This is a genomic window from Candidatus Desulfofervidus auxilii (genome assembly GCA_030262725.1).
GTDB lineage: Bacteria > Desulfobacterota > Desulfofervidia > Desulfofervidales > Desulfofervidaceae > JAJSZS01.
The window spans coordinates 1-46,774 of sequence record JAJSZS010000015.1 but is presented as its reverse complement, the minus strand read 5'-3'; the positions used below and the strand labels follow the sequence as shown (position 1 = coordinate 46,774).

General features: G+C 31.6%; 51 protein-coding genes. 11 read left to right on the top strand and 40 right to left on the bottom strand.

The window, feature by feature from the left end; genetic code table 11:
- Positions 1 to 133 precede the first annotated feature (133 nt).
- On the top strand, positions 134 to 640 hold the full coding sequence (locus tag LWW95_08805) for a VanZ family protein (GenBank protein ID MDL1957126.1): 507 nt from the start codon (positions 134 to 136) through the stop codon (positions 638 to 640).
- Here LWW95_08805 and LWW95_08800 read toward each other — a convergent pair.
- Positions 546 to 1,436 (bottom strand): MBL fold metallo-hydrolase, encoded by an 891-nt coding sequence (locus LWW95_08800; GenBank protein ID MDL1957125.1) that lies wholly within the window; start codon positions 1,434 to 1,436, stop codon positions 546 to 548. The genes LWW95_08805 and LWW95_08800 overlap by 95 nt on opposite strands.
- An 11-nt stretch (positions 1,437 to 1,447) precedes the next feature.
- Complete coding sequence (locus LWW95_08795) at positions 1,448 to 2,146, bottom strand: metal-dependent transcriptional regulator (protein ID MDL1957124.1); 699 nt, start codon at positions 2,144 to 2,146, stop codon at positions 1,448 to 1,450.
- Positions 2,147 to 2,257: 111 nt separating this feature from the next.
- Here LWW95_08795 and LWW95_08790 point away from each other — a divergent pair, with 111 nt between their 5' ends.
- The 5 genes from LWW95_08790 to LWW95_08770 all read left to right on the top strand — a co-directional run bounded on the left by LWW95_08790 (position 2,258) and on the right by LWW95_08770 (position 10,225).
- Complete coding sequence (locus tag LWW95_08790) at positions 2,258 to 2,875, top strand: MBL fold metallo-hydrolase (protein MDL1957123.1); 618 nt, start codon at positions 2,258 to 2,260, stop codon at positions 2,873 to 2,875.
- A gap of 85 nt (positions 2,876 to 2,960) precedes the next feature.
- Entirely contained in the window at positions 2,961 to 3,398 is a 438-nt protein-coding gene (locus LWW95_08785; GenBank protein ID MDL1957122.1) for a 4Fe-4S dicluster domain-containing protein, read from the top strand.
- The gene (locus tag LWW95_08780) at positions 3,379 to 6,429 is read left to right on the top strand and encodes an FAD-dependent oxidoreductase (protein MDL1957121.1); all 3,051 of its coding nucleotides are present in this window, start codon (positions 3,379 to 3,381) and stop codon (positions 6,427 to 6,429) included. Before LWW95_08785 ends, LWW95_08780 begins: the two co-directional genes overlap by 20 nt.
- 11 nt (positions 6,430 to 6,440) lie before the next feature.
- Positions 6,441 to 9,467: a CoB--CoM heterodisulfide reductase iron-sulfur subunit A family protein gene (locus tag LWW95_08775; GenBank protein MDL1957120.1), complete on the top strand. Its 3,027-nt coding sequence runs from the start codon at positions 6,441 to 6,443 to the stop codon at positions 9,465 to 9,467.
- Positions 9,467 to 10,225 carry a hydrogenase iron-sulfur subunit gene (locus LWW95_08770; protein MDL1957119.1) on the top strand — a complete coding sequence of 253 codons (759 nt, stop codon included), beginning with the start codon at positions 9,467 to 9,469 and terminating at the stop codon, positions 10,223 to 10,225. The genes LWW95_08775 and LWW95_08770 overlap by 1 nt, the downstream gene beginning before the upstream one ends.
- Positions 10,226 to 10,247: 22 nt before the next feature.
- On the opposite strand, the gene LWW95_08765 is transcribed toward LWW95_08770, so the two are convergent.
- The 3 genes from LWW95_08765 to LWW95_08755 form a co-directional block, all read right to left on the bottom strand.
- Positions 10,248 to 11,579 (bottom strand): Ni/Fe hydrogenase subunit alpha, encoded by a 1,332-nt coding sequence (locus LWW95_08765; protein ID MDL1957118.1) that lies wholly within the window; start codon positions 11,577 to 11,579, stop codon positions 10,248 to 10,250.
- Positions 11,580 to 11,591: 12 nt separating this feature from the next.
- A complete protein-coding gene (locus tag LWW95_08760; GenBank protein ID MDL1957117.1) occupies positions 11,592 to 12,494 on the bottom strand; it encodes a methyl viologen-reducing hydrogenase in 903 nt (300 codons plus the stop codon).
- A 92-nt stretch (positions 12,495 to 12,586) separates the two neighbouring features.
- Entirely contained in the window at positions 12,587 to 13,552 is a 966-nt protein-coding gene (locus tag LWW95_08755) for an aminotransferase class IV (GenBank protein ID MDL1957116.1), read from the bottom strand.
- 93 nt (positions 13,553 to 13,645) lie between these two features.
- Between LWW95_08755 and queD the strand changes: the two genes are divergently transcribed.
- Positions 13,646 to 14,035 (top strand): 6-carboxytetrahydropterin synthase QueD, encoded by a 390-nt coding sequence (gene queD, locus LWW95_08750; protein ID MDL1957115.1) that lies wholly within the window; start codon positions 13,646 to 13,648, stop codon positions 14,033 to 14,035.
- Positions 14,013 to 14,477, top strand: coding sequence for an NUDIX hydrolase (locus tag LWW95_08745; GenBank protein ID MDL1957114.1), 465 nt, complete (start codon positions 14,013 to 14,015; stop codon positions 14,475 to 14,477). Before queD ends, LWW95_08745 begins: the two co-directional genes overlap by 23 nt.
- On the opposite strand, the gene LWW95_08740 is transcribed toward LWW95_08745, so the two are convergent.
- From LWW95_08740 to LWW95_08715, 6 genes are read right to left on the bottom strand one after another with little or no spacing between them, the layout of a single operon-like run.
- Positions 14,474 to 14,743, bottom strand: coding sequence for a TMEM165/GDT1 family protein (locus LWW95_08740; protein ID MDL1957113.1), 270 nt, complete (start codon positions 14,741 to 14,743; stop codon positions 14,474 to 14,476). The two genes, LWW95_08745 and LWW95_08740, sit on opposite strands and share 4 nt — an antisense overlap.
- A gap of 15 nt (positions 14,744 to 14,758) precedes the next feature.
- Positions 14,759 to 15,718, bottom strand: coding sequence for a DNA polymerase III subunit delta' (holB, locus tag LWW95_08735; protein MDL1957112.1), 960 nt, complete (start codon positions 15,716 to 15,718; stop codon positions 14,759 to 14,761).
- Positions 15,708 to 16,316: a dTMP kinase gene (gene tmk, locus LWW95_08730; protein ID MDL1957111.1), complete on the bottom strand. Its 609-nt coding sequence runs from the start codon at positions 16,314 to 16,316 to the stop codon at positions 15,708 to 15,710. The genes holB and tmk overlap by 11 nt, the downstream gene beginning before the upstream one ends.
- On the bottom strand, positions 16,313 to 16,687 hold the full coding sequence (gene queF, locus LWW95_08725) for a preQ(1) synthase (GenBank protein ID MDL1957110.1): 375 nt from the start codon (positions 16,685 to 16,687) through the stop codon (positions 16,313 to 16,315). Before queF ends, tmk begins: the two co-directional genes overlap by 4 nt.
- A gap of 27 nt (positions 16,688 to 16,714) precedes the next feature.
- Positions 16,715 to 17,956 (bottom strand): glycosyltransferase, encoded by a 1,242-nt coding sequence (locus LWW95_08720; GenBank protein MDL1957109.1) that lies wholly within the window; start codon positions 17,954 to 17,956, stop codon positions 16,715 to 16,717.
- Positions 17,953 to 18,621 carry a DUF5752 family protein gene (locus LWW95_08715; protein MDL1957108.1) on the bottom strand — a complete coding sequence of 223 codons (669 nt, stop codon included), beginning with the start codon at positions 18,619 to 18,621 and terminating at the stop codon, positions 17,953 to 17,955. Before LWW95_08715 ends, LWW95_08720 begins: the two co-directional genes overlap by 4 nt.
- Before the next feature lie 179 nt (positions 18,622 to 18,800).
- On the opposite strand from LWW95_08715, the gene LWW95_08710 reads away from it, so the two are divergent.
- Together LWW95_08710 and LWW95_08705 are read left to right on the top strand one after the other, a co-directional pair.
- Positions 18,801 to 19,511, top strand: coding sequence for a DUF3782 domain-containing protein (locus LWW95_08710; protein MDL1957107.1), 711 nt, complete (start codon positions 18,801 to 18,803; stop codon positions 19,509 to 19,511).
- A gap of 103 nt (positions 19,512 to 19,614) precedes the next feature.
- Positions 19,615 to 19,917: a MerR family transcriptional regulator gene (locus LWW95_08705; GenBank protein MDL1957106.1), complete on the top strand. Its 303-nt coding sequence runs from the start codon at positions 19,615 to 19,617 to the stop codon at positions 19,915 to 19,917.
- A 31-nt stretch (positions 19,918 to 19,948) separates the two neighbouring features.
- On the opposite strand, the gene LWW95_08700 is transcribed toward LWW95_08705, so the two are convergent.
- The 8 genes from LWW95_08700 to LWW95_08665 form a co-directional block, all read right to left on the bottom strand.
- Positions 19,949 to 20,992, bottom strand: coding sequence for a chemotaxis response regulator protein-glutamate methylesterase (locus tag LWW95_08700; GenBank protein MDL1957105.1), 1,044 nt, complete (start codon positions 20,990 to 20,992; stop codon positions 19,949 to 19,951).
- Between the two features lies 1 nt (position 20,993).
- Positions 20,994 to 21,416, bottom strand: coding sequence for a chemotaxis protein CheX (locus LWW95_08695; GenBank protein MDL1957104.1), 423 nt, complete (start codon positions 21,414 to 21,416; stop codon positions 20,994 to 20,996).
- Positions 21,370 to 21,795: a response regulator gene (locus LWW95_08690; GenBank protein MDL1957103.1), complete on the bottom strand. Its 426-nt coding sequence runs from the start codon at positions 21,793 to 21,795 to the stop codon at positions 21,370 to 21,372. The genes LWW95_08695 and LWW95_08690 overlap by 47 nt, the downstream gene beginning before the upstream one ends.
- On the bottom strand, positions 21,785 to 22,639 hold the full coding sequence (locus LWW95_08685) for an HDOD domain-containing protein (protein MDL1957102.1): 855 nt from the start codon (positions 22,637 to 22,639) through the stop codon (positions 21,785 to 21,787). Before LWW95_08685 ends, LWW95_08690 begins: the two co-directional genes overlap by 11 nt.
- Positions 22,636 to 23,088 carry a chemotaxis protein CheD gene (locus tag LWW95_08680; protein ID MDL1957101.1) on the bottom strand — a complete coding sequence of 151 codons (453 nt, stop codon included), beginning with the start codon at positions 23,086 to 23,088 and terminating at the stop codon, positions 22,636 to 22,638. The genes LWW95_08685 and LWW95_08680 overlap by 4 nt, the downstream gene beginning before the upstream one ends.
- A gap of 29 nt (positions 23,089 to 23,117) precedes the next feature.
- On the bottom strand, positions 23,118 to 23,930 hold the full coding sequence (locus LWW95_08675; protein MDL1957100.1) for a protein-glutamate O-methyltransferase: 813 nt from the start codon (positions 23,928 to 23,930) through the stop codon (positions 23,118 to 23,120).
- Positions 23,931 to 24,005: 75 nt separating this feature from the next.
- Positions 24,006 to 25,664, bottom strand: a complete 1,659-nt coding sequence (locus LWW95_08670; protein MDL1957099.1) for a methyl-accepting chemotaxis protein — start codon at positions 25,662 to 25,664, stop codon at positions 24,006 to 24,008.
- Positions 25,648 to 26,253 (bottom strand): chemotaxis protein CheW, encoded by a 606-nt coding sequence (locus LWW95_08665; GenBank protein ID MDL1957098.1) that lies wholly within the window; start codon positions 26,251 to 26,253, stop codon positions 25,648 to 25,650. Before LWW95_08665 ends, LWW95_08670 begins: the two co-directional genes overlap by 17 nt.
- A gap of 221 nt (positions 26,254 to 26,474) precedes the next feature.
- Here LWW95_08665 and LWW95_08660 point away from each other — a divergent pair, with 221 nt between their 5' ends.
- Entirely contained in the window at positions 26,475 to 27,173 is a 699-nt protein-coding gene (locus tag LWW95_08660) for a helix-turn-helix domain-containing protein (protein MDL1957097.1), read from the top strand.
- Here LWW95_08660 and LWW95_08655 read toward each other — a convergent pair.
- From LWW95_08655 to LWW95_08555, 21 genes are all read right to left on the bottom strand, one after another.
- Complete coding sequence (locus tag LWW95_08655; GenBank protein MDL1957096.1) at positions 27,165 to 29,687, bottom strand: chemotaxis protein CheA; 2,523 nt, start codon at positions 29,685 to 29,687, stop codon at positions 27,165 to 27,167. The two genes, LWW95_08660 and LWW95_08655, sit on opposite strands and share 9 nt — an antisense overlap.
- A gap of 59 nt (positions 29,688 to 29,746) precedes the next feature.
- Positions 29,747 to 30,892, bottom strand: a complete 1,146-nt coding sequence (locus LWW95_08650) for a CBS domain-containing protein (protein ID MDL1957095.1) — start codon at positions 30,890 to 30,892, stop codon at positions 29,747 to 29,749.
- A gap of 1 nt (position 30,893) precedes the next feature.
- Positions 30,894 to 31,265: a response regulator gene (locus LWW95_08645; protein MDL1957094.1), complete on the bottom strand. Its 372-nt coding sequence runs from the start codon at positions 31,263 to 31,265 to the stop codon at positions 30,894 to 30,896.
- Positions 31,266 to 31,279: 14 nt separating this feature from the next.
- Complete coding sequence (locus LWW95_08640; GenBank protein ID MDL1957093.1) at positions 31,280 to 31,747, bottom strand: chemotaxis protein CheX; 468 nt, start codon at positions 31,745 to 31,747, stop codon at positions 31,280 to 31,282.
- 15 nt (positions 31,748 to 31,762) lie between these two features.
- Positions 31,763 to 32,398 (bottom strand): PilZ domain-containing protein, encoded by a 636-nt coding sequence (locus tag LWW95_08635; protein ID MDL1957092.1) that lies wholly within the window; start codon positions 32,396 to 32,398, stop codon positions 31,763 to 31,765.
- A gap of 18 nt (positions 32,399 to 32,416) precedes the next feature.
- Positions 32,417 to 33,424, bottom strand: a complete 1,008-nt coding sequence (locus LWW95_08630; GenBank protein ID MDL1957091.1) for an HD domain-containing protein — start codon at positions 33,422 to 33,424, stop codon at positions 32,417 to 32,419.
- Positions 33,411 to 33,632 carry a hypothetical protein gene (locus LWW95_08625; GenBank protein MDL1957090.1) on the bottom strand — a complete coding sequence of 74 codons (222 nt, stop codon included), beginning with the start codon at positions 33,630 to 33,632 and terminating at the stop codon, positions 33,411 to 33,413. The genes LWW95_08630 and LWW95_08625 overlap by 14 nt, the downstream gene beginning before the upstream one ends.
- Positions 33,633 to 33,637: 5 nt before the next feature.
- On the bottom strand, positions 33,638 to 34,045 hold the full coding sequence (locus tag LWW95_08620; GenBank protein ID MDL1957089.1) for a hypothetical protein: 408 nt from the start codon (positions 34,043 to 34,045) through the stop codon (positions 33,638 to 33,640).
- Positions 34,032 to 34,445, bottom strand: a complete 414-nt coding sequence (fliS, locus tag LWW95_08615) for a flagellar export chaperone FliS (protein ID MDL1957088.1) — start codon at positions 34,443 to 34,445, stop codon at positions 34,032 to 34,034. Before fliS ends, LWW95_08620 begins: the two co-directional genes overlap by 14 nt.
- 16 nt (positions 34,446 to 34,461) lie before the next feature.
- Positions 34,462 to 35,862, bottom strand: coding sequence for a flagellar filament capping protein FliD (gene fliD, locus LWW95_08610; GenBank protein ID MDL1957087.1), 1,401 nt, complete (start codon positions 35,860 to 35,862; stop codon positions 34,462 to 34,464).
- Entirely contained in the window at positions 35,862 to 36,194 is a 333-nt protein-coding gene (locus tag LWW95_08605) for a flagellar protein FlaG (GenBank protein ID MDL1957086.1), read from the bottom strand. The genes fliD and LWW95_08605 overlap by 1 nt, the downstream gene beginning before the upstream one ends.
- 50 nt (positions 36,195 to 36,244) lie before the next feature.
- Positions 36,245 to 37,060, bottom strand: a complete 816-nt coding sequence (locus LWW95_08600; protein ID MDL1957085.1) for a flagellin FliC — start codon at positions 37,058 to 37,060, stop codon at positions 36,245 to 36,247.
- A 26-nt stretch (positions 37,061 to 37,086) separates the two neighbouring features.
- Complete coding sequence (locus LWW95_08595; GenBank protein ID MDL1957084.1) at positions 37,087 to 38,655, bottom strand: glycosyltransferase; 1,569 nt, start codon at positions 38,653 to 38,655, stop codon at positions 37,087 to 37,089.
- Positions 38,656 to 38,744: 89 nt separating this feature from the next.
- Entirely contained in the window at positions 38,745 to 39,812 is a 1,068-nt protein-coding gene (locus LWW95_08590) for a glucose-1-phosphate thymidylyltransferase (protein MDL1957083.1), read from the bottom strand.
- A complete protein-coding gene (locus LWW95_08585; protein MDL1957082.1) occupies positions 39,809 to 41,017 on the bottom strand; it encodes an LUD domain-containing protein in 1,209 nt (402 codons plus the stop codon). The genes LWW95_08590 and LWW95_08585 overlap by 4 nt, the downstream gene beginning before the upstream one ends.
- Positions 41,014 to 41,865, bottom strand: coding sequence for a dTDP-4-dehydrorhamnose reductase (gene rfbD, locus LWW95_08580; protein MDL1957081.1), 852 nt, complete (start codon positions 41,863 to 41,865; stop codon positions 41,014 to 41,016). Before rfbD ends, LWW95_08585 begins: the two co-directional genes overlap by 4 nt.
- Entirely contained in the window at positions 41,862 to 42,884 is a 1,023-nt protein-coding gene (locus LWW95_08575) for an SDR family oxidoreductase (GenBank protein ID MDL1957080.1), read from the bottom strand. Before LWW95_08575 ends, rfbD begins: the two co-directional genes overlap by 4 nt.
- The gene (rfbC, locus tag LWW95_08570) at positions 42,885 to 43,451 is read right to left on the bottom strand and encodes a dTDP-4-dehydrorhamnose 3,5-epimerase (protein ID MDL1957079.1); all 567 of its coding nucleotides are present in this window, start codon (positions 43,449 to 43,451) and stop codon (positions 42,885 to 42,887) included.
- A gap of 32 nt (positions 43,452 to 43,483) precedes the next feature.
- Positions 43,484 to 43,795 (bottom strand): nucleotidyltransferase substrate binding protein, encoded by a 312-nt coding sequence (locus LWW95_08565; GenBank protein MDL1957078.1) that lies wholly within the window; start codon positions 43,793 to 43,795, stop codon positions 43,484 to 43,486.
- Positions 43,723 to 44,100: a nucleotidyltransferase domain-containing protein gene (locus tag LWW95_08560; protein ID MDL1957077.1), complete on the bottom strand. Its 378-nt coding sequence runs from the start codon at positions 44,098 to 44,100 to the stop codon at positions 43,723 to 43,725. Before LWW95_08560 ends, LWW95_08565 begins: the two co-directional genes overlap by 73 nt.
- The coding region (locus LWW95_08555) for a glycosyltransferase (GenBank protein MDL1957076.1) at positions 44,069 to 46,774 on the bottom strand (2,706 nt) is incomplete at its 5' end. The genes LWW95_08555 and LWW95_08560, both read right to left, overlap by 32 nt.

Here is a 46,774-nt window from a genome sequence, read left to right as displayed (position 1 = left end):
TGCTTGCTTTATTTCATCTTTAATAGACCTATATTGAGCTTTAAGATCAAGTAATGGTATATTCACTTATTCCTCCTGAACTTGATTTTGTATAAGTTTACATTATACTGACAAATCTGAAAATGGTGAGTTCATGAAGGTAGTTATTTTTTATACTCTTTTTTTATTCATAATAACACCCTTTCTTCCCAATATAATTCAATTTGCTTCTAAATATTGGCCAAGAGCTTCAGTAGCACATTTTGTCTTAATAATTGAAATTATGATTGCTTTTTTATTATTCATTATGTCAGGATGGCTTTTTATCTCTTATCGCTCAAAATTTTTCCCTTTTTTAATAGGTATAAGTGCTATTTTTATTATTAATTTCATTATCTATCAATTTCTTCCAAATCCTTATGAATATACTCATTTGCCAGAGTATGCTATTTTAGGGTTTCTTTTAGCAAAAGCACTTATTAAAAATACTAAAGATCCATATTTAAAATCTTTTCTCTATGCCACATTTATAGGAATCTTTGATGAATTATATCAAGGGATTCTTCCTAGTAGATCCTTTGCGTGGTATGATATAATTTTAAATGCAATGGGTAGTGTTGTTGGTCTATTAGTTTTTTGGGGAACTCAAAAGAATAGATAAAAATATTTTTACCATTGCTTTTAAATATTATATCTCCATCTCGATAAGTAAAAAATAGTTTAATACCTTTACTTTGAAATCTCTTTATTACACTTACAGCAGGATAACCTCTAATATTGTTTTCATCAATTGAGATAACTGCATATTGAGGAGATACGGCTTCTATAAATCTTTCAGACGATGCATCTTTAGCTCCATGATGACCCACCTTAAGAACATCCGCTTTAAGATTTATGTTTTTTTCTAAAAGCATTTTTTCTACTTTAATATTTGCATCACCCATCAAAAGAAAAGAGGTCTCTCCGTAATTGATTTTAAGCACTAGTGAATTTGCATTCCAATCAGATGTAAATTTTTCAGGAGAGAGGACATTAATAATTACATTTCCTAATATAATTTTTTCACCAGCTTTTAATGGCTTATAATTGTCTTTTCTAAAAAGGTCATTATACCATCTATATATATCGTTATTTTTTGGCAATGGTTGACCATTATCATAACATCTCTTTACTTTTATATGCTGTAACACATGAAAAATTCCTCCCATATGGTCAAGGTGTGGATGGGTAATAATTAAAAAATCAATTTCTTCTATACCTTTTCTTTTAAGAAAATTAACTACTTTATATCCACTAATAAGGTTTCCACTATCTATTAATACCTTTTGTGTATTAGGTGTTTCTATATATATGGCTTCTCCCTCACCAACGTTTAAAAAGAATATTTTAAAATCACTTGCTAAAGTTAATGCACACCAAATAAATATCAGAGTTGTTATTAAAGATTTTTTTAACAAAATTTTTTTATTTAAATCTCTTTAACAAATATTTGCTTAGCTTCTTCAGATGTGAGAAAATGTTGTTTTTTTCCTATTTTTGCCTTTAATCCTTCAACTGTTCTCTCTTCTATTTTTACCACAGCCCCTGGAACAAACCCTTTTTTCAATAGAGCTTGTTTAAAACTAGCCTTTCCCCCTAATTTAATTACTTCACCTTGAACAGAACTCAATTGATCAAGAGAAACAATTGATTTTTCAAGTTTTTGGATGCAAGTTTTTGGATAATGGCCATATTGAAGGAAATAGTAAAAATTTGTCAGCCAAGTAGGAGCACCTTCTGGACAGCTTTTCACAAATTCAATAAATTTTATTATTCTTTCTAGTCCTTCAGCAGAAAGATAATGCTCAAGTCTACAAGCATCTCTATCTGCAACTTTTTCAGGCAAACCTAAAGTCTCATGAAAGAATTCAAAAAGCAACTGGTGGCGATAATGAACCTTTTTAGCAATTTCTTCCCCAGCTGGTGTCAATTCTACATAACCATAATGCTCATGCTCTACTAATCCCTTTTCTGCAAGTGTTTTCAAACCTACAACTATTGAAGCCATCTTTGTGTTAAGATGTTTTGCAATATCTTTTACACGTACAACTTTTTTTGTTTTACTCAGGACATAAATTGCCTCAAGGCAATCTTCAGCACTTTCTGTTAATTTTTTTGTCCTGGGCATTTTCCCTCCTTACAACAAATTTGATTTATTATAACATGAAAATTAAATAAAACAAAGTTGTTTTTTATATAAATTTATTTTATATTTGAAACAATTTTAAGGAGGTGAAATATGAGGCTTATTACTTTGTATGACAATCAGGCAAAGGGTGATTTTAAAGCAGGTTGGGGGTTTTCTTGTTTAATAAAACTTGAAGGGAAAAATATTCTTTTTGATACTGGAGCAGATGTAGAAACACTAGATTACAACGCCAAATTATTAAAAGTTAAAAAAGAAGAGATTTCTTATTGTTTTATTTCTCACAATCATTATGATCACACTGGAGGATTAAGTTGGTTATCCTCAAAAACCAAAATCTTTTGGCCAGATGAGTATAAAGGAGAAATACCAGAAATTGATGCTATTTGTTTTAATTTTCCATTAAAAGAACAAACAATTATTATAAAACCTTTTAAGGTTATGTTAGTTGGCTGTTCTCACCCAGGTATTTTGCGAATGGCTAATAGAGTTTTTGAAAAATATGGAAAACTTAAACTTATTATAGGTGGTTTTCATCTTTTAGGCATGGAAAAAGAAAAAGTAGAAGAAATAGCTAAAAAGCTTTTAGAAAGAACAGAATTAATTGCCCCTTGCCACTGTACAGGTGAACCTGCTATTGAGGTATTTAAAAAAGTTTTTATTTCTCGCTTTATAGAAAATTATGCAGGGAAAGTAATAGAGTTTAAATAATAGACACTTGACAAATGTCTTTTTATGGTTAAAGAGTTAACCATTCAAAGGTAATCAAGAAGTTCTTTAAAAATGGAGGAAGATTTTGAAAGAGATACAGTTAAGTCAATTGGATCCAAATTTTAAATTTGAGGTAGCAAATAGGCTTGGAGGAGAAAGTCTTAAGGCTTGTTTTGCCTGTGGAACTTGTACTGGAGCTTGTCCAGTAAAGGCTGTGAATGATGCATTTGATCCTCTCAATATTATACGTCAGATCCTTTTAGGTATGAAAAAACAAGTGCTTAGTTCTGAGATTATCTGGCATTGCATTCTATGCAACACCTGTTCTTTTGTTTGTCCACAGGATGTAAAGTTCAGTCAAGTTATACCTGTGTTAAGAGAAATGGCTATTGAAAATGGTTATGTTCCTCCTTCTTTTAAAGAAACAGTTACTAAAATAGACAGATGTATGCTTGAACAAAGAGAAAAAATGCTTTCTGATGCATTTAATAAATTAAAAGAGGATGAAGAAAGCGAAAGATAAAATTGGTGCAGTTATGGTAGTTGGTGGAGGAGTGGCAGGGGTTCAAGCCTGCTTAGACCTAGCAGATATTGGGTATTATGTTTATTTAGTTGAAAACTCCTCTGCTATTGGTGGAAGAATGGCACAACTGGATAAAATCTTCCCCACTAATGATTGTGCTATGTGTATTCTTTCACCTAAATTAGTTGAGTGCAGCAGACATCCCAATATTAAAATATTCACCCTTTCTAAAGTGAAAGAGGTCACAGGAGAAGAAGGCAATTTTGAAGTTAAAATATCTCAATATCCTCGCTATATTGATATAAATAAATGTATAGCTTGTGGTATTTGTGCATCTATATGTCCTAAGAAAGTAAAGGATGAATTCAACCAGGGTTTAAACTTTAGAAAAGCAGCATATATTAAATATCCTCAAGCAGTACCTTTAAAATATGCTATAGATCCAAATGTTTGTATTAAAATAAGAAAAAATAGATGTGGTGCTTGTGAGAAAAAATGTCCAGCAAAGGCAATAGATTTTAATGATAAAAAGAAAGAAATTATTTTAAATGTAGGTTCTATTATTTTAGCCACAGGTTTTGTTTTATATAATCCAAATAATTATGAATATCTTAATTTTCCAAATGTAATTACTAGTATAGAGTTTGAAAGAATCCTTTCTGCTTCAGGTCCACATAAAGGTCATATGGTAAGACCTTCAGATAAAAAAGAGCCAGATAAGATTGCTTGGATACAATGCGTAGGTTCAAGAAATATAAAAGAAGATAAAGGATATTGTTCTACAGTATGTTGTGCACATGCAATAAAACAAGCAATTATTGCAAAAGAACATAGCAAAAAGCCGTTAGATACAGCTATATTTTTTATGGATATGAGGACCTATGGAAAGGGATTTGAAAAATATTATGATATGGCAAGAGAAGAGGGAGTAAGATTTATAAGATCAAGGATACATTCTATAGAAAGAATACATGGAAAGGAAGATCTTCAAATAAAATATATTCAAGAAGGTAAGATAAAAACAGAGATATTTGATATGGTTATCCTTTCAGTAGGGTTAGAAATTTCAAAAGATGTAATTGAGCTTGCTCATAAATTGGGGATTGAATTAAATGATTATAATTTTGTTGATACCAACAGTTTTGAGCCTTTAAAAACATCACGACCTGGCGTATATGTTTGTGGTGTATTTCAAGCACCTAAAGATATCCGTGAATCAGTTACAGAAGCTAGTGCAGCAGCTTGTTATGCTACTATACCCTTAAAGGAAGTAAGAAGTAGTTTAATTAAGGGAAAAACATATCCTGAAGAGAGAATATTAGATGAAGAACCTAGAATTGGTGTTTTTATATGTCATTGTGGGATAAATATTGGTGGTATAATAAATGTAGCTGAAGTAAGAGATTATGCTAAACAGTTACCTCATGTAGTATATGCAGAGGATAACTTATTTACTTGTTCTCAAGATACACAAGAAAAGATAAAGGATGCTATAAAAAAATACAAATTAAATCGGGTAGTAGTGGCAGCTTGTAGTCCTAGGACTCATGAACCTTTATTTCAAGAAACAATGAAGGAAGCAGGACTTAATAAGTATCTTTTTTGCATGGTAAATATAAGGGATCAGTGCTCTTGGGTTCATATGAATGAACCAGAAAAGGCAACGAAAAAGGCAAAAGATTTATTAAGAATGGCTGTAGCAAAAGTAGCTTTACAGACCCCTTTAAGAGAAAAAAAATTAAGTATTATTCCTGCAGGTCTTGTAGTTGGCGGAGGGGTAGCTGGCATGGAAGCAGCACTTGGACTGGCTGAACAGGGTTTTAAAGTATATTTGATAGAAAAAACTGATAAATTAGGTGGACAGGCATTAAAATTAACTAAGACATGGAAAGGAGAAGATATAAAAGTTTACTTAGATTCATTGATAAAAAAAGTATCTGAGCATGAACTTATTAATGTTTATTTTAATGCTAAAATCAAATCAGTAGAAGGATTTGTAGGGAACTTTAAAACAACAATTGAATATAATGGAGCATCTAAAGAAATTAACCATGGTGTAATCATTATAGCTACAGGGGCTAAGCCATACAGGCCTAAAGAATATTTATATGGGAAACATTCAAGAGTAATGACATTATTAGAGTTAGATGAAAAAATCAGAGAAAAAGATTCAGTAATTACAAATAGTAAAAATGTGGTTTTTATTCAATGTGTAGGATCAAGGAATGATGAAAGACCTTATTGTAGTCGTGTATGCTGTACTCATGCTTTACAAACAGCTTTAAAGTTAAAAAAAGAAAAATCAGATATGAATATTTTTATTCTCTATCGAGACATAATGACTTATGGCTTTAGAGAACTCCTTTATCGAAAGGCAAGGACAAATGGAATTGTTTTTATTCGTTATGAGCCTAATAATCTTCCAAAAATAGAGATGATAAAAGAAAAAAGCAGTCAAAGAAAGGTTAGGATAAAGCTATATGAACCTATATTAAAGCAAGATTTAGCCATAGATACTGATATAGTTGTATTATCTGAAGCCATAGTACCAAATGAAGAGAATAAAGATTTATCAAAGTTATTTAAAGTATCATTAGATGGTTATGGCTTTTTTGCCGAAGGAAGAAAAGAATTAGGTACAGCAGATACAGCAACCAGTGGTATATTTATCTGTGGTTTAGCCCAAGGCCCTAAATTTATTGATGAAAGTATAACTCAAGCAAAAGCAGCTGTTACAAAGGCAGTTAAGATTTTATCAAAAAAAGATGTTGAATTGTCTCCTATTGTAGCTCAAGTAATTGATGAAAATTGTGATGGATGTGGTTATTGTATTGAAACATGTCCTTTTCACAATATTTCTCTTATTGAATATATGTACAAAGGAGACGTTAAAAAAGTAGTAGAAGTGAATACAGCTTTATGTCAAGGTTGTGGTATATGTCAAGCCACCTGCCCTAAAAATGGTATATTTGTTCCCAATTACAAACTTGAACAAATTTCAGCTATGATAGATGCTGCTTTAGAGAATTAAAGGGAACATAAATGAGTTTTAACAAAAAAATTATAGGCACTGTAATGGTTATTGGTGGAGGGGTTGCTGGTGTACAAGCAGCCCTTGATGCAGCAGAGATGGGCTACTTTGTTTATTTGATTGAAGAAAAAGCATCCATTGGTGGAGTAATGGCTCAATTGGATAAAACATTTCCAACAAATGATTGCTCTCTTTGCATTCTTTCACCAAAGCTTGTTGAAGCTGGAAGACATCCCAATATAAAGATTGTCACTCAGGCAAAGATAGAAGATATAAAAGGGGAAGCTGGAAACTTTCAAGTAAAAATATTGAAAAAACCTAGATATATTGATGAAACAAAATGTACAGGTTGTGGAGTGTGTAGCGATTATTGCCCTACTCTTGTTTTTGATATTTATAACGCAAAATTATCCTTAACCAAATGTATTCATATAGATTATCCACAAGCAGTACCGATAACCTATGTAATAGATACAGATGCCTGTCTTTTTTTAAATAGACAAGAATGCCAAATCTGTGTACCTACTTGTAAAGCAGAAGCTATTGATTTCAACCAAAAGGAAGTATATGAGGAAATTGAAGTAGGTTCTGTTATTTTAGCACCTGGATTTAGTCCTGTAGACACTTATGTTCCTAATGAATATGGTTATGCTCAATATCCAAACGTAATTACAAGTATTGAGTTTGAACGTATTATGTGTGCTTCTGGTCCTTATAATGGGGAAATTTTGCGCCCTTCCGATAAAAAACATCCTAAAAAAATTGCTTTTATTCAATGTATTGGTTCTAGAACAAAAAAACGTCCCTATTGCTCGGCAGTTTGTTGCATGTATGCTATTAAAGAAGCTGTTGTTTCAAAAGAGCATGAACCTGATTTGGACATTGCTATTTTTTATATGGATATTAGAGCCCAAGGCAAAGGTTTTGAGGAATTTTATAAGCAAGCTAAAGAAAAATACAATATTCGATTTATCCCAGCACGTGTAGCTAAAATAAAAGAAATTGATAATCACAATCTACTTTTGCGTTATAGTTTAAATGGAAAGATTTTTGAAGAAGAGTTTGATTTAGTAGTTCTGTCTGTGGGTCTTAAGCCTCCAAATGAGACAAAAGTGCTTTCCAAAACATTGAAAATAGGACTTAATAAATATGGCTTTTGTCTTACTTCCGAATTCAATCCTATTAACACGACAAAAAAAGGTATTTTTGTTGCTGGGGCATTTCAAGGGCCAAAGGATATACCTGAAAGTGTTACTCAAGCCAGTGCTGCTGCTGTGTGTGCCTCAACTTTATTAGCACCTGTTAGAAATACTCTTATAGTTAAAAAAGAATATCCACCTGAAATAGAAATAGGAGAAGAACCAAGAATAGGAATATTTGTTTGTCATTGTGGTATAAATATCGGTGGGGTAGTCAATGTTCCAGAAGTAAAAAAATATGCTGCTACTTTAAAAAATGTTGTATTTAGTGATGAAAATCTATATAGCTGTTCCCAAGATACTCAAGAAAGAATAAAAGAAATGATAAAAAAATATGACCTAAATCGCATTGTAGTAGCTGCTTGTACACCTAGAACACACGAGCCCCTATTTCAGGAAACAATCAGAGAGGCAGGACTTAACCGTTGTCTTTTTGAATTTGTTAATATCAGGGAACAATGCTCTTGGGTACATATACAGGAGAAAGAGAAAGCAACAGAAAAAGCAAAAGATTTGATAAGAATGGGTGTTGCAAAAGCAAGATATCTTACTCCTTTAAAAGAAGAAACTATAGAAGTTATTCCTAAAGCCCTTATCATAGGTGGTGGACTTGCAGGAATGACTGCTGCATTAGCTATGGCAGATCAAGGTTTTGATTGTTTTTTGATAGAAAAAGAAAAGGAATTAGGAGGTAATCTTAAAAATCTTTATTATACTTTAGAAGGAAATAATCCTCAAAGGCTTTTAAAAGAGCTTGTAGAAAAGGTTAATAATCATAAACATATTCAGGTATTTAGCAAGGCAGAAATAAAAGAAATCAGTGGTTATGTAGGTAATTTTAAAACAGTCATTGCTTTAGAAAATGGAGAAACAAAAGAGCTGGAACATGGTGTTGTAATTGTGGCTACTGGAGGCAAACAGTATGTACCAAAAGAATATCTTTATGGTCAGGATAAAAGGATAATGACACAGCTTGATTTAGAAAAAGGTTTAGCTACAGGAGAAATTAGTGAAAATGATTTGGATACAGTAGTAATGATCCAATGTGTTGGCTCAAGGAATGAAAAAAGACCTTATTGCAGCAAAATCTGTTGCAGTCAGGCAATTAAAAATGCATTGAAAATAAAAGAAATTAAGCCTGATGCCAATATTTATATATTTTACCGTGATATAAGAACTTATGGATTTAAGGAAGACTATTATGCAAAAGCAAGAGCTAAAGGAGTAATTTTTATTAGATATAACGAAAAGCAACCACCAACTTTAGAAAAAAAAGATGGAAAGCTTATACTTACTGCCTTTGAACCTATATTGGGTGAAAAAATTCTTATTGAGCCAAGTTTAGTAATCTTAAGTGTAGGTGTTTTACCTCATGACAATAAAGAATTATCAAAATTACTTAAAGTTCCACTCACTACAGATGGTTTCTTTTTAGAAGCCCATGTAAAGCTAAGACCAGTAGAAGCAGCAGTAGATGGTATTTTTTATGCAGGTATTGCCCATTTTCCAAAACCTATTGATGAAACAATCTCTCAAGCATTAGCTGCTGCAGCCAAAGCAACTATTATTTTAGCAAAAGGCTATGTTAAAGTTGAGCCTATTGTATCTTTTGTAGATAAAAATAAATGTATTGGCTGCGGTATTTGTGAAAGTCTTTGTCCATATAAGGCTATAAGAATAATTAAAGTAAATAAAAGACCAAAAGCAGAAACTATTTCTGCTTCATGTAAAGGTTGTGGCATCTGCTCAGCCCATTGTCCACAACGTGCTATTAGTATGGGTCGTTTTACAGATGCACAAATTATAGCCCAGATTAAGGCATTCGGAGAGAAGGAATAATGAAGGAAAATGGTTTTGAACCAAAAATTTTAGGATTTCTTTGTAATTGGTGTTGTTATACAGCAGCTGATATAGCTGGGGTAGCTAGATTTCAGTATCCAACCAATCTTAGGGTAATTCGTGTTATGTGCACTGGAAGAGTGGATCCCCTTTTTTTGATTGAAGGTTTTTGTAATAAAGCTGATGGATTATTTGTTGGCGGATGACACCTAGGTGAGTGTCATTACCTGGAAGGTAATTACGAAGCACAGTTTGTAGTTACTTTTGTTCAAAATATTATAGAAGAAATTAAAATTAATCCTGAAAGATTGCAACTTAAATGGGTCTCAGCAGCAGAAGCACCTCGTTTTGTCAAATTAATTACAGAATTTACTGAAAGAATAAAAGATTTAGGAAAACTTGGAGAAAGTGAAGGTATAGTTGAAGAAGATTTAAAAATTAGGCTTTTAGCAGCAAAAACAGCTTTAGAAAAGCCCAAATTAAGAATGGCTTTTGCTAAACAGGCTGTAAAATTAAAAGAAAAAAGAAAAAAAGGTGAAATAGAATTGACATTAGAAGAAGGTTTGAGAAAAACAATAAAAAATGAGCTTTCATTAAATCAAATTTTATTATATCTTGAAAAAAAGCCCTATTCTATTTCAGAGTTAGCCAAAAAAATTGGAATTCCTTCTTCTGAAGTAGAAAAACATATTTCTTCATTAGAGAAAAAAGGGAAAATTTCTATCTTAAAAGATAATTGTTATTTAATAAAGAAATAGCGGCGACAATTGCCGCCGCTATTTATGGAGCATAAGCTCTAATAATCATTTCTATTTGATTCAATGCCGCTTCATCATATTTTCCATCTTTAATAACTTGTTTAGCTGCTTGTTTTAGAGAAAGATTTATAGCTGCCGCATTCTGGTCAGGTCCTTCAATAATATTTATTTTTGTAACAAAACCATTCTTATCTATTTCATAATCATGAATTAAAGTACCTTGAGGTGTCTCAACACAACCTACCCCCCTTCCCTCTTTTATCTCAAATTTCGCTCTTACATTCTGATCAGTAATCTCTTTATCTTTCAAAATCTCAACTGCACTCTCAGCATTGCAAAGTAATTCAATTAAACGGGCATAATTATAAAGAAGGGTATATTGACATGGACGACCAAATTTTTCCCTAAATTCTTCAAGCTCTGCCTGTGCTAATGGAGTAGGCATTTTTTCGCAGACATTGATACGAGCAAGACAATTGCTTCTGTAAATAGTAGGATTGTCAAATTCTAAAGCAAAATCTCCCCATTTTTTTGCATGAGGAAATTTAGCATAGCTCCAAGTTTGAATATCTTCAGCAATATAATCAGCATATTCTTCAGGATTAAATTCTTCAATTTCACCATCAGCCTTCATTAAACGCAATTTTCCATCATAAATTTCGTGATTTCCACCATTATCTACCATACCAATAAAACCAGTTTTAATCACACCCAATTTTTCAATAATTTCTGAATATTTTGGAAAAACTTCCTTTTTAGCGAAATCCATAGTCCATTTAGCAAATTCAAGTAATTCTTCAGCCCCTTTTAAAAGCTCTTCTCTTTCTGTTTCAGTCATAGGCTTACTAAAACCACCTGGTACTACAACAATTGGATGAATAACTTTACCAGCAAAGTGTTCAACAAGCATAGCTCCAAGTTGACGCATTTTTATTGCCTTTAAAGCTAATTCAGAATTAGCCTTCATCAAAGCCATAATATCTCTTGGTGGTTCTGTAATAAGAAAATCAGGTAATGTAAGAAAATAAAATTGGAGAATTTTATTCTGAATCCAAGCTAAATGTTGCATAAGCCGCCTTAACTTTCTAGCTGCTTCTGGAATACTTACACCAAAAGCCATCTCTACAGCCTTATTAGCAGCAAGATGATGGTCACAAGAGCACACGCCACAAATACGATTAACAATACGGGGCATTTCTTCAGCTGGGCGTCCAATGCAAAATTGTTCAAAACCACGCAAATTAAGCATGCTCATATGAGCATCTGTAACATTTCCATTATCATCTAAATTTATTACCATCTTAGTCCGTGTTTTAATTCTTGTTAGAGGTTGAAAAGTCAATGTTTTTCCCATTTTTCCCCTCCTTTATCTCTTAGGTAAAGGTCTTAAATTATTGTGAGCACCAATAAACCGATTGAGTAAAGCACGTCTGTCTGGTACTGCCTGTGCATTAAGACCAATAGAAGACCATGCTGTCATCATTTCTACCATTGGTTTTGCTCCTTTGCGAATAGGCCCAAAACAACCACGACAGCCAATCCTTGCCCTAATACAGCGAGGGGCATCACTATCACCACGACAACCAGCCTTAGTCACTGGACCTAAACAGAGAAAGCCTTGTTCCATAATACAACGCATCTCATCTAAAGGCTTTTCAGGATCAAATTCAAGATTTTCTAAAGATCTCTTCACAGTTCCGCTGCTTGCCTTCTTTTCACGTTTAAGTGGACAAGAATCACAGACACTTCTTTCTGGTAATGACCAGGTTTCACCTTTAATTAAAGCAGTGATAGCATCAGCAATATTTTTTGCATGAGGAGGACAGCCTGGAACATAAATGTCTACTTTTACAATTTCGTCTAAAGCATAGACCCTATCTAACCATGCTGGCACATCTTTTGGAGGATTGACATAAATAGAATTTAATATCTCTTCTTTAGACCACATATTGGCAAGAGCAGGAATACCACCATTGGTAGCACAAGTGCCAAGAGCAATCAGTATTTTGCATTTTTTTCTAATTTCTTCAAGTACTTGCTTTTGTTCTTCATTTCTTACACTTCCAGATACTATCGCTATATCTGCTTCAGGTATTTCTATCTGTGTTCCTTCGCCTGTTTGACCAAAATATTTATTATCTATCAATAGCGGCATGTGCACAAATTCAAGTTCTTTTAATACATCTACCCATGTCTCACCCATATTTAGAATAGAAAGCTCACAACCAGAACAAGCATTTAAAAACTCTTCAACTACTTTAAGCCCCATCTTAAGCCCTCCTTTATTCTTTTATCTTCTGACGGTCTCTCTTATAGTTTATTTTAGAAATTTTGTAAAGAAGGCGACAATAAAAAACTTTTTCAAACAGGTTCAGACACTTCTTCAGAAAATATATCTTTTTCAAAAAGATTTTTAAGATTTCTAGCTACAGGCCCTGGTTTACCGTCTCCAACAATTTTACCTTCAAACCAAGTTACAGGCAAAACATCAATTGTAGTTCCTAGAAGCAAAATTTCCTTTGCATTATAAGCATCTTCTAATGATATAGGTGATAACTTTACCCCTTTTATTAATCCTTTCTTAACTAAATTTTCAGCTAATATCATGGCTCTTTGCAAAGTAATGCCTTTTAACACCCTTTTAAATTCAGGAAATTTTAAATAATTATCTTTAGAAACCAAACCAATGCTTTCCGTAGCCCCTTCTGCTAAAAAACCATTTTCATCAAGACTTATAGCAAAATCAGCACCTGCTTCTAAAGCTTCTTTTTTCATTAATACATTAGATAAATAGTTACATGATTTTATTTGAGCAAAAAATCCTGGCTTAATAGGTATTTTGCTAATAATTACTTTTACACCTTCCTTTTCATAGCGAGCTGGTAACGGTTTTAGACGAGTAATAACAACATAAAGCTGACTTCCTATTGTTTCAAATGGATTAACACTGAAACTACCAAATCCTCTTGAAATATAAATATGGATAATACCATCATTTGCCTTGGTAATTTTTATTGTCTCTTTCACAATTTCTTTAATTTCTTTTAATGAAAAAGGAATTTTAAGACCAATAAGATTAGCAGAATTTTTTAATCTTTCTAAATGGGCATCAAATTGATAAATACGTTTTTTGCAAAACTTAATAACTTCAAATACCCCATCTCCTCTATGTACCATATGATCATCAATAGGTAGAAGCATAAAATTAGGTTCAGTTATAACACCTCCAAAAAAGCTGGAATACATAGCAAGATAATCTTTTTGATGTGGGAAATTTAAATCTTTTAAAAAAGAAAAAATTTCTTCTACAGAAAGTAATTTAAACATTTTAATACCTTAAAAATTTTGTTATTTTTAAACTGCTCACAAAACTAGGTCAAGGGAATTGACTGATGCTTTTTTTTACATTAAAAAAAATTGATGTATGCTTTAAAGGTAATTTCACAATTTGCTGCTGCTCATCGCTTACGTCATTATCAAGGGAAGTGTGAGGCATTGCATGGTCATAATTGGCAAGTAGAAATTGAAGTGCGTTCAAAGACATTAAATACAGCTGGAATGGTTATGGATTTTCAGGACTTAAAAGTACTTTTAAAGGAATGTTTAGCTAAACTAGACCATGCCTATCTCAATGAAATACCTCCCTTTGATAAAGAAAATCCTACTTCAGAAAGAATTGCTTGTTATATTTTTAAACAATTAAAAAAAGCCCTTCCTCCACAAGTAAGTATAGGTAAAGTAACTGTTTGGGAATCAGATACAGCCTGTGCTGAATATTGGGAAGAGGATGCCTCCACGAGTAAAGATTGAAGTTTCAGCAGGTGGTGTAATTTATCGATGTGAAGAGGGAAGACCAGAAGTAGTATTGTGTCGGCATATGGGCTTTCGGCAACAAATAGTATGGAGTCTTCCAAAAGGTTGGGTAGAACCTGGTGAAAAGATTGTAGCAGCTGCTTTAAGAGAAATAAGAGAAGAATCAGGTCTTGAGGGAGAAATTGTAGAAAAGATTGAGCCTATCCATTATTGGTTTTATCATCCATTGGAAAAAGTACGTGTGAAAAAAACAGTGCATTTTTTTATAGTAAAGGCTATTGGAGGTGACATTACTCAACATGATTTTGAAGTAGAAGAAGTAAGATGGTTTTCTATAGAAGAAGCAATTAAATTTTGTAGTTATAAAGGAGAAAAGGAAATTTTGAAGAAGATAAAATCTAGATTAATAGAATTGTGCCAAAAAGAAAAAATAAATTAACGCCTAATCAATATAAAAATTCCAATAATAATAAAAACAATGCCAGCTATTATATTTATCCAATTTTGAGGAATATATTTACTAATCCATTCTCCTAAAAATGCACCTAAAAAAGAAGTAAAAATTAAGGCTAAAGAAGCACCAATAAATACAGAAAGTCCGCTTTGCGTTTTTGAAGCATAGAGTAAAGTAGCTAATTGAGTTTTATCTCCAAGCTCTGCTAAAAAGATAGTAACAAAAACTATAATAATTAATCGCCAATCCATATTTTACTCCTATTTTTAATACCATCTTTTTAAAACTAAGTATTCTAAAAGAGTTTCTTTTGATACATTTTGTTTTAACCATCTTTTTATTTGTTCAATAGTAATAAGTATGTCTTTAATTTCTGAAAGAGAAGTAGTTGAAGCTATTTTGCGATAATTATCAATAAGTTCTTTATTTATTAAAAAATCTTCACATTGATATTTTATTAGTAAAATATCACGCCATAAAGCTTGATAGAAATCTAACAATTTTTCAAGATTTTCTAAATCTTTTGTTTTTTCTAAAATAGAATTTAGACTTTTCCATGTTTTTATAATTGAAATTTTTTCTACTAAATCATAAATCCAATTAAAATCTATTTTTTCTTCCAAAAAACGTAAAGCTTTTCCTAAACTTCCTTGGGATAAAGAAGCAAAGAAAAAGGCTTTTGTTTTATCTACTCCCTTTTTTTCTAATATTTCTTGAATAATTTTTAAAGGTAAGGGTTTAAAAATAACCATTTGACAGCGAGAAACAATTGTTGGTAAAAGTTGATATTTATGAGAAGTAGTAAGAATCAAAATAGTATTTAATGGAGGTTCCTCTAATGTTTTTAAAAATGCATTTGCTGCTTCTAAAGTCATGTTTTCAGCTCGTTTAATAATTACTACTCTTTTTTTAGCTATAAGAGGTTTAAGAGAAAGGGTTTGTTCCAAAAATCTTATTTGCTCAATTTTAATTACTTCTCCCTGAATAACAATTACATCTGGATGAGTATTAGCATTGATTTTAACACAATTACTACATTTTTCACAAGCATCTCCATCTTTTGGCGAATGACAATTTAAAAATTTAGCAAAATTTATAGCTACTGTTGTTTTGCCAATCCCTTCAAGTCCGCTAAAAAGATAAGCTGAAGCTAACCTATGTTTAGCAAATGCTGATTTTAACCAATTAATCACATTTTTCTGACCAATTATTTCTCTAAATGCCATAATCTTTTATCCATTTCCTAATCTGTATTTGAATTTCATCTTTAGGTAAAGTAGCATCAATTACTTTTATTCGACCTGGTTCTGCTTTTGCTAGTTTTAAAAACCCTTCTCTTACACGCTGATGAAATGTCAAATTTTCTTTTTCTATTCGATCAAGTTTTTTCTTTCTAATCCTTTTAAGACCAATTTCTACTGGACAATCTAATAAAAAAGTAATATGAGGTAATGGAAATTTAAAAGTAGAAAAGCAAAACCACAAAAATTCTAAATCAATACCTCTTCCATAACCTTGATAGGCTAAAGTGGAGTCATGGTATCTATCGCAAAGGACAATTTCTTTTTCAGCTAAAGCTGGCAATATTACTTTTTTAATATGTTCAGCTCTATCAGCTAGATAAAGAAATAATTCTGCTTCTGCTGAAATGGAAAGATTTGGCGAAAGTAAAATTTTTCTTATATTTTTTCCTAAATCAGTTCCTCCTGGCTCATAAGTAATATAAATATTTTTATTTCTTTCTTTTAACCATTTGGCTAAAAGATTTAATTGTGTAGTTTTACCACATCCTTCTATACCTTCAAAGGTAATAAAAAGACTCATTTTTCTGAAGAAACTTTGACAATGGTTTTTACATTCCCTCTGGGATTAAAATCACCTATTACTTCAAGAAATTTTGGTTTAAGAAGATTGTAAAGGTCTGTATAGATCCTATTAGTTGCCTCTTCATGTGAGATATAAATACCACGATATTTATTCAAATATAATTTGAGAGATTTTAATTCTACAATATTTTTATCAGGTATATATTTTATTCTAATTGTAGCAAAATCTGGATATCCAGAACGAGGGCAAAGGCAAGTAAATTCTGGAAAGGTTATTTCAATGGTATAATTTCTATCAGGATAAGGATTTGGCCAAGCCTCAAGTTTTGCTTCAGCAATTGCTTTCTCACCATATTTTAATTCTGCCATAAATTATCCTCCTTTTTCAGGGAAAATTTATCCTAACTCGATTCTCTCCTTTACACCATAAGATATGGCTACCATAAGTGTGAGATAATCTCTTAAATGTCTTGTTATAAGAAAATTTTCTCTCACAAATTCTTTTGCTTTTTCTCCCATTGTATAAAGTTGATCTCGATGACGGAGTAAATAACGAATACGAAGAGCAGCTCCTTCTGGTGTATCTACTAAAAAACCTGTATGATGATTAATTACTTGAAGTCTAATGCCACCTGTATTTCCTCCAATAACAGGTTTTCCCTTCCACATAGCTTCGGTAACAGTGAGACCAAAACCTTCTTTTATAGATTTTTGTAAAACAATATCTGCTCCCCGTTGTAAAGCATTAATAATACGATCTGATTCTGGAGGCAAAGAAAGTACGTGGATATTGGGATCATCAGCAGCTGCAGCTTGTACTTCGCTTAAAACCATTTCACCCTCTGGATCATCTGTAGCTCCGCCACCAGCCAAAACAAGCTGTAAATGAGGAATAAATTTCTTTGTTAATCTATAAGCCTGAATTACTCCAAGAGGATCTTTAAAACGATCAAAACGAGAAATCTGGACAATAACAGGTAATTCAGGATCTATGCCAAATTTTTTATAAACAGAAAAAACCTCTTCTTTTTCTAATTCTATATTTTTTTCACTCAAAGGATCAATGCTTGGAGGAATTATGTATAATGGATGTGGTAAAGGTTGAGCAAAATCAGCAATAGAAAAAATACTTGCATCATAAGCAATAACAAAGTTTTTAAAATATTTCCATACAGGACGATAAGGACGACTGATGTCTATGTGACAACGCCAAATCCATTTGCCTTTTCTATTTTGGCAAAATTTAAGCAATGGAGCCGGCTGGGGATCATGAATAAACACCATATCTGCATTTTCAAGCTCTGAACACAATCTTTCTGCATTTTCTTCATTTGTCTTTTCATAAATTCTAAACCAAGGTTCTGGTATATTTATTGGATTTCCTTGAAGAGCATTATGCATACTCTTTGTACATTTAAAAAATTCTTCCTTACCAGTAATTATTTCCCATTTAGCATCTATTCCTAATTCTTGCATAAGAGGAACAAGCTTTTGTAAAATTTCAGCTACTCCCCCACCTTTGCGTGTTGAATTGACATGAATGACTTTCATTCCTTTTAATAAAGCTGCAAGTTGTCGCAAATGCTCGATTACATCAGGACCAGCAACTTCTGCATACCGCTCAAGCACTCCCATTATTTTCCTCCAAAATACAACTCAAATAGCTGTGATAATTTTTGACGCAATTCTGCTAAAGTAGTAAAATAAGGATCAATAGCAGCAATTAAACTACACAAATCTGCATATGTGTCACCAAATCCTTTAAGCCAAGCCCGAAAATCATCTGTTTTTTCCTTTGTTCTCCTTCTTGCATCAATAAAATGATAAAAAATACTGCCTGTGCTTAAAGATGGCAAAATTTTAGCAAGCTCTTTTGGCTCAGTAATACGTTTATGAGTATCAAATACAACAATTTGAGAACGAATAAAATGGAATTGCTGATCAGGTTTAGACCATGGAACATATTCAATTTCATATAGTCTTTCTTCAATCACATCTATTAATTCTTGACGTAAATCCTCTATATCAGCAAATTCTGTGGGATCAATAACAGCCAATCTTTCTGCAAGTATAGGGTCATGAAGTGCATGATATGTCCATGCTGCAAAATCATTATTAAATTCTGGCTCTTCAAAACGAGGATTAAGCAAACTACCCCAAAAATGATAATAAATACTACCAGGATGAATAGTTAACAATTTATCTTTTAATTCTCTCAGATTTTGAACATGAATTCCAGTAGCAATAGCAATTAAAGCACAATCTTTTACTGCAAATGGATAAATTGTTTGTTCAGAATTCATAAATATCACCTCTCCATTTTAAAATCGTCTTTTAAATTTAAATGTCTACTATTTTTATAATCTAATTGTTTTTTAAAAACAATAAATAGATTTAAAACAGAGTGAAATTCTTAAGTATTGCTACTAAATCGGTTTTGTGATAATTTGTTTTTAGAATATTTATAAATTTTTTGGATAATATGAAAGAAGAGATAAAAAAGCTCATTTATGAGGAACTTCCAAAAATTTTAAGGAAGCATCCTGAAGTAAGAATAGAGTTGTGGAGGATGCTTTCATCTTTATTTGCACCAAGAGAGCAAACAGAAGACCGTTTTGAAAAGCTTTTAAAAGAAATACAGATACAGAGGGAAGAGGCAAATAAAAGATTTGAACAGCATCAAAAAAGGCTTGAAGAATTCGCTAAACGATTTGAAGTATATGACAAAAGATTTGAAGAGCATCAAAAAAGGTTTGAAGAGCTTTTAAAAGAGATACGCAGGGTTGATAGAAGAATAGATCGCACTATAGGGGCACTTGGTGCAAGATGGGGCATTTCTACAGAATATGCATTTAGAGAAGCAATAAAGTCTGTAATTGAAGAGCTTACAGGTCTTAAAGTAGAAAGATATCTTTCCTATGATAGTGAAGGGGAAGTTTTTGGATGGCCTGACCAGGTAGAATTAGATATAGTAATAAAAGATGGAATGGTATGGGTTATGGAAATAAAAAGTTCTGTAAGTAAATCAGAGGTGTATACATTTTTAAGAAAGGTAAATTTTTATGAGAAAAAAGAAAATAAAAAGGTATTAAGGAAAATAATAGTAAGCCCTATGATTGAACCTACTGCAAGAGACGTAGCAGAAAGGCTCAATATTGAGTATTATACAGCTCCAGAAGACTTACCAATCTAATAAATCTCAGCAATTGTTGTTTCTAAAACTTTTAAAAATTCTTGGAAAGTCCTGTAAAATAGATGTTTGACGAATTTTTTTAAATTGGGTAAGTAATGGAAAAATGTCAAAAAATAAAAAATATTTTAAAATTAGTGAAGCAAGTAAATTGGTTGGATTAGAACCTTATGTATTGCGTTTCTGGGAAAGGGAATTCAAAGAAATAAAACCTATTCGGTTTTCCAGCCATCGATTATATACTATTGAAGATATTAAAATACTTCTTGAAATTAAAAAATTGCTTTATGAAGAAGGGTTTACTATTTCTGGAGCCAAAAAACAGTTATCAAAACGCTTAAAACAACACAATATTTTAGAAGAAATAAGAGAAGAATTAAAAGAAATTCTTAAACATCTGGGAAAATAATTTTCTATTTTCTCCTGCTTGTTTTTTAAATTTACTCATTATAAATGTATTTCATAACCTCTTCTGGTATTTTTTGAAGGGGTAAGATTTTATCTACTGCTCCTAATTTAATTGCCTCCTTTGGCATACCAAAAACCACACATGAAGCTTCATCCTGAGCAATGGTTTTTGCCCCTGCTTTTTTCATTTCAAACAAACCTTTTGCTCCATCTGTTCCCATGCCTGTTAATATAATACCAATAGCATTTGGCCCAGCTGCTTTAGCAACAGAAGTAAAAAGTACGTCTACTGATGGGCGTTGATAATGCACTCTTGGTCCATCCTTTATTTCTACATAATACTTTGCCCCACTACGCCTCAAAAGCATATGATAATTACCTGGGGCAATAAGTGCTAAGCCAGGAATAACTGAATCACCATTCTCTGCCTCTTTCACCCTGATTTGACATAATTCATTCAATCTATTAGCAAAAGCAGTTGTAAATCCTGGAGGCATATGTTGAGCAATAACAACACCTGGAAAGCTTGGTGGAAATTGAGGCAAAATCTCTCTTAATGCCTCTGTTCCTCCGGTTGATGAACCAATAGCAATAACCTTATTTGTTGTTTCTAAAGTAGACTGAATGGATGTTTTAGGTTTAATTTCTTTAACTTGTGCTGGTTTTTTCCTTTTAATATATTTTATTTTTGCTGCTGCTCTTATTTTTTGAGAAAGATCTACTATCATTTCTCCCACAGAATAGGGACCTCCTGGTTTACACATCACTTCCACTGCGCCTATCTCTAATGCTTCTATAGCTAATCTAGAACCTTTTGGGGCAAGAGAACTAACAATAATAACTGGCAGCGGATAATATTTCATCAGTTTTTTTAAGAACGTAATCCCATCCATACGCGGCATTTCTATATCCAAAAGCACTACATTGGGTTTTAATTGAACTATTTTATCTCTGGCAATATATGGGTCAGGAGCAGTACCTACAACTTCTATATCTGGCTCTTTAGAAAGTTGTTCTGTAAGTATTTTTCTTACAATAGCAGAATCATCTACAATTAGCACTTTTATCTTTTCCATTTTATTCTCTCTCTATTGTGAATGCAAAAAATTCACCCTCAATTTCATATTTTTTTAAATCAGGTACAAGATTTATTGTCTTTATTTTTGTCACATAAGGTAAATCCAATTTTTTCTTTCCTTCTGGATCAATATGGGCAATAAAATTGCCTCCAATCATATTTACAAATTCTTTAATCACTTCATTAATTTCGTCTTCAGATACTACTTCTCCCATAAAATTTTCTGCCATTGTTTCAGCCAATTTTTGAGAAATGAAAAAGCGCAAATTTATTTTATTTTCTGAATTAATAGAAATTTTACCTTCAAGAATTTCTTCAGGTAAATTTATATCTTTTATTTCTTCAGGAAAAAGAAAAAACATGTCTGCCAAAATTTTAAAAGTCACACTCTCCAACTGTTCCAAAATCCTCTTTTCTGACATATTCTTCCCCCATAACTTTTAATAAAATGTCTTTTATATCTTCTGGTTTAAATGGTTTTTTAATATATCCATTTGCCCCAAGATTTAATGCCTCCTTCACTTTTTGCTCTCTTCCCTCTGTAGAAATTACAATAACCGGTAAACTACTAAGTACGTCATCTTCTCTTATTTTTTTTAATAAAGTTATCCCACTCATCTCTGGCATATGGATATCTGTTACCACTACATCTACCCAATTATCTTTAAGTATATTAAGTGCTTCTTTACCATTTCCTGCTTCATAAAAATTTTCTACATCAAAGCCAGAGATTAAAATAGTTTTTTTAATGATTTTTCTTATAGCTGCAGAATCATCCACAATTAAAACATTAAATCCCATGGTTTTTTCCCTTAAAATTCACAATATTTTCTACCTTTTCTAAATTTACCCAAAGCTCTGCCATACAAGCCATAAGGTCTGTTTCTCTCAATCCCAAAAGTTCATATGCCTCCTTTTTACCCTGATAAGCCAATCCATCCGCACCTGCCCCTATACCTAACATTAATACTCCTACATCTGCTAAATGGACTAAAGATACATGAACATCATTTATTTCTTCTGGTTGATGATGATAGGTAATTATTTTAGTAATTTCTTCTGGGAAACCCCATTTTTCTCCAATTCTTCCCCCTAATTCAGCATGATCCATACCAATTATTTCTTTTTCAGCTGACAAAAAATCATAACCTTTTTTAACTAATTGTATGATTTTATCAAATGTGTCTTTCACAAATTCACTTAAAACAATTTTGCCAATGTCATGTAACAATCCTCCTGTAAAAACAACAGCATCATCTTCCTTTATTTTTTTAGCTAAAATTTGGCTCATAATGGCACAGGCTACACTATGTCGCCACAACTCTCCTTGTGCCAATTCATAACCTGCCACTGATTTTTCCAGATAAGGGGCACAACTACTTAACATCACAATTTCTAACAAATGTTTACTTCCAAGATAAACAAGTGCTTCTTTCATAGATGTTATTTTACGTCTAAGACCAAAATAAGGAGAATTACACCATCTCAATACATTAGCAGTAATTGATGGATCATATTGAATAATCTCAACGATTTCTTGCACAGAAACTTCTTCATCCATTGCTATGTGCATAATCTTAAGGGCAACTAAGGGAAAAGGAGGTAGCCTTTTTATATTATCTAAAATTTTTTCTATCTTTTTCATAGTTTTTTTATATTTTGTCCAGGCAATTTTAAACGAACTTCACCTGTCTCTATATCTAATTCCATAGTGCGATTGACAAAACCGCCAACATCTTCTGCTTGAATCAGCACCCCATTTTTCCAAAAGATTTTCCTTAAAGCCGCATAATTTCTTTGTCCAATGTTAAATTGTCCTTTCTCATCCATAATTTGGGCACCACCAGCTACTTTAACAATCATTCTTTGTTTTATCGCACCATATCGATAACAAGTTTTAAAAAGCAAAGGAATACCTGTGTCAGCAAACATAAAAGGATTTTCCTTAGCTTTTTTAGGATTAATTCTTGATTCTGGAAGCATATAATGCAACAGCCCCCCAACTTTTACTACAGGGTCATATACAGCTAAACCAATACAAGAACCTAAAGCATGTGTAACTAGAATGACGTCTGAGTCATTACTCACCTTCATATCTGCAATCCCCACCACCATCCTTTTTTTCATCTGTCTATTTTTTGATAAATCGCTGGCTTTACATATCTAAATTTATGCTTTAAACCCATTAAACCCTCTGCATGACCTACAAATAAATATCCACCAGGCATTACATAATCATAAAGACGATTAACAAGTTGTTCCTTAGTTTGCTTATCAAAATAAATCATAACATTTCGGCAAAAAATCACATTAAACTGGGTATTAAATGGAAAGGGATCAAGTAGATTTAGTTTTTTAAATTTGATTAACCCCTTTATTTCCGGTCTTATTTGGTAATAGCCTTGCCGTTTTTCAAAATATTTAAATAATAATGTTTTGGATAAAGTCACCAACTGTTCTTTTTTATAAATCCCATCTATAGCCTTTTTAAGCACTTGAGTAGATATATCTGTAGCTAATATCTTTACTTGCCATCTTTTTATGTCCTTAATTGCTTCAAATAGAGTGATAGCAATAGAATATGGTTCCTCACCTGAAGAACATCCTGCTGACCAGATTTTTATTATCTTCTTATGGTTACATGCAGGTATAATTATATTTTTCAAAAATTCAAAATGTTCTTTTTCTCTAAAAAAATGTGTAAAATTTGTAGAGATAGCATTTATAAGCTCTGTCAGTTCTTCTCCTGTAGAATCATTGATCACTTTTTGAAGATATTGTTTAAAAGAATTAATTCCACGTTTTCTAAGTAATTTTCCTAAACGACTTTGCACCAAACTTTTCTTCTCATCACCTAAAGCAATTCCACTTTTTTCATAAACAAGTTTCCTTATAACTTTAAATTCCCTGTCAGAAAGCAATGGTATGTTAAACATTACCATTATTTATTCGGCCAATTTTTATAAAATGTTCAATGAAGGGAGGACATAATGTCCTCCCTTATTAAATCTTTAAAGTTCTTCGGCTTCTCCCTCCAAAGGAATGACCTTCTTTGGCTTAATTTTGGCAGTCTGTTTCACTTTAGAAGTTTTCTTGCTTTGAGATACTTTGTGCACCGCTTTGCCACAAGCTTGGACCTGCAGGCGCTGCTTTGGCTGCGGTGCCCGCATTTTTGAACCATCAGTGCTTAAAATAAAATTGGAAATCATGGCTGTAAGCTCTTCTGCTTGAGCATTAAGCTCCTCTGCAGCACTAGCCGATTCTTCGGCATTGGCAGCATTTTGTTGGGTAACTTTGTCTAATTGAGCTACAGCAGTATTAATCTGCTCAATACCTTGAGCTTGCTCTTCACAAGCAGCAGAAACTTCATTTATAAGCTGTGTTGCTTTGTGAACATTATCAGCAATCTTATCAAGTATAGTTCCTACTTGTTCACAAACTGCCACCCCATTCTCTGCATTCTTTTGGGATTCTTCAATAAGTGCAGCTGTGTTCTTGGCAGCCTCAGCACTCCGCTGTGCTAAGTTGCGCACCTCTTCAGCCACCACAGCAAAGCCCTTTCCAGCATCACCTGCCCTGGCTGCTTCAACAGCCGCATTTAAAGCAAGTAAATTTGTCTGAAAAGCAATCTCATCAATGGTCTTTACAATCTTTGCTGTCTCATCTGAAGATGTCTTAATCTTAGAAATGGCTTCAAACATTTTTTGCATTGCTTTCTTGCCCTCATCTGCATTGTTACGAGCATCATTTGCCATGGCAGCAGCCTGTTTGGCATTGTCAGCATTTTGTTTGGTTGTGGCTGTTATCTCTTCAAGACTACTTGAAATTTCCTCAAGTGAACTGGCTTGCTCAGAAGCAGCTTCAGCAAGACTTTGACTGCTAGAATTAATTTGAGTGCTGGCTGCTGTTAGCTGCTCAGTTGCCTTTGTTACCTGAGTAACAGAATCATTAAGTACCTCTAAAACCATGTTAATATTTTCTTTCATTTTTTCAAAATTCCCTTTGTAAGTTTTTTCAACTCTTTGAGTTAGGTCTTTTTGTGCAGCCAGTTGTAATACCCGACCAGCATCTTCAAAAATTAAGGTATGTAATTGTTGTGCTAAATTGTTACATGCGGTTTTTAAGACATTATAATCACCTTTATAATCATTAGTTACTTGAACATCTGTTTGTCCATCTGCTAGTCTATTTAACACATTTCCAATATCCCGCATGGGAGCAATCATTGCCTCAGCTGTATTATTTAATCCCTGCACTATCCTAGCCCAAGCACCTTGATATTTAGAAACATCAGCTCGAACATCAAGTTGTCCCTGAACTGCTGCTTCCTCCATCTTTGCTGCTTCATTAATTAAACCATTTAATGCATCAATCATGCCGTTTAAACCATTTTTGATTTTATTAAACTCACCTTTATATTCTTCAGTGATCTTTTCTGGAATATCACCCTTACTGACACGATCCACATACTCAGCTGCTATATTAATAGGACTAACTAAACTATCAAGCATATTATTAACATCCTGAACTAACTCTTGATATTCTCCTTCAAACTTTGAAGTATCAATCCGGGTTTCAAGCCTTCCCTCAACTACAGCATGAGCTAATTGCCGTATTTCTTCATGTAACATTGAAAGTTGATCTACTTTTTCCTTAATTTGACTCGCCATTTTCATGCCCTCCTTTCATAAGTTTATTAGAAGTGGCTAAATTTTCCCTTGCCATAGCGGCAAGGTCTTCAGTTGTTAAAACCTTTTCAATATTAAGTAGTATCTTCACCATCCCTTTAGCTTTGGCTATACCTAAAATAAAATCAGTATTAAAACTCATCCCAAATGAAGGAGCATCCTCAATGTCCTCATCATTAATATCAAGCACCTCAGATACACTATCCACTAAGATGCCCATCTGGGCTACATTGCCATTGCATGATACATCCACCACAATAATACATGTCTGGTCTGTCTCCTCAGTGCTCTCCATACCAAATTTTCTCTTCAAATCTACTACAGGAATAATCTTCCCACGCAGATTGATAACACCACGAACAAAATCAGGAGTTCTGGGAACACGTGTTATAGGCATCATCCCAATAATTTCCCTTACCTTTAAAATTTCTAACCCATATTCCTCACCCCCAAGCCTGAAAGTCAGATATTTCCCTGCCCTCCTTTCTGTCACTCCTACCACCTCCTTTTTATTTTTTTCTATATCGGCAAAACTTAAAAGTTGTTCGAATGTATTTTTATTAGTTCTCATTTGTTTTTTTATTAGTCCTCATTTGTAAATATTTTTCAAAGAAGTAAATTTTTATCTATCTTTACAACCATAGATGCTTTTTTGTGTATTTTTTATTATTGCTTAAAATGCAATAAAGATAAATAGAAAAAAATGCAAATTAGAAAATATTCTTAATATTTTGATTGACAATCTAGCTTATTATGCTATAATTAAACGTATAGTTATATGTTTTAATTTCTATGAAAACATTAGCGGATCGGATTAAATTTCTTTACAAACAATCGGGACTTACACAGGATAAGTTTGCTAAACTTCTTGGTATACACAAGCATACTCTATCTTTGTATATGAATGGTAACCGAAGTCCACGAGCGGACACTTTACATAAAATAATTACACAATTAAATGTTAACCCAAATTGGCTTCTTATGGGAGAAGGAATACCTTTTGAAACACCTAAAACACAATCACAAACACAATACTTTTCAGAAGAATATGTTATGATTCCACTTTTAGACACAGAAATTGCTGCTGATGTTGCGGACATCTGGCCTTCAGAAAAAATTATTGATTATTGCCCTTTTAAACGCATCTGGCTATGTAAAGAATATGGTTGTAATGAAGAAAAATTAAAACGTTTTGTCATCCTCCGGTGCCGTGGAGATTCTATGTCACCTACTATAAATAATGGTGAATTTATGATTGTCGATACTAATCTTGAATGCCGAATTGAAATTATAGATGATGGTATTTATATTGTACGTAGAGAAGACGGTAGTATTTCAGTCAAAAGAGTTTTATTAAAAGAATCAGATACACTATTTTGTGTTAGCGATAATAAAGCTTATAAGCCATTTACTATAAAAATTCAAGCAGGAAAGACTATACAATATTATGTTCTCGGTCGTGTTGTCTGGACTTGGCATAAACTAAGATAAAGAAGCTGTTTTGCTCAGTTCAAATATACCACTTACATCCAAAATTAACCCCACTCTTCCATCCCCCATAATGGCTCCTCCGGCAATCCCTTTTATGCGGCCTAGGACATCGCCTAAGCTTTTAATTACAACCTCTTGTTTACCTAAAACTTCGTCTACCATTAGACACTTTCTTTCATCCTCACTTTCTACCACTACAACTAATGCCTCCCAAGGATTATTATATTTTGGATTTACATTAAATAGACGATGAAGGCGCACGAGAGGAAGAATCTTATCCCGTAAATTAATCATCTCCACTTTATGAGCATAAGTAATGTATTGAGGACGAGTAGGACGAAATATTTCCTGCACTGCAATAGCAGGCAGAATGTAGCGGTGTTCACCTACTTTTACAATCATACCATCAATGATAGCAAGAGTTAGCGGTAATTTGATAATAAAAGTTGTTCCCTTACCCCATTCACTTTTGATTTCTATCTTACCGCGTAATTTCTCAAGTGTTTTTTTCACTACATCTAATCCTACCCCACGGCCGGAAACATCTGTAATTTTTTCGGCTGTAGAAAAGCCAGGTTTAAAAATTAATTGATAAATCTCTGTTTCACTTAATTGCTCACCCTCTATTACTAACCCCTTTTCTATACCCTTTTTAAGAATTTTTTCTTTATCTAATCCCTTTCCATCATCCTTTATCTCAATAACAATGTTACCACTTTTATGATATGCTAAGAGTTCTATTGTACCTGTTTCAGGCTTTCCTTTTTGCCTCCTTTCTTCTGGTGATTCTATACCGTGATCAATTGCATTTCTTATCATATGCACTAAAGGGTCATAAAGTTCTTCTACCATGTTTCTATCAATTTCTGTGTCTTCTCCATGCATGATAAGTTGTACTTTTTTTCCTGACTTCTTTGACAAATCTCGCACAAGACGAATCATTTTTTGAAATGTTTCTTTTATGGGCACCATACGTAAAGACATACTTATCTTTTGCAATTCTGTAGTAATTCTTGCCAACTGTGAAAGATCTCTTACAAGCTTTTGATCATGAATTTCATTCAATGCTTGATTTTGTTTAATCATAGATTGGGTAATGAGTAATTCACCTACCATATCAATAAGGTTATCCAATTTTTGTGTATCTACTTTAATGGTTGCAGCTGTTTTAACAGTTTTTTGCTCCCTGATAGCCTTCGCCACTTCTTTAGCTGGAACTTTCTTTTCTTTAATAAGTATCTCTCCTATCTTTGCTCCTTCTGTCTTTTGTTTTTCTAATGCCTCCTTTATTGTCTCTTCTGTTACCACACCCTTTTCAACTAAAATTTCCCCTATCCTTTTGGGACCAGGTTCTTGTTTCATTTTCTCCACTAGATCTTCTATCTTTTTAATCAAAACTTGCACAGGAAAGCATTTACCAGTAGGTTTTCCAGTAGAAATCTGTTTTTCTAGATCGTCAATCATGGTCTTAAGTACATCTACAGCTTCTAAAATAACATCAATGGCTTTTTCATTGATGACAAATTCTCTGTTTCTAGCTGCATCAAACATATTTTCTGCTGCATGTGAAAGTTTATTAATAACCTCTAATCCTAAGAAGCCAGAAACACCCTTTATTGTATGAAAAGGACGAAAGATAGAATTAATGACTTCTAAATCTGTTGGATTTTGTTCAAGATTAATAATATTTAATTCAATAGTACTTAGATGTTCCCTTGCCTCGGTGATAAAATCTTGATAAAGTTCTTTATCTTCTTCAAAATTTACTTTTAATTCTTCACCTTTTTGAGAAGTTTTTTCTTCAACTTTTGAAATATGTATATCTTCACCAGTACTTTTAATTTTATCAAGCAATCTTGATAGTGGGAATGTTTTACCTGTAGGCTTACCACTATTTAACTGTTCCTCAACATCTTTTATCATACTTTTAAGCATATCTACACTTTCTAAAATCAAATCAATAATATGACTGTTTATTTTAATCTCACCCCGACGCACACCATCAAGCATATTTTCTGTAGCATGTGAAAGCTCATTGATAGGGTTAAGACCAAGAAAACCAGAAACACCTTTTATTGTATGGAAGGAGCGGAAAATAGCATTAACAGTTTCTTTATCTTCTGGATTCTGCTCCAAAGTTACAATATTTACTTCAATAGAATCTAAATGTTCTTTGGCTTCAGTTATAAAATCACGATATAATTCTGGCTCTTCTTCTAGATTAATATTTATTGAGACTTTCTTCTTTTCCATATCTTTTTCTCCTTTTTTCTTTTGCAATAATCTTTTTTGAAGAATAGAAAGTTTCTCATTTAATTTATTGAGATCACCATTTTTTAAAATTGTCTTCAAATCATTGGCTAAAGAGATAATTTCTGCCTCTTTATTCTCTTCTTTTAAAGTAACAATTAATTTCTCTATTTGTTCTTCTAAAAAAGAAATATCTGCAGGTGTTATTTTCTCCAAATTTAGGGTTTTTAATGTAATTTCATCGAGAATTTCATTAATTTGCATTTTTAATAAATTATTGATTTTTTAATATAATATCGACTTTAAAGAAGAAAGGTTCGGATTTAAGCTACTGCTGCTTGGGCAGTGAATTCATTTTCTTCAGAAGTCTCTTTACCGAATGCTAATTTGGCTAATATTAAAAGCAATTTAGAAAGAGGAATAGAACCAATGATTCTTCCATTATAACATACAGGAAGGAAAGATATCGGATTTTCTGCTAAAACTTGTGTTACTTCTAAAATAGTTGCATCAGGTGAAACACTAGGTACTTCTGTTTTCATAAACCAAGCTACCTTAAACTGTTGAGTAGCTTCATCTAGAGGACGACAATATTCTCTAAAAGGTTCTTCTAAAAATGGGCTTAAACCTGCTTTTACATCTGTCATCGTGATTATACCCAACAATTTTAAACCATCTACAACAAAAAGATGGTCAGATTTGTTTTCATTCATTTTCTTTAAAGCTTCGGCTAAAGTAGCCTCAGCATGAATAGCCGGAAAGTCTCTTTCAGCAATCGTTTCTGCTGTTAATTCTTTAGCTTCTTTAGGTAAAGTAAGCTGAATCACCTCACTTTTTTTCTCAGGAAGTGTTTCTTCTGCCTCTTGCTCTTCTGTTGGCTGTATTTTTTCCTCTTCTTTAGATAAAGTTTCACCTTGCAAGTAAGCTTCTATCTTAGCTGTGAGATCATGTGCAATAATAATGGTCATATTAAACTCAAAGTCTTCTATTTTTACTTCAGCAATATAAGTTATATATTCTTCTTGTTTAGATAAAAAGGCATTTGCATTATAAAGAAATGTATCTCCCATACTCAAATGAAGTGAACCATCTATTTTTTCTCTAAACACATCATCCATTGCTCCAACAAGCATATTACAGATTTCTCGTTGAGCATCCAACATTGATTCATTAAGTTCTCCTTTTTCTAAATTTTCTTCCAATGTTTTCTGAGGCAAAACAAGCAATTTTCCACTAAGAAAAATAGCCCCTTTTTTCTCAATTATTAACCAAAAATCGTTATCAGCAATATTATCTATTTTTATTTGTGTCACAAAGGCATCGGACCACAAAACTGAAGATAATATTTCAGGTAAACCTTTAGGACCTTCTTTATAGGAAATACTTATATCTGTCCCTATTAGATTTTTCAGAACAAGCTTAGCAGATTTAAATATTTCCTTTGCTAATAATGTGAGTTTTATTGCCATCTTATCCTGCTGCCTGTTTTAACGCCTCTCCAATCTTTTCAGGAGTAAAAGGTTTTCTTACAAATCCTTTAACTCCTAAAGTTTTTGCTTTTTCAACAATATCTTCAGCTCCTTCAGTACTGATAACAAGAATAGGCATGTTTTGCGTTTCGGGTGAAGCTCTTAATGTCTCAATTAGCTCAAGACCATCCATTTCAGGCATATTAATATCTGTAAGTATTAAATCAACTTTATTATTTTTAACAACTTCTAAAGCCTCCTTTCCATTTCCTGCTTCAAGCACATCATCTACAGCATAACCTGATTGTCTTATAGTACGTAAAATAATTTTTCTCATAGTAGCTGAATCATCCACAATAAGAATATTCATAATTCATCCTCCTTGATTTATTTTTCTTCTAAAGAAATTTGGAGATAAAATGTCTCTTCATTATTTTTAAATTTAATAATCACTATTTCTTCTTTTATTTTACCTATACTATGATGCAATCCTGTAATTACTGTTGGTAAAGAAATTTTAAAAGCATTGTTACATTTACTTTTAGCATCACCCGCAATCATATTAACAAGTTCTCCTATGCCATCCTGGATATCTTCTTCTTCAAGCTCTGATTCATCTATTGCTAACATATTGGCCACTGCTTTTTTTGCTAGACTAAGAGGTAGAGCTAAGACTATAGAACCATTTATATTTTCAGAAAATTTATCTGTAAATCCAATCACACCTGAAACATCACCATATATTTTTTGTTGTTTATCCTTTACAATTTTATTTTCTCCAACCTCTATTCCAGCCATCATTGCAAAAACTTCTTGAGTTGCCTTTGTAAAAGCATCAATTAACTGTTTATCCATTTCCTTCTCCACTATTTACTTATTATCGGTCTGAATTAAGATTTGTTCGTCTTTAACATTTTCTTCTTTACACATTCTTATTAATTTTCGCTGACGCATAAAAATATAATAGATTAAAGCCTCTCTATCTTCTTCATGCATATGTTTAAAACTAACTGCTGTTTCATATTCTTTTGTTGAAATTTCTTTAACTCTTTTTATCTCTGCCAATACTGTAATAATAAAAGAAGGAAAAAGAGGAAGCAAAATATCAATTTTTAAAAAATCTCCTGGCTTCATTTTTTCTTCAGTTATAAAACGCATACCTGCTCCACTTATATTAACATATGAAAGTGGTTTAAGACGTAAATTAGTTTTTTCCTTTTCTTTATGGCCAAGTAGGTGAAGGATTGTATCAATTTTTTCATTTAAATTAACTAATAATCCAAAAAGCATTTGTTCTGTAGTTTGAATCTTTAATTCAGATTCTTTTTTCCTTTCTCCAGTAAAACTTAAGGGCAAAAATGGATACTTAAATTTTACTTTTTCTACAGCACTTGGTTGTTTTAAAAAAATTTCTTTTTCTTTTTCGTATTCTTCTGGGGTTAAAATTTTATAATCAAAGGCAAGACAATCATCTATTCTGACATAATCACGTCTTTCTTCTTGCATTGTCTTACTCCCTTATTTTTAAGTCTTTATACCATACCGCTTATTTAAAAAAATTTCAAAGGCATTAACTACTGCAGGATCATATTTTATATTAGCTAATTCTTTAATTTCTTTAAAAGCTGCCTCAAAAGACATCGATTTTCGATATAAACGCTCTGAAGTCATAGCATCAAAGCTATCTGCTACAGCAGCAATACGGGCTAAAAGAGGAATGGATTCCCCAAAAAGTCCTTCAGGATAACCTGAACCATCCCATCTTTCATGATGATAGCGAACAACCTGTCTTTCTTTTTGAAAAAAACGGAGTGGTGCCAAAATTTCATCGCCTACTACAGGATGATACTTTACTACCTCAAATTCTTCTGGTGTCAATTTATCTGGCTTTAAAAGAATACTATCAGGAATAACCAATTTCCCTATATCATGTAATAAGGCAGCTATTTTTAAAACATCTTTATCTTCTTGTGGTAAATTCATATATTCAGCAATACCAAGTGCATATCGAGCTACTCGTTGAGAATGAAAACGGGTATAGACATCTCTTGCTTCAACTACATTTACTAATACCCTTAATGTTTCTATAACACCTTGGCAAATAACTTGTTGAAAAACAGCATTTTGAGTCTTTATAGCCGCTATATGAGCTAATGTTTTTAAAAGCTCTAATTCTCGCTGAGTAACACTTTTGCCTCTTTCCTTATTAACAGTAAGAAAACCTATTGTAAAACCATTTTCTTGAGTAACTAAAGGAATCGAAACCGAAAATCCAACTTCATTATTTTTTTTAAAAAAATCAGAGAGAGTAGAGATTGGCCCACGTGGAAAACTTAATATAACCTTTTGAGCTTTAACAAGACGTAAAGTTTCTTTAACTAGAATTTTAAAAAAATTTTCAAGACTAGCAGGATCATTTACAGGTATTTGAGTAAGAAATGAAAGAGTAGAAAACACTCCTTTTTTTACTTCCGCTAGAGGTGATATTTTTTCATGATGAATATGCTCATCCAGGCATTCATTTGGCTTCATTTTCAAAGATGTTAGTAGAAAGTTGATTGAGTATTTCCAATACCATTTCTTCAAATAATTGTTTTCTTTTCCCCTCTATAGACAAGAAAACCTCATCTTCTCGTTTTGAATTTTTTGAAGAGGCATTTTGTTGCTTTTTATCAACATTAAATTGAGTTTCATAAATTTTTAAAACTCTTTCAAGATAACCTGAATTTGAAATTGTCATCTGCTCTATCCTTGAAAATCTAAAAATTTACTCCTTTTTTCCTGTCCTTTCCACTTATAATGTCTCACAAGTTGCAATCCTTTATTTAATCTATCTAGTTGTAATTGCAATTCAGCATATTGTTTTCTAACTTCTTTCTGAAGCTCCTCCTCCTTTTTTAAAATTTCTTTTATCCCCTTTTTTATATTTCGGCCAATTTCTTTTGTTTGTTCGGTTTTATTAACAAATGTAGATAAAAAACGGTCTATATCCTTAATTTCATTAACGATTTTCCACTTTTGTTTCTGAAGTTGAAAAAAACCTTTATAATTTTTTTTCATTAATAACTTTTTTTGTGCTTTACAACATTTTAAAAAAGAATAAATTTTTTCTTTTTTTGACATTAATAGAGAAGCCAAATTAGAATCTGGCATAAGCAGTTAATTCCTCTTTCTGTATGTTTTTTTGGAAGTAACGTCTAGCTACTTCTTTCCAGGCTTCATTTATATCCTTAAAAATAGATGCTACATCTCTTAATGCTTTAGAATCATTTTTTTTGTGAGCTTCCATAATTTGATTAAGAGCAAAAAGATAAATATTATGTAAACCTATAGCAATCTGTTTTCCATCCTTAAAATTCAAAGCAGCCATCAATTCACTAATAATTTCTATCACTCTGGATAAAATCTGTCCTTTTGCTTCATAATCTTTAAACTCTGTTTTTTCAGCTGCTTCATTTAAAAGCTCAATAATCTTATCGTATGACCTTACTATGAGATTAATTTTAGGTTCAGTCTCCTCCTCTATTTGGTTGTATAAAGCTGTTACCTTCATCCTTCCCTCCTGAAGCTTATGATAATACACTTAATTGCTGTTCTAGCCAGGCTTGAAGTTGTCTCATTTGCGCCAGATAGGTCTCTAAGGCATTGAATTGCTCAAAAAGTCTTTCTCTTTCTTGCTCTAACTGTCTTTCAATTTCTTCAATTCGTTCATCAATATTATCAATATTTGTTTGTAATTCATCCATGCGTGTCTGCACATATCCTTCTTGATATTCATCAGTGATAAATTCAAGAAATTTATTTAATTCTGCAGCAATTCCAGTAGTTTCTTCTGTTTCTGCTAATAAATTCCTTACTGTTTCAAAATTATTCGTTAAAGCTTCACTTAATGTTTCTTCATCTACTGTATAAATTCCATTTTCATCTACAGTTATACCTATTTCAAAAAGATAATGTGTAGTAGAATCCCAAGTAATCCCATTGCTCAATTTCTCTCTTAGGTCACTTTGTAATAATGATAAAGTACTATCTCCAATTAAAGGTGGTGCAGTTTCATCATCTTCTGTATAAGTATATTGATTATTGATATATTCAAATACTTCATTTATTTTATCAAAAAAATCTTTAATATTGCCAACAATTGTATCTATATCACGACTGATTGTAAGAGTAATAGTAACATTTTCATCAGCATTTTTTAAATTAAGAGTAATACCAGGAATGAGGTCTGTAATAATATTTGAATTTCTTTCAGCATCCTCACCATACACATTTACAATTGCATTTTGTGCTTCAATTGCAATATTTTCAGTAGTAAAAGCATCATCCCAAAAACCAAGTCCATCTGTTGTTGCTGCTACATCTGTTTGTCCTACTTCAAATGCATTATCTGTGCCTGTTTCTTGAGCAGTGAGTATTAAACGATAATCATTGTCTGCATATTGTACTATAGAAGCAACAACACCTGTTTCATCAGTATGTTGATTAATTTTATTTTTTATATCTGTAAGAGTATCTGTTGTTTCAATCGTAATATCCACCCAATCAGTTTCACCAACTTTTCTAAGCTGAAGTGTGCCACTTAAGTTCAATGCCTCACTTGCACTACTAAAACTTTTTGATTTATCTACTTTTGCTTGAGCTAATTGTTTGATAACAATTTCATATACCCCTTCTTGTGCATCTGTCCCTGCACTTGCAACAAGGAAATCTTCAGCTTCACCTGCACTTGCAGTCAAACTGACATTAAAGACATTAAAAACACTTGCATCAGCTAAGTCTTCAGCTGCTGTTTTTACATTTAAAAGCTTAGTATTCAATTCCTGCCAAGCAGAGAGTTTATTTTCATAAGAACTTTTTTCTTCTTCTAAAATGTCTATACGTCTTTGTTCTACTTGAATAATCTGATCAATAACTTCTGCCCAATTTATGCCAGAATATAGACCGCTAATATATATTGTCCCAGGCATTATTTCCCCTTATGAAATTTTTTAAAAGTTTCTTCAAAAGAAGCTATTAAATCTAAAAATTTTTCCCAAGGCATTTCTCTAATTACTTCTTTAGTATTTGCATCAACAATCTTAATAATAAATTGTTTTGTTTTTTCATGAATAGAAATTCTCACAACATATTCTTTTTTTATTATTTCTTTCAATTTTTTAGAGATTTTTTCTAAATTTTCTTCTTTTTCTAAAGAAGGTTTAACTTTTTGTAATACTATTTTTTGTTTAACATTAAGTCTATTACTCTTTGGCTTGACAATCCAATCAATATTGTGATAATTTATATTTGTAATCTTCATGGTCACGCCTTAGTGGCGCCCGGCGGGAAATCCCGCTGGGCGCTCTCTTTTTATCTTAATAATTGAATAATTGATTGTGGTAATGCATTAGCTTGTGCTAACATTGCCATACTAGTTTGCACTAATATTTGATTCTTTGTGAAGTTAGCCATCTCTGCAGCCATATCCACGTCCCTAATTGTAGATTCAGATGCTACATAATTTTCAATAGTAACTTGAAGATTAGAACGTGTGTATTCCAATCTATTTTGAACTGCACCTAAATCAGCCCTGACACTATTTACAGTAGTTAAAGCATTATCCAATGAGTCTAAAGCTGCTTGTGCAGAAGCTTGGCTTGATAATGAAATATTATTAATTCCTAAATCGTCACTGTGAAGGTCACTGACGGAGAGAGAAATCCGACAATAGGACTGATTTTCATAACCTACTTGGAATGTGAAATTGCCATTGAATAAAGTACTTCCTGCGTATTTTGTACTATCTACAATTCGATCAATTTCTTCAATAAGAGTTTGAGCTTCATCATTGAGATATGCACGACGATCGTCATCAACAGTATCAGAGGCTGCTTCTGTCGCTAATTCTTTCAAACGATGGATGATGCTAGTAATCTTATCAGCTGAACCCTCTGCCACCTGAATCATTGCAATCGCCTGTGATGCATTGTTATAAGCCATTCTCAAACTGATAATTTGTTGTCTAAACTCTGTACTGATTGCTAAACCTGCTGCATCATCTGCTGCTCTGTTAATCCGATAACCAGAAGCTAACCTTTCCAAAGAACGATTCAAATTAAACTGAGCATTTTCTAACCAACGATGTACATTAATTGCAGCTACATTATTAGGAATTCTAAATGCCATTTTCTTTTACACCTCCTTTCTTTATTTTATTCATAATTTAATCTATTATTTATATCGGTATTTTTGCTTAAATGTTCGGAAAAAACTTGCCAATAGTTTGAAAGCTTTTGCGCTATTTTTAAGCTCCAAAACATTTCCTCTTTTTGTTTTCTTTCTTTACAAACTGCACCTATTTGAACATAAAGAGCGATTAAATCTAAAAAATTATTCAAAATTAAATTAACTGGCATTTTAAGTGCTTTCATTATTTTTTCAGTAACTTCTATACATTTCTCCAATTCACATTCTTCTACATAAAGATAAGCTAACATTAATCCTGGTAATACTTTACCATCAGATATATAAGGCAATGCTGCTTCAAAGTGTTCTTTTGCCTCTTTCCTCTCACCAATTTTCATTAAAATTTGACCTAATAAATGATGAAGGGAGGCTTTTAATCCATTATGAGCGATTGAAATTGCTTTATTTAAAAATTCTTTAGCTTTATCAAAATCACGAATTTTAAAATAAAATATACCAAGACGAGCTAGAAATTGTGAGTCTTTGTTATCTTCAAAAAATTTTAAACTTTTTTCATAAGCATCTTTTGCCAGTTTTAAATATCCTAAATTTTCATAACAGGTAGCTAGACCAAAGTAATATTTAAATTTTATTAATTTATAAGGTATAGGAACAACAACTAAATGCAGATTTTTAGGATTAACAGTAATTAATGCATTTAATGCTCTTTCATAATCATTTTCAAAGAGATAAAATTGCCCTAAGAAAAACTTTACTACATCATTTTCTGGAAATTCTTCAGTAAGTTTAAGCAAAATTTTTAATGCTTCTTCTTTTTCCCCTTCTTCTTTAAGAAGACTAGCTAAATTAATTCCAGCAGCAATATAAATAAACTTATTAGTCTCACGGCATTCTGATACTATTGCTTTCTTATAATGGAAAATTGCTTTTTTTCTCTCTTTTAAAAATTTATATGTTTGTCCTAAAAAGAAATGTGTAATCCAGCAATTTGATCTTCTTCTTAATTCCTTTAAAAGAAGATGTAAATTTCTTTCAGCTTTTTGTTTATTTCTTTCAGGTGTGCTGTAACCTAAATGGAGTATTTCTATATCTACAAACTCTGTTTTTAATCCTAAACGTAGTGCAGCAAAACTGATTTGCTCATGTACCATCCCTTCAAAACGAAGTTCTGGTAAGTTTGGGAAAATACGCATTTGATAACATGATTCAACAAATGATTCACGAACATTTATAATTTTTAAAACGTAAGCTACATTTTTTTTAGCTGGAAATCTTTTTTTTAATTTAATTAATTTTTTTACTTCTGCTTTTCTCATTCTATCATCAGCATCAAGCCAAATAATATAATCACCTGTAGCATGTTTAAGAGACTCGTTCCTTGCGGCAGAAAAATCATCACACCATTCAAATGAATAAACCTTTGCTCCAAATTTTTTAGCTACTTCAACTGTATGGTCAGTAGAACCAGTATCTACAATAATGATTTCATCTACTGCTTTTTTTATATGCTTTAAACAAACAGGTAAATTTTTCTCTTCGTTTTTTACAATCATGCATAAAGAAAGCTTTTTCATAAGTTACCTACAATAATTGTTTTTACTTAAACTATAATCGTCATTAAAATTTTGATTGTTCGGATTAAATTTTATTTTGAAATTTTTAATTATGGAATTTCTACAATACTATCATCACCAATCATGAGTTTAAGTGCTTTAGGAAGAAGATTATTTTTTATTACTTTAGAATTTTTACCAATCAAAGCATCTTCTAAACGCTCAATATTAATGATTTCTACTCCTTCAAGCAAAACACAGTGTTCAAGAGTTGAATTAATAATCTTTGCATTATGACCAATACTAGTAAATGGACCAATAAAAGAATCCTCAATTAATACATTTTCACCAATAACTACTGGCCCTCTTATCTGGCTATTTATTACACGAGCAGTAGTTGGTAATATGACTCTTCCACTTAAAACACTATTAATAACCTCGCCTCTAACATCTCGTTTTATCCATTCATCTAATACAACAGTATTAGCTTCAAGTAAATCATCCTTTTTCCCGGTATCAAGCCACCAACTATCAATAATATTACTTAAAACAAGACAACCCCAATCAATCAATTTTTGAATAGCATCAGTGATTTCAAGCTCTCCTCTCCAAGAAGGTTTTATTTCTCTTATTGCCTCATGAATTTTAGGAGAAAACATATAAATTCCTACTAAAGCTAAATTAGATGGAGGTTTTTTGGGTTTTTCAATAAGACGAATAACTTTACCTTTTTTGTCTATCTCAGCTACACCAAAACGTGTGGGATCCTCTACTGCCTTAAGTAAAATTTGAGCATCTGGTTTTTTCTCAAGAAATTGTTGATAAAATTTTTTTAAATCTGCACCAATAAGATTATCACCAAGATACATAATAAATGGACTATTTTCTAAAAAAAGATGAGCTACTTTTACTGCATGAGCCAATCCTTTAGGTTCTGGCTGAAGGATATAAGTAATGTTTACCCCCCAACGATTACCATCACCTACTGCCTCTTTTACTGCTTCTCCAGTCTCTGGTGCAATGATAATGCCAATATCTTTTATTCCTAAATCAATCACATTTTCTAAAACATAAAAAAGGACTGGTTTATTTGCTACAGGCACAAGTTGTTTTGCTCCTGTATAAGTTAGAGGACGAAGTCTTGTGCCTTTCCCTCCACTTAAAATCAATGCCTTCATCTTTGTTTATTTAAATAAATTAAGAAATTATAATATGCCCATAAAAAGTGTGATTTTAAAATACATCTTATCTCTTCTAAAAGATTGCTACTTCTTATTTTTCTTACAATTTGAGGGATATTGATTCCCAATGGGCAATTTTCCTTACAACGGCCACATGTAAGACAGAATTCTAATTTTTCATCATCAATCTCTCCTTGCAAAAATGCATAAACCAATCCTTTACCTCCTAAATATTTTCCATAACCAAAAGAATTTCCAATAGTATTATAAACTGGACAATGAATCAAACAATTGCCACATTCAATACAATAAAGAAGCTTTTTAAACTCACTTTTTGCAATCTCACTCCTTTTATTATCCAATAAGATAACAATCATTTCTCTTGGAGTATGTACCCCTTTAAAAAATTTTTTCTCTATATCTGCTGTTTTACTTATTCCACTTAAGACTTCAATAAATGAGGGAACAAAAGCGCCAGTTGCATTATAAGTAAGGATTTTAATCATATTTATTGCTTCTTCTATATTAGGATAGACTTTATCAATAGCTGTAACAACAATATGTTTTTCTTTTCTAAATGTTTCATAGATATTACCTTCATTATGGACAATAATAACTGCCCCTTCTTCTGCTGTAATAGCATTTGCACCAGTAATACCAACTTTAGCTTTTTTAATATAATTAATAACTTCCTCACGAATAATTTCGACTATTTTTTCAGGTATTTCTGGGATTTCTTTTTTAAAATGAGTTGAAAGTACCTTTGAAATTTCTTTAACAGATATGTGAGCTATAGGACAGGTTGGATGTGCTGGTTTTTCTCCCATAATCTGCATAACCCTATCACCAATATCTGTTTCAATGACTTTAACACCATTTTTTTCAAGAAAATCAGCTAACTCAATCTCTTTAGTTACATTTGATTTTGATTTAACTATTAAATTTTCTCCTTTAACCTCATCTAAAATTATTTTTAATGCAGTCTCCTTATCTTTTGCATAATATACTTCTATTCCATTTTTCTCTAACTTCTTTATTGTTTTCTCTAATAAAGATTCATTTCCTATACATTTTATTCTTGATTCAAGTAACCTTCTTTTTCTTTTTTCAAATTCAGGTAAAGGCATCTTTTTTTGCCTTTTTTTTAACGTAGAAAATGCTTTTTTTAAATTAATTACATGGTTTATTTCTATAGTCTTCATAAATAACCTTTTTCCTTTAAGTAGTCTTTAAGGGCATTTTTCCATAAACGCATTTTCAAATTATATATAGGAAGCTTTTCACTTATTAAAGCTGAATTTTTAGGTCTATTTGCTTTAAAAACAAATTCATCAGATGTAATTGGTGTTATTGAAACATTCATTTTTAATATTTTAAAGATCTCTACTGCAAAATCAAACCAAGAACAAGCAGGTTGGTTTGTAAGATGATAAATCCCATATGGTAATTCTTTTTCAAGAATAATTTTTATCATTTGTGCACAGTCTTTAGTATAAGTAGGAGTCATAATAATGTCATTAATGACTTTCAATTTTTGTTCTTTTGCTTTTTTAATCATTGTTTCTACAAAATTGCCACCCTTGCCACTGGCTCCTGCCTTGCCAAAAAGACTTGCTACTCTAATAATATAATATTGAGAACAATAATTTTTAGTAAAAAACTCACCTGCATATTTACTTATGCCATAAACATTAATAGGATTTGGTTCATCGCTTTCTTTATAAGGTGTTTTTTTCTCCCCATCAAAAACATAATCAGTACTTATATAAATATTTATTGCCTTTATATCCTCACATATTTTAGCAACATTTTTTGCACCAATAGCATTGACTAAAAAACTTTTCAAAACATTATCCTCACATGCATCAACTTTATGAAAGGCAGCAGTATTGATTATTATATCTGGCTTAATATCTTTAAGTATTAAACAACTTTCAAACTGAGTAATCTCTATTTGAGAGTGAGTAAGCGGGATGGCATTATATGATGAAAAAATTTCCATTAAATCTGTTCCAAGCTGACCATTTGCACCGATAATAGTAATTTTCACAAAATAACTCCATTTATTTCAATTTCTTTTAAAATTCTTTGCATTTCAAGTAATTGCTTATACCATTTTACAGTAATAGTTTTTGGATCATCTGGCGAAACCTTTCCATTTTTTAAAGCTTCATATACTTCAACTGCTCCATCTTTTGGAGTATATTCTGGTTTAAACCCCAAAACTTTAGCAATTTTATCAAAATTTACTTTATATGACCTATGGTCAGGCAAACCATACCATTCATATTCAAATGGAATACCTATTGCTTCAGCTACCATCTTTGCCAATGAAAAAATTTGATAATTTTGCTCATTTGAACCAACATTAAATATTTCACCATTTATAAGGTGCTTATCTGCTTCAAGGGCTAAAATCATAGCATGACTTGTATCTTTTATATGAACAAATGGTCGCCATTGTGTTCCATCCCTTAAAATAGGAATCTTTTTATTTTTGTAAAATCCCAAGACCATTCCATTAATAGCTAAATCAAATCTCATACGAGGTGAATATCCATAAACTGTAGCTTGCCTGAGAATTACTACTGTAAAATTATCGTCTTTAAGAGTCAAAATATCTTTTTCTGCTTCAAGATTGGCTTTAGCATAAGTAGTTAGAGGATTTGTAGGAGACCTTTCATCTACTATCTCATTTTGAAAACCATACACACTACATGATGATGGGAAAATATATCGCTTTACCCCTTGTTTTTTAGCTAAGTTAGCTATTCTAACACGTCCTTTATGATTTATCTCCCAAGTTTTTTTAGGATTCAATTCACCAGAAGGATCATTTGAAAGAGCAGCCATGTCTATAACTGCATCTACTCCCTTCAATACATCTTCTTTGCACCATCTAATATCATCTTTGACTATCTCTAAATTTTTGTTCTTTAAAATATTTTTTAAGGTTTCTATACCAAAGAAAAACCTGTCTAAAACCTTTACTTTATATCCTCTCTCTAATAAAATTTGAGTTAAAACAGAACCGATGTAACCTCCTCCACCAGTAATAAGCACTTTCATTTATTCTTTCCTATAAACAAAATTATTATCTGCATTCTCTAAGGTAGGCCATTTCTTATCCTTTTCTGAAAGAATAGGTTCTTTTATTGGCCAATTTATATTTAAATTAGGATCATTCCAAATGATGCCTGCTTCATGTTCTGGGGAATAAAAATTTGAAACTTTATAAATTACTTCTACATTATCTGTTAAAGTGCAAAATCCATGAGCAAAACCAATAGGAATATAAAGCATTCTTTTATTTTCCTCTGAAAGTATTACACTTATCCATTTACCATAAGTAGGAGAGCCTCTTCTAATGTCTACTGCAACATCAAATATTTCTCCTCTAATACATCTAACCAATTTTGCTTGAGCCATAGGCTCTTTTTGATAATGCAAGCCGCGTAAAATACCTTTTTTAACGGATTTTGAGTGATTATCCTGAACAAAATTTATATCGATACCAAATCTTGAAAAATCCTTATAACTATATGCCTCCATAAAAAAACCACGATGATCTTCAAAAACTTTTGGTTCAATCAAAATTAATTCTGGAATTTCTAACCTAGTAAATTTAAATGGCATTTTTTGATTTCTTACATTCTTTTTCTAAGTTATCAACAACTTCCCCAAAGACTTCCTCTACGGCTCACTATTTCGGGAACAATTTTTTCATATTCTTCTGGAATTAAATTAATCATATAAGCTGTTTTAAAACAATCCATGGGTGTAAAACATTCTACTCCTTTTAATTCCAGTAAAAATAATTTTAAAGACCTCCATAATATTTCATAAGTATATTCAAATCTTTTTGCTGCAACTTCAAAAAGTATTTCCTTTTCAAGACTAAGATTTTTTATGTTTTTAAGTTTTGTATAAGCCTTTCTAAGGTCAAAAATCTTTTTTTTAAGTTTTTCCCCACATGCCATATTTCTATTTCCTTTAATGCAAAATCTTTAAATTCTCCTGATACTCTTTTGAAATCCACAATATCTATTTTTCTTAATGTGTCAACATTTATATTTAACGCTTCTTGAAGGGCTAAAAATTTTTTAGCATCAATACTTTCCAAACAATGCACTCCTATATCTATATCAGACCTTCTAGTCGCTTTTTTTTCTGCCTGTGAACCAAAAAGAAAAATTATACAATTTTCTTCAGGTAAATATTTAAATATTTCCCTTAAAATTTGATTTTTAAGATCAAGAGGTAAAAGAGATTTTTTTGAAATCATTATTGACTATTATTTTTTCTAACTCCTCAACTACTTGCCTTATTTCTACCTCATCTGGATGTTTTTGTAAATAATTTTTATATACTTCATATGCATCTTTTATATAACCTAAAGAGAACATAATTTGACCACAATTCCAAATAATATCTCTATCTTCTGGTGCTAGTGTAATAGCCTTTGTCAAATGATAAAGTGCTTTTTTTGTATCTTTATTTTGCCAATATATAAATGCTAAATCATTATGTGCTAAAGCAAAATTTGGGTCTAATTCCAATACTTTTTTAAATAATTTTATTGCCTCTTCTACTTGACCGTCACTGTACAATTTTTCGGCTTCTTGGCAATAATTGAGTAAATTATCATTACTTCTTTTTAGACTTTCTTTAAAAAATAATGCTTGAGCTAAATTTAAAAATTTATCTATTAAATCAGTCTGAGAAGGATTCAATATTAAAGCTTTTTTGATTAAAGAAAATTTTTCTTTTAAATCTTTTTCAAAAAATTCTTTAAGTATATTTTCTATTTCTTTTTTTTCTTTTTCTATTTCTTCAATTATTTCTACTATCTTTTCAAAATCTATCTCTGCCTTACCTTTTTTACCATAAATAAAATCTTCTATTCCTTGAACAAAAGCATAAACTCGAATTTTGTCTCCATCCAATTGGCTAAAAACTTGGTTTTTAAGATAATCAAAATCTCTAGAAACATCAAAAAAATTGTGCTTATAATGATATAATAAAAGATTCCTAGTAGCATAATAAACACTTAAAGGAGACTTTAACCAACCGCCAATTGAAACTCCTCCTTTATGATACACTTTAGAGTAAGGATTATAATATACTTTCCATCCTGCTTTTAAAGCTCTAGCAGAAATATCATTATCTTCAAAATAAAGAAAATAATCTTCATCTAAAAATCCTACTTTTTCAATAAATTCTCTACGAATAAAAAGGCTACAGCCTGAAGCAAAATTTGTAGGCTTTGGGAAATCATTCTTTATATCATCCATTCCCTCATAAACAGTTTTTTTACCATCATATTGAACTTTTTTAGGATTATTATAACAATAAATTTTTGAAGAAATTAAACCTATCTTTTTATCTGTTTCTGCTAACTTAACCAACTCAACTAAAGCATCTTTATCTATAATTGTATCATTATTTAAAAGCCAAATATAATCAGCACCACAATTTAGAGCATATTTAATTCCAATATTATTCCCTCCTGCAAATCCTAGATTTTCTTTATTATTTATAAGAATAAGCTCCCTTTTAAAACTTTTCTTAGGATAAATAAAATGATTTCCTTCACAATAAATAAAATTAATCTTTTCTTTTTCAGCAAACTCTTGTAATTCCTTTAAACCATCTCTTATAGTATTATTTACAACAATTACTTGATATTTTTCATAATCATTTTTATTAATAGAAGATAAACATTCTAATGTATCCTTTGTCTTTTTATAATTGATAACAATTATTGAAATTTTTGAATCTAATGGAAATCTTGCAATTTCCTTTTTCTCAATGATTTCAAACATTTCTTTTAATTTTGAATCAATAACTTCAGGTGTGAAATTATTCTGAATATGTCTTATGCCATTTTCTCTTAACCTTTCCCATAACTCTTTATCTGTATAAAGTTTAATTACTGCATTAGCAAAGGTAGATGCATCATCTGCAATAATGACATGAGTATTATTTTTTAAATTCATACCTTCTGTTCCAATAGAAGTAGTCACAACAGGCAAACCATAACTCAAAGCCTCTCCAATCTTTCCTTTCATCCCTGCTCCATACCTTAAAGGAGCAATAAAAACTTTTGTGCTTTCCATATAAGGCTTTAAATCTGGTACATAACCTGTAACAATTATATTTTTATTTTCTAAGTCTTTTATCTCTTGAGGAGGATTATTTCCAACAATATACAATTTTATATCTTTTAGTTTTTCCTTAATTTTTGGAAATATTTCCTGACAAAAATATTTCATAGCATCTACATTAGGTAAATGATTGAAATTACCTACAAATAAAAGATCTTTCCGTTTTTCAAAAGGCAATTCTGTAGGATTTATATTGTGAATATTAGGAATTACAAAAACCTTATCAGATGTAATTTTCCCCTTTGCATGCTCTAATAATACCTTTTTATCATCTTCAGTTATGGCTATAATTGCATCTGCCTGAGAATAAACTTCTATCTCCTTGGTCTTTGTTATCATTGCTTTTTTTAATAAATCGGGGTCATTATAAACTTCTGCCTCTCTTTTTTCTCTAAGAAAATGAATGTCCACTGAATCAACTATTACCTTTGTATGAGGTGAAAACTTTCTAATAATAGGTAAAAATTTTTCTGCCATATAATAGAATGATATAATAGCAAATTTAAAATTTCTAAATTTAAAAAACTGAGACGAATCAGTTTGAAGTAAATGTTGACCTAAAAAGGTCTCTATATTCATATCTTCTAAAATTTTCTTATATTTATTTACTTCAGACATCTCTTCTGTACTAATAAAGGTTATAATAAATCCAGAATTTCTTAAAATCTTTAGCATTTGAAGCAATCTATTGCTACCAGAAGCTCTATCAAAAACGGGTAAAAATGGATCTATTACCAAAATATGTGGCTTATTAGTCTGCATAAAGTTAATTAACCTTAAACGCACATTTCT

Bases quoted from the DNA above. Each gene is read 5' to 3' on its own strand.
- LWW95_08805 (MDL1957126.1), top strand. From the start codon at position 134: ATGAAGGTAGTTATTTTTTATACTCTTTTTTTATTCATAATAACACCC.
- LWW95_08795 (MDL1957124.1), bottom strand. From the start codon at position 2,146: ATGCCCAGGACAAAAAAATTAACAGAAAGTGCTGAAGATTGCCTTGAG.
- LWW95_08790 (MDL1957123.1), top strand. From the start codon at position 2,258: ATGAGGCTTATTACTTTGTATGACAATCAGGCAAAGGGTGATTTTAAA.
- LWW95_08780 (MDL1957121.1), top strand. From the start codon at position 3,379: ATGAAGAAAGCGAAAGATAAAATTGGTGCAGTTATGGTAGTTGGTGGA.
- LWW95_08775 (MDL1957120.1), top strand. From the start codon at position 6,441: ATGAGTTTTAACAAAAAAATTATAGGCACTGTAATGGTTATTGGTGGA.
- LWW95_08765 (MDL1957118.1), bottom strand. From the start codon at position 11,579: ATGGGAAAAACATTGACTTTTCAACCTCTAACAAGAATTAAAACACGG.
- LWW95_08760 (MDL1957117.1), bottom strand. From the start codon at position 12,494: ATGGGGCTTAAAGTAGTTGAAGAGTTTTTAAATGCTTGTTCTGGTTGT.
- LWW95_08755 (MDL1957116.1), bottom strand. From the start codon at position 13,552: ATGTTTAAATTACTTTCTGTAGAAGAAATTTTTTCTTTTTTAAAAGAT.
- queD (MDL1957115.1), top strand. From the start codon at position 13,646: ATGTATGCTTTAAAGGTAATTTCACAATTTGCTGCTGCTCATCGCTTA.
- LWW95_08745 (MDL1957114.1), top strand. From the start codon at position 14,013: ATGCCTCCACGAGTAAAGATTGAAGTTTCAGCAGGTGGTGTAATTTAT.
- LWW95_08740 (MDL1957113.1), bottom strand. From the start codon at position 14,743: ATGGATTGGCGATTAATTATTATAGTTTTTGTTACTATCTTTTTAGCA.
- holB (MDL1957112.1), bottom strand. From the start codon at position 15,718: ATGGCATTTAGAGAAATAATTGGTCAGAAAAATGTGATTAATTGGTTA.
- tmk (MDL1957111.1), bottom strand. From the start codon at position 16,316: ATGAGTCTTTTTATTACCTTTGAAGGTATAGAAGGATGTGGTAAAACT.
- queF (MDL1957110.1), bottom strand. From the start codon at position 16,687: ATGGCAGAATTAAAATATGGTGAGAAAGCAATTGCTGAAGCAAAACTT.
- LWW95_08715 (MDL1957108.1), bottom strand. From the start codon at position 18,621: ATGAATTCTGAACAAACAATTTATCCATTTGCAGTAAAAGATTGTGCT.
- LWW95_08710 (MDL1957107.1), top strand. From the start codon at position 18,801: ATGAAAGAAGAGATAAAAAAGCTCATTTATGAGGAACTTCCAAAAATT.
- LWW95_08705 (MDL1957106.1), top strand. From the start codon at position 19,615: ATGTCAAAAAATAAAAAATATTTTAAAATTAGTGAAGCAAGTAAATTG.
- LWW95_08700 (MDL1957105.1), bottom strand. From the start codon at position 20,992: ATGGAAAAGATAAAAGTGCTAATTGTAGATGATTCTGCTATTGTAAGA.
- LWW95_08695 (MDL1957104.1), bottom strand. From the start codon at position 21,416: ATGTCAGAAAAGAGGATTTTGGAACAGTTGGAGAGTGTGACTTTTAAA.
- LWW95_08690 (MDL1957103.1), bottom strand. From the start codon at position 21,795: ATGGGATTTAATGTTTTAATTGTGGATGATTCTGCAGCTATAAGAAAA.
- LWW95_08685 (MDL1957102.1), bottom strand. From the start codon at position 22,639: ATGAAAAAGATAGAAAAAATTTTAGATAATATAAAAAGGCTACCTCCT.
- LWW95_08680 (MDL1957101.1), bottom strand. From the start codon at position 23,088: ATGAAGGTGAGTAATGACTCAGACGTCATTCTAGTTACACATGCTTTA.
- LWW95_08675 (MDL1957100.1), bottom strand. From the start codon at position 23,930: ATGTTTAACATACCATTGCTTTCTGACAGGGAATTTAAAGTTATAAGG.
- LWW95_08670 (MDL1957099.1), bottom strand. From the start codon at position 25,664: ATGGCGAGTCAAATTAAGGAAAAAGTAGATCAACTTTCAATGTTACAT.
- LWW95_08665 (MDL1957098.1), bottom strand. From the start codon at position 26,253: ATGAGAACTAATAAAAATACATTCGAACAACTTTTAAGTTTTGCCGAT.
- LWW95_08660 (MDL1957097.1), top strand. From the start codon at position 26,475: ATGAAAACATTAGCGGATCGGATTAAATTTCTTTACAAACAATCGGGA.
- LWW95_08655 (MDL1957096.1), bottom strand. From the start codon at position 29,687: ATGCAAATTAATGAAATTCTCGATGAAATTACATTAAAAACCCTAAAT.
- LWW95_08650 (MDL1957095.1), bottom strand. From the start codon at position 30,892: ATGGCAATAAAACTCACATTATTAGCAAAGGAAATATTTAAATCTGCT.
- LWW95_08640 (MDL1957093.1), bottom strand. From the start codon at position 31,747: ATGGATAAACAGTTAATTGATGCTTTTACAAAGGCAACTCAAGAAGTT.
- LWW95_08635 (MDL1957092.1), bottom strand. From the start codon at position 32,398: ATGCAAGAAGAAAGACGTGATTATGTCAGAATAGATGATTGTCTTGCC.
- LWW95_08630 (MDL1957091.1), bottom strand. From the start codon at position 33,424: ATGAAGCCAAATGAATGCCTGGATGAGCATATTCATCATGAAAAAATA.
- LWW95_08625 (MDL1957090.1), bottom strand. From the start codon at position 33,632: ATGACAATTTCAAATTCAGGTTATCTTGAAAGAGTTTTAAAAATTTAT.
- LWW95_08620 (MDL1957089.1), bottom strand. From the start codon at position 34,045: ATGCCAGATTCTAATTTGGCTTCTCTATTAATGTCAAAAAAAGAAAAA.
- fliS (MDL1957088.1), bottom strand. From the start codon at position 34,445: ATGAAGGTAACAGCTTTATACAACCAAATAGAGGAGGAGACTGAACCT.
- fliD (MDL1957087.1), bottom strand. From the start codon at position 35,862: ATGCCTGGGACAATATATATTAGCGGTCTATATTCTGGCATAAATTGG.
- LWW95_08605 (MDL1957086.1), bottom strand. From the start codon at position 36,194: ATGAAGATTACAAATATAAATTATCACAATATTGATTGGATTGTCAAG.
- LWW95_08600 (MDL1957085.1), bottom strand. From the start codon at position 37,060: ATGGCATTTAGAATTCCTAATAATGTAGCTGCAATTAATGTACATCGT.
- LWW95_08595 (MDL1957084.1), bottom strand. From the start codon at position 38,655: ATGAAAAAGCTTTCTTTATGCATGATTGTAAAAAACGAAGAGAAAAAT.
- LWW95_08590 (MDL1957083.1), bottom strand. From the start codon at position 39,812: ATGAAGGCATTGATTTTAAGTGGAGGGAAAGGCACAAGACTTCGTCCT.
- LWW95_08585 (MDL1957082.1), bottom strand. From the start codon at position 41,017: ATGAAGACTATAGAAATAAACCATGTAATTAATTTAAAAAAAGCATTT.
- LWW95_08575 (MDL1957080.1), bottom strand. From the start codon at position 42,884: ATGAAAGTGCTTATTACTGGTGGAGGAGGTTACATCGGTTCTGTTTTA.
- rfbC (MDL1957079.1), bottom strand. From the start codon at position 43,451: ATGCCATTTAAATTTACTAGGTTAGAAATTCCAGAATTAATTTTGATT.
- LWW95_08565 (MDL1957078.1), bottom strand. From the start codon at position 43,795: ATGGCATGTGGGGAAAAACTTAAAAAAAAGATTTTTGACCTTAGAAAG.
- LWW95_08560 (MDL1957077.1), bottom strand. From the start codon at position 44,100: ATGATTTCAAAAAAATCTCTTTTACCTCTTGATCTTAAAAATCAAATT.